38 protein-coding genes are annotated in these 42,418 nt (G+C 73.8%); 13 read left to right on the top strand and 25 right to left on the bottom strand.

Annotation, left to right across the window (positions count from 1 at the left end):
• Positions 1-402: 402 nt before the first annotated feature.
• Positions 403-1,407 carry a stage II sporulation protein M gene (locus ACFVTF_RS36665; protein WP_371518608.1) on the bottom strand — a complete coding sequence of 335 codons (1,005 nt, stop codon included), beginning with the start codon at positions 1,405-1,407 and terminating at the stop codon, positions 403-405.
• Positions 1,408-1,700: 293 nt separating this feature from the next.
• Here ACFVTF_RS36665 and ACFVTF_RS36660 point away from each other — a divergent pair, with 293 nt between their 5' ends.
• Positions 1,701-2,651, top strand: coding sequence for an RDD family protein (locus tag ACFVTF_RS36660; protein ID WP_387818399.1), 951 nt, complete (start codon positions 1,701-1,703; stop codon positions 2,649-2,651).
• 24 nt (positions 2,652-2,675) lie between these two features.
• Here ACFVTF_RS36660 and ACFVTF_RS36655 read toward each other — a convergent pair whose 3' ends face one another.
• Positions 2,676-3,326, bottom strand: coding sequence for a hypothetical protein (locus ACFVTF_RS36655; protein ID WP_350886472.1), 651 nt, complete (start codon positions 3,324-3,326; stop codon positions 2,676-2,678).
• 112 nt (positions 3,327-3,438) lie between these two features.
• Between ACFVTF_RS36655 and ACFVTF_RS36650 the strand changes: the two genes are divergently transcribed.
• Together ACFVTF_RS36650 and ACFVTF_RS36645 are read left to right on the top strand one after the other, a co-directional pair.
• Positions 3,439-3,951: a SigE family RNA polymerase sigma factor gene (locus ACFVTF_RS36650; protein ID WP_387818397.1), complete on the top strand. Its 513-nt coding sequence runs from the start codon at positions 3,439-3,441 to the stop codon at positions 3,949-3,951.
• On the top strand, positions 3,948-5,039 hold the full coding sequence (locus ACFVTF_RS36645) for a hypothetical protein (protein ID WP_387818395.1): 1,092 nt from the start codon (positions 3,948-3,950) through the stop codon (positions 5,037-5,039). The genes ACFVTF_RS36650 and ACFVTF_RS36645 overlap by 4 nt, the downstream gene beginning before the upstream one ends.
• 99 nt (positions 5,040-5,138) lie before the next feature.
• Here ACFVTF_RS36645 and ahcY read toward each other — a convergent pair whose 3' ends face one another.
• From ahcY to ACFVTF_RS36615, 6 genes are all read right to left on the bottom strand, one after another.
• Positions 5,139-6,587 carry an adenosylhomocysteinase gene (gene ahcY, locus ACFVTF_RS36640; RefSeq protein ID WP_371518603.1) on the bottom strand — a complete coding sequence of 483 codons (1,449 nt, stop codon included), beginning with the start codon at positions 6,585-6,587 and terminating at the stop codon, positions 5,139-5,141.
• A gap of 352 nt (positions 6,588-6,939) precedes the next feature.
• Complete coding sequence (locus ACFVTF_RS36635; protein WP_371518602.1) at positions 6,940-7,917, bottom strand: cation diffusion facilitator family transporter; 978 nt, start codon at positions 7,915-7,917, stop codon at positions 6,940-6,942.
• Between the two features lie 77 nt (positions 7,918-7,994).
• Positions 7,995-9,269 carry an SIS domain-containing protein gene (locus ACFVTF_RS36630; protein ID WP_387818392.1) on the bottom strand — a complete coding sequence of 425 codons (1,275 nt, stop codon included), beginning with the start codon at positions 9,267-9,269 and terminating at the stop codon, positions 7,995-7,997.
• Positions 9,270-9,335: 66 nt separating this feature from the next.
• Positions 9,336-9,518: a Trm112 family protein gene (locus tag ACFVTF_RS36625; protein WP_063349138.1), complete on the bottom strand. Its 183-nt coding sequence runs from the start codon at positions 9,516-9,518 to the stop codon at positions 9,336-9,338.
• Between the two features lie 83 nt (positions 9,519-9,601).
• On the bottom strand, positions 9,602-10,987 hold the full coding sequence (locus ACFVTF_RS36620; RefSeq protein ID WP_371518600.1) for a phosphomannomutase/phosphoglucomutase: 1,386 nt from the start codon (positions 10,985-10,987) through the stop codon (positions 9,602-9,604).
• A 190-nt stretch (positions 10,988-11,177) separates the two neighbouring features.
• Positions 11,178-11,621, bottom strand: coding sequence for a DUF3499 domain-containing protein (locus ACFVTF_RS36615; RefSeq protein ID WP_079136306.1), 444 nt, complete (start codon positions 11,619-11,621; stop codon positions 11,178-11,180).
• Between the two features lie 84 nt (positions 11,622-11,705).
• On the opposite strand from ACFVTF_RS36615, the gene ACFVTF_RS36610 reads away from it, so the two are divergent.
• Positions 11,706-12,158 (top strand): metallopeptidase family protein, encoded by a 453-nt coding sequence (locus tag ACFVTF_RS36610; protein ID WP_079135840.1) that lies wholly within the window; start codon positions 11,706-11,708, stop codon positions 12,156-12,158.
• Between the two features lie 53 nt (positions 12,159-12,211).
• Here the strand turns inward: ACFVTF_RS36610 and ACFVTF_RS36605 are convergent, their stop codons facing one another.
• The 3 genes from ACFVTF_RS36605 to ACFVTF_RS36595 all read right to left on the bottom strand — a co-directional run bounded on the left by ACFVTF_RS36605 (position 12,212) and on the right by ACFVTF_RS36595 (position 18,278).
• Positions 12,212-13,930, bottom strand: coding sequence for a DUF5719 family protein (locus tag ACFVTF_RS36605; protein WP_387818389.1), 1,719 nt, complete (start codon positions 13,928-13,930; stop codon positions 12,212-12,214).
• Positions 13,931-13,936: 6 nt separating this feature from the next.
• Entirely contained in the window at positions 13,937-17,788 is a 3,852-nt protein-coding gene (locus ACFVTF_RS36600; protein ID WP_387818387.1) for a glycosyltransferase family 2 protein, read from the bottom strand.
• A gap of 217 nt (positions 17,789-18,005) precedes the next feature.
• On the bottom strand, positions 18,006-18,278 hold the full coding sequence (locus tag ACFVTF_RS36595; protein ID WP_063349134.1) for a WhiB family transcriptional regulator: 273 nt from the start codon (positions 18,276-18,278) through the stop codon (positions 18,006-18,008).
• Positions 18,279-18,906: 628 nt separating this feature from the next.
• On the opposite strand from ACFVTF_RS36595, the gene ACFVTF_RS36590 reads away from it, so the two are divergent.
• From ACFVTF_RS36590 to ACFVTF_RS36580, 3 genes are all read left to right on the top strand, one after another.
• Positions 18,907-19,560, top strand: a complete 654-nt coding sequence (locus ACFVTF_RS36590; protein ID WP_387818401.1) for a cysteine dioxygenase — start codon at positions 18,907-18,909, stop codon at positions 19,558-19,560.
• 92 nt (positions 19,561-19,652) lie between these two features.
• Positions 19,653-20,612, top strand: coding sequence for a 2-phospho-L-lactate transferase (cofD, locus tag ACFVTF_RS36585; RefSeq protein WP_387818385.1), 960 nt, complete (start codon positions 19,653-19,655; stop codon positions 20,610-20,612).
• 40 nt (positions 20,613-20,652) lie between these two features.
• The gene (locus ACFVTF_RS36580; RefSeq protein ID WP_387818383.1) at positions 20,653-21,945 is read left to right on the top strand and encodes a coenzyme F420-0:L-glutamate ligase; all 1,293 of its coding nucleotides are present in this window, start codon (positions 20,653-20,655) and stop codon (positions 21,943-21,945) included.
• Positions 21,946-21,949: 4 nt separating this feature from the next.
• On the opposite strand, the gene ACFVTF_RS36575 is transcribed toward ACFVTF_RS36580, so the two are convergent.
• The 5 genes from ACFVTF_RS36575 to ACFVTF_RS36555 form a co-directional block, all read right to left on the bottom strand.
• A complete protein-coding gene (locus tag ACFVTF_RS36575) occupies positions 21,950-22,219 on the bottom strand; it encodes a type II toxin-antitoxin system RelE/ParE family toxin (RefSeq protein ID WP_387818381.1) in 270 nt (89 codons plus the stop codon).
• Positions 22,216-22,488: a type II toxin-antitoxin system Phd/YefM family antitoxin gene (locus ACFVTF_RS36570; RefSeq protein WP_387818379.1), complete on the bottom strand. Its 273-nt coding sequence runs from the start codon at positions 22,486-22,488 to the stop codon at positions 22,216-22,218. Before ACFVTF_RS36570 ends, ACFVTF_RS36575 begins: the two co-directional genes overlap by 4 nt.
• A 120-nt stretch (positions 22,489-22,608) precedes the next feature.
• Complete coding sequence (locus ACFVTF_RS36565; RefSeq protein ID WP_387818377.1) at positions 22,609-23,055, bottom strand: PIN domain-containing protein; 447 nt, start codon at positions 23,053-23,055, stop codon at positions 22,609-22,611.
• Complete coding sequence (locus ACFVTF_RS36560) at positions 23,052-23,306, bottom strand: type II toxin-antitoxin system Phd/YefM family antitoxin (RefSeq protein WP_387818375.1); 255 nt, start codon at positions 23,304-23,306, stop codon at positions 23,052-23,054. The genes ACFVTF_RS36565 and ACFVTF_RS36560 overlap by 4 nt, the downstream gene beginning before the upstream one ends.
• Positions 23,307-23,331: 25 nt before the next feature.
• Positions 23,332-24,297: a DNA-3-methyladenine glycosylase family protein gene (locus ACFVTF_RS36555; RefSeq protein WP_387818374.1), complete on the bottom strand. Its 966-nt coding sequence runs from the start codon at positions 24,295-24,297 to the stop codon at positions 23,332-23,334.
• A 6-nt stretch (positions 24,298-24,303) separates the two neighbouring features.
• On the opposite strand from ACFVTF_RS36555, the gene ACFVTF_RS36550 reads away from it, so the two are divergent.
• Positions 24,304-24,795: an SgcJ/EcaC family oxidoreductase gene (locus ACFVTF_RS36550; protein ID WP_371518591.1), complete on the top strand. Its 492-nt coding sequence runs from the start codon at positions 24,304-24,306 to the stop codon at positions 24,793-24,795.
• A gap of 29 nt (positions 24,796-24,824) precedes the next feature.
• On the opposite strand, the gene ACFVTF_RS36545 is transcribed toward ACFVTF_RS36550, so the two are convergent.
• Positions 24,825-25,937, bottom strand: a complete 1,113-nt coding sequence (locus ACFVTF_RS36545) for an N-acetylmuramoyl-L-alanine amidase (protein WP_387818371.1) — start codon at positions 25,935-25,937, stop codon at positions 24,825-24,827.
• A 103-nt stretch (positions 25,938-26,040) separates the two neighbouring features.
• Here ACFVTF_RS36545 and ACFVTF_RS36540 point away from each other — a divergent pair, with 103 nt between their 5' ends.
• The 3 genes from ACFVTF_RS36540 (at position 26,041) to ACFVTF_RS36530 (ending at position 30,042) form a co-directional block, all read left to right on the top strand.
• Positions 26,041-26,832, top strand: a complete 792-nt coding sequence (locus tag ACFVTF_RS36540) for a TIGR03089 family protein (RefSeq protein ID WP_387818369.1) — start codon at positions 26,041-26,043, stop codon at positions 26,830-26,832.
• Positions 26,833-26,868: 36 nt separating this feature from the next.
• Positions 26,869-28,194 (top strand): LCP family protein, encoded by a 1,326-nt coding sequence (locus tag ACFVTF_RS36535; RefSeq protein ID WP_387818368.1) that lies wholly within the window; start codon positions 26,869-26,871, stop codon positions 28,192-28,194.
• A 192-nt stretch (positions 28,195-28,386) separates the two neighbouring features.
• Positions 28,387-30,042: an LCP family protein gene (locus ACFVTF_RS36530; RefSeq protein WP_387818366.1), complete on the top strand. Its 1,656-nt coding sequence runs from the start codon at positions 28,387-28,389 to the stop codon at positions 30,040-30,042.
• A 13-nt stretch (positions 30,043-30,055) separates the two neighbouring features.
• On the opposite strand, the gene ACFVTF_RS36525 is transcribed toward ACFVTF_RS36530, so the two are convergent.
• From ACFVTF_RS36525 to ssuE, 6 genes are all read right to left on the bottom strand, one after another.
• Positions 30,056-30,670 (bottom strand): acyltransferase, encoded by a 615-nt coding sequence (locus ACFVTF_RS36525; RefSeq protein ID WP_387818364.1) that lies wholly within the window; start codon positions 30,668-30,670, stop codon positions 30,056-30,058.
• A 96-nt stretch (positions 30,671-30,766) separates the two neighbouring features.
• The gene (locus ACFVTF_RS36520; protein WP_387818362.1) at positions 30,767-31,807 is read right to left on the bottom strand and encodes a glycosyltransferase family 2 protein; all 1,041 of its coding nucleotides are present in this window, start codon (positions 31,805-31,807) and stop codon (positions 30,767-30,769) included.
• A 236-nt stretch (positions 31,808-32,043) separates the two neighbouring features.
• Positions 32,044-34,044 (bottom strand): hypothetical protein, encoded by a 2,001-nt coding sequence (locus tag ACFVTF_RS36515; RefSeq protein WP_387818360.1) that lies wholly within the window; start codon positions 34,042-34,044, stop codon positions 32,044-32,046.
• A 178-nt stretch (positions 34,045-34,222) separates the two neighbouring features.
• The gene (locus tag ACFVTF_RS36510; protein WP_387818358.1) at positions 34,223-36,790 is read right to left on the bottom strand and encodes an ABC transporter permease; all 2,568 of its coding nucleotides are present in this window, start codon (positions 36,788-36,790) and stop codon (positions 34,223-34,225) included.
• A 17-nt stretch (positions 36,791-36,807) separates the two neighbouring features.
• Positions 36,808-37,596, bottom strand: a complete 789-nt coding sequence (locus tag ACFVTF_RS36505) for an ABC transporter ATP-binding protein (RefSeq protein ID WP_387818356.1) — start codon at positions 37,594-37,596, stop codon at positions 36,808-36,810.
• A gap of 331 nt (positions 37,597-37,927) precedes the next feature.
• Complete coding sequence (gene ssuE, locus ACFVTF_RS36500; protein ID WP_387818354.1) at positions 37,928-38,482, bottom strand: NADPH-dependent FMN reductase; 555 nt, start codon at positions 38,480-38,482, stop codon at positions 37,928-37,930.
• Between the two features lie 902 nt (positions 38,483-39,384).
• Here ssuE and ACFVTF_RS36495 point away from each other — a divergent pair.
• On the top strand, positions 39,385-40,317 hold the full coding sequence (locus ACFVTF_RS36495) for an LCP family protein (protein WP_387818352.1): 933 nt from the start codon (positions 39,385-39,387) through the stop codon (positions 40,315-40,317).
• Positions 40,318-40,469: 152 nt separating this feature from the next.
• On the opposite strand, the gene ACFVTF_RS36490 is transcribed toward ACFVTF_RS36495, so the two are convergent.
• Both ACFVTF_RS36490 and ACFVTF_RS36485 read right to left on the bottom strand, forming a co-directional pair.
• Complete coding sequence (locus tag ACFVTF_RS36490; protein ID WP_387818350.1) at positions 40,470-41,027, bottom strand: hypothetical protein; 558 nt, start codon at positions 41,025-41,027, stop codon at positions 40,470-40,472.
• 229 nt (positions 41,028-41,256) lie between these two features.
• Positions 41,257-41,751 carry a peptidylprolyl isomerase gene (locus ACFVTF_RS36485; protein WP_371518577.1) on the bottom strand — a complete coding sequence of 165 codons (495 nt, stop codon included), beginning with the start codon at positions 41,749-41,751 and terminating at the stop codon, positions 41,257-41,259.
• A gap of 152 nt (positions 41,752-41,903) precedes the next feature.
• Between ACFVTF_RS36485 and ACFVTF_RS36480 the strand changes: the two genes are divergently transcribed.
• Positions 41,904-42,296 (top strand): MerR family transcriptional regulator, encoded by a 393-nt coding sequence (locus tag ACFVTF_RS36480; RefSeq protein ID WP_387818348.1) that lies wholly within the window; start codon positions 41,904-41,906, stop codon positions 42,294-42,296.
• Positions 42,297-42,418 lie beyond the last annotated feature (122 nt).

Raw genomic sequence — 42,418 nt, 5'->3', positions numbered from 1 at the left:
GCTGTTGAGTTCTCAAGGAACGGACACTTCCTTCGGACCGCCTTCCAGCGGGCCCTCCGGGCGCTTCGTTCTTTCGTGTTTCCAGCTTATCAGATCCTCGCGGCCGTTCTTACCGGCTTCGTTTCTCCGAATTCCCGCTGGCGGGATTTCCTTCGAACTTCGCTCCGAAGCTTATCAAAGCTTTCGGTGTGCTCAGTCCGCGGAATTTTGCTTCGTCGAAGGATGCGCATTCATAAAACGCGCTCACCTCGATTTGGCGGTGTCGTAGACACTAACGCCCGGGACTGACCGTTGTCCAGTCTGTCCCAACCGTTCAAACCTACTAGCCCACCCTCACCACGTCAATGGTTTGGCCGGGATGCGAGAAGAGTACCAGGTCAGAGGCATGTGGATCACCTCGCCTCAGGCCGCGACGGGCTGCAGATCCGCCCGATCGGCCGCGTCCAGATCACCGATTTCGCCGGCCTCGGCGGCCTTTCGGCCCCACACCAGCGCGTAGAGGAGGAATGCCGCCTCGGCCAGCACGCCGATCGAGATGCGTGCCCAGGTGGGCAGCCCGGAAGGGGTGACGAACGCTTCGAGCACACCGGAAACGGCCAGCACCGTCGCGAGGCCGATGGACATGCCGATGATGGAGCGGCCCTGTTCGGCCAGGGCCGTTCCACGGGTGCGCGGGCCGGGGTCGATGACCGTCCAGCCGAGGCGCAGACCGAGGCCGCCGGCCACGAACACCGCGGTCAGCTCCAGCAGGCCGTGCGGGATGAGCAGGCCGAGGAAGACGTCGAGTCGCCCGGCGGAGGCCATCAGCCCGACGCCGACACCGAGGTTGACCACGTTGGTCCACATCACCCAGAGCACCGGGAGACCCAGCGCGATCCCGAACAGCAGGCACTGCACGGCGATCCACGCGTTGTTCGTCCAGACCTGCGCGGCGAACGAACTCGCCGGGCGGTCCGAGTAGTACGACTCGTACTGCCCGCCCGGCCGGGTCATCTCCCGCAGGTGGTCGGGGGCGACCAGGCTGTTGCGGACCTCGGGGTGGGTGGCCATCCACCAGGCGAGCACCGCGGTGGCCAGCAGCGAGACGATCGCGACCGGCACCCACCAGCGGCGCGCGCGGTACAGCGCGGCCGGGAAGCTCACCGTGTAGTAACGGGCGACGTCGTGCCAGCCGCTGCTGCGCGATCCGGTCACCGCGCTGCGGGCCCGCGAGACCAGGCCGGTCAGCCGGCTGAGCAGGGCCGGGTCCGGTGCGGCGGCCTGGACCTTGGCCAGGTGGCCGGTGGCGCGCTGGTAGAGGGTGACCAGTTCGTCGGCCTCCTCCCCGCTGAGCCGGCGCCGTCGGGCGAGGGCGTCCAGCCGTGCCCACTCCCCCTGGTGGGTGGCGACGAAGACGTCCAGGTCCATTCGGCGGCTCCATGGTCGGCGGTGGGCGCGAGGGGCCCGGTCGCGGGCGGGTGGACGGGCGGGTACATACGGACACGCGCGGCCCAGCATGCCAGCAGCGGTGGGCACCCCGGCCGCCGGGATCTCACTTCCCGTGCGGCCGCCGGGCGCCGTATGTTTGCGGCTGCGGATCAGACTGCGGAGAGCAGGTCGTGGGGGCCGGTCCGGATGACGCCCCTCCCCTCGTCCGTGCCGCCCTCGGCGGCCTCCATGAGTGAGCTGTACGGCTCCACGAACGTGAACGGACAGGTGTCTTGAGCGACCTGGTGACGGGTGAGGCGGTCGTCCTCGACCTGCAGACGGCGAAGCTTCCCAGCCGGGCGCTGGCGATCACGCTGGACCTGCTCGTGGAGTTCGCCGCCCTGTTCCTGGTCTCGCTCACCCTGAGCGTCACCCTGATCGGACTGGACGGTGCGGCGCTGGCGGCCACCTTGATCGGGCTGCTGGTGTTCTTCCTGGTGGCCGTGCCGGTGATGGTCGAGACCTTCACCCACGGACGCTCGCTCGGCAAGGCCGCGCTCGGCCTGCGGGTGGTGCGCACCGACGGCGGCCCGGTGCGGTTCCGGCACTCGCTGGTGCGCGGGCTGGTCGGCTTCATGGAGCTGGTCGCGATGACCGGCGTGCCGGCGGTGATCACCTCGGCCGTGAACGTGGACGGCAAGCGGCTGGGCGACATCTTCGCCGGGACGGTGGTCGTCCGCGAGCGCGCCCCGGGCGGGGGGACGCCGCCGCTGCCGCCCGTGCACCCGCACCTGCTCCAGACGATGGGCCGGGAGCTGGTCGCGATGGACCTGTCCGCCGTGCCGGAGCCGCTCTGGCTGGCGATCCGCCAACTGCTCGGCCGCATAGGCCAGTTGGACCAGACGGTGGCACTCCAGATGTCCACCCGACTGGCCGGCGACCTGGCGGCCCGGACCGGTCACCCGGTGGCGCAGGGGCTGCACCCGGCGGCATACCTGGGCGCGGTGCTCACCGAGCGCCAGCGCCGGGAGTGGACGCGGGCCCAGGCACAGTGGCAGCGGACCGCGGCCCCTGCACCCGCACCCGCACCCACACCCGCGGCGCAGCCGACTCCCGCGCCCCAGCCTGCCGCCCCCTCCTTCGAGAAGCCCGCCCCGCCCACCGCCGACCAGCCGTCCCCGACACCGGCTCCGGCACCGTCCTCGACACCGGCCCCCGGCACCGGCTTCGCGCCGCCCGCCTAGGCTCACCGCACTGCTACGCGGGGCCTACTCCCCGAACTGCGCCGGCCAGGCGTTCGGCGGCGACGCCAGCTCCTCCAGTTCGATCCCGTCGGCCGCCAGCACCACGTCCCCCGCGAGGTGCACGACCTGCTGCTCGCCGGTCTCCAGGTCCGCGACCTGGTACCGCTCGACCAGCAGCGGCCCGGAGTCGGTCTGGTGCGTGTCGACCCCCTCCAGCAGCCACCCCTGGTCGAAGGTGCGCGGCGCCAGCACCGGTTCGGTGAACGCGACCAGCCGCACCCGCGCACTCGCCCCCTCCCGCAGCCGCAGCAGCCGGGCGGTGGCGACCAGGAAGGCCGGCGAGCCACCGGTGAACCCGTGCGCCCGGTCGTGCCCCTCCACACTGTGCTCGCCGCCCGGGTCCGCCGCGTCCGTCCGGACCCAGGCGACGCCGTCCACCGCGCCGCCGCGCACCTGCCAGCCGCCGGCCCGCAGCTCCATCCGCAGCGGGCGGGCCCGCGAGTCCAGGGTGAGGTCGACGCTGCCGATCACCCGCCCGTCCGGCGCGTAGGTCTTGGAGACGTACCGCCAGCCGGCCGCCCCGGGGGCGCAGCTGAAGCGCTCCTCCCCGAGCAGCACGCGGTCGTGCCCCAGAGGAGTCATGGCTGTATGGAGCGAGTACCGACCGTTGGGCATGTCCGAAAGCCTACGTGCGCACTTCGCATGCAACGTTCGGGGCGGGTGCCCGCATTAGGGGGGTGGACGGCGCGCACGAGCGCCGACGGTACGCGGGAGAAGGGGGGCGCAGATGGCGAAGCAGGCACGCGACGAGGAGTTCACGGAGTACGTGGCTTCCAGGAGCGGCTGGCTGCGCAAGGTCGCCTATCTGCTGTGCGGGGACTGGCACCGCGCGGACGACCTGGTCCAGGAGGCCATCACCAAGCTGTACGTGAACTGGTCGCGGGCGGGCCGCATGGAGAACCTGGACGGCTACGCGCGCAGGGTGCTGGTCAACACCTTCCTGGCCGAGCAGCGCACCTCCTGGTGGCGGCGGACCAGTCGGCCGGGCACCGACCTCGACACCGAGTCCGTACCCGTCGACCTCGACGCCTCGCTGGACCTGCGCCACGCCCTGGCGACGCTGTCGGCCCGCCAACGGGCCGCCGTGGTGCTCCGGTACTACTGCGACCTGACGATCGACCAGGCCGCCGACGCCATGGGCTGCTCGTCGGGCAACGTCAAGAGCCAGAGCTCCCGGGCCCTGGACACCCTCCGCGGCAGGCTCGCCGCCCGCCCCACCGTCGCAGAGAGGACGCCATGACCAGCAAGGATCACCACGACCTCACCGCCCGGCTGACGGCCCTCGCCGACGAGTCGGCGCCACCTGCGCGGTTCGACGCCGACCGTTCGATCGCCGAGGGCACCGCCCGGCTGCGCCGCCGCAGGCGCGCCGCGATCGGCACCGTCGCCGCCGTGACGGTGGCGGTGGTGGCGACCACCGCGCTGCTGGCCCCGGGAAGCAGCACCGTCACCCCGGCGCCGCCGGCGGGGCCCACCCCGACCCCCTCGACCTCCCCGATCCCGACGCCGACGCCGACGCCGACGCCGACGCCGACCCCGACCGTGAGCGGCATCGACCCGCTGTCCACCGAGGTCCACTTCGGCTGGCTCCCCGACTGGGTGGGCGGCGAGCAGCACATCGGCTACGAGACCGGCTACCACGGCATCTACGTCCAGGCCCGCGGCACGGGCGAGAACGCCGCCCGCATCATGCTCTCCCAGTACCCGGCGGGCTCCGAGCCCCCGATGACGGGGGCCGGCGTGAAACTCAGCAAGGTCGACGTCGAACCGGTCAACGGACGACCGGCCTACCGGGTGGTCGCCGACCAGCCCGAGCGCTACCAGCCGACGCTGCGCTGGCTGACCCCCGAAGGCCGCTGGGCCGAGGTCAGCGGGAACGGTCCAGCGCCCGGGGACGTCACCGACGAAATCCTCCACAAGGTCGCCGCCGACGTCCGGTTCGGCCACTGGGACGTGCCGCTGCCGGTGCGGTTCACTGGCCTGCCCGAGACGTTCAAGGCCACCGACGTCACGCTCTCGCGGCCGGACACGGACGGCGTCGGCGCCTGGAACCTGTGGCTGATGTTCCAGGTCGAGGGGAAGAACGTCTCGGTCGGCATGCGGCCGGTCGGGCCGCGCCCGGTCTACACCAGCACGGACGGCTCGCCCTACACCGACCCGCACCCGCCCCTGGAGTCCGTCCAGAACGGGGTGGAGATCTCCCTCAGCACCGGGGCCGGCGATCCGCCCTCCCTGGAGCAGCTCGGCGGCCTCCCCTGGATGCTCGCCCACACCAAGGCCCTCGGCCCGGACGCCGCCGACTGGACCACCGACGTCATCGTGCCCTGAACCGCCGACGGCCGACCGAACGCGCCGGTGGCCGGCACCCCTGCGCAGGGGTGCCGGCCACCGGCGTACGTCTCACCGCGTCAGTAGCGGTTCACCGCATCAGTAGCGGTACTGCTCCGCCTTGTACGGGCCCTCGACCGGGACGCCGATGTAGTCGGCCTGGTCCTGGCTCAGGGTGGTCAGCTTCACGCCGAGCGCGTCGAGGTGCAGCCGGGCGACCTTCTCGTCCAGGTGCTTGGGCAGCACGTAGACGCCGATCGGGTACTGCTCGGTCTTCGTGAACAGCTCGATCTGGGCGATCGTCTGGTTCGCGAAGGAGTTGGACATCACGAACGACGGGTGGCCGGTCGCGTTGCCCAGGTTCAGCAGGCGGCCCTCGGAGAGGACGATGATGGTCCGGCCGTCGGCCTTGCGCCACTCGTGGACCTGCGGCTTGACCTCGGTCTTCACCACGCCGGGCAGCTGCGCCAGGCCGGCCATGTCGATCTCGTTGTCGAAGTGGCCGATGTTGCCGACGATGGCCTGGTGCTTCATCCGGGCCATGTGGGCGGCCATGATGATGTCCTTGTTGCCCGTGGTGGTGATGAAGATGTCGGCCGTCTCGACGACGTCCTCCAGGGTGGCGACCTGGTAGCCGTCCATCGCCGCCTGGAGCGCGCAGATCGGGTCGATCTCGGTGACGATGACGCGGGCGCCCTGGCCGCGCAGCGACTCGGCGCAGCCCTTGCCGACGTCGCCGTAGCCGCAGACGACGGCGACCTTGCCGCCGATCAGGACGTCGGTGGCGCGGTTGATGCCGTCGATGAGCGAGTGGCGGCAGCCGTACTTGTTGTCGAACTTCGACTTGGTGACCGAGTCGTTGACGTTGATCGCCGGGAACAGCAGCTGGCCGTCACGGTGCATCTCGTACAGGCGGTGGACACCGGTGGTGGTCTCCTCGGTCACGCCCTTGATGGTGGCGGCGACCTCGGTCCACTTGTTCGGGGAGTCCTTGAGGGTGCGGTTGAGCAGCTCCAGGATGATCCGGAACTCGTCGTTGTCCGCGGTGGACGGGTCCGGCGCGGCACCGGCCTTCTCGAACTCGACGCCCTTGTGGATCAGCAGGGTGGCGTCGCCGCCGTCGTCCAGGATCATGTTCGGGGTCTTGCCGCCCGGCCAGGTCAGGGCCTGCTCGGTGCACCACCAGTACTCGTCCAGGGTCTCGCCCTTCCAGGCGAAGACCGGCACGCCCTGCGGGTTCTCCGGGGTGCCCTCCGGGCCGACCGCGATGGCGGCGGCCGCGTGGTCCTGGGTGGAGAAGATGTTGCAGGAGCACCAGCGGACCTCGGCGCCCAGGGCGGTCAGGGTCTCGATGAGGACGGCGGTCTGCACGGTCATGTGCAGCGAGCCGGTGATGCGGGCGCCGGTCAGCGGCTTCGACTCGGCGTACTCGGCGCGGATCGACATCAGGCCGGGCATCTCGTGCTCGGCCAGCTGGATCTCCTTGCGGCCGAACGGCGCCAGGGAAAGGTCGGCGACCTTGAAGTCACCGGTGGTGTCGGTCGACATGCGTCTGCTCCTCGCTGATGGGGTGGGCGTGGCCAAGGTCCTGTGTGTGCGGTCGCAGCGGGGGCGGGGCCGTACGGGTGCACGGCTACGCCGGGGCGGCCGGATCCGTGGTGGTGGACCGGTTCCCTGCTGCGCAGCACAAACCGTCGGAGGACCTCTCTCCCTCGACCGGGGCACGCCCCACGGGGGCGGACCGCCGATCAACCGCCATCAGCAGCGACGTTCTGGCTCTGGTGACGAATCTACACCGGCGGCCCCACCGGCCGTCCGCCGATGAGCGATTTCGGTCTCGGACCGGACGGGTCCTCAAGCGGATCCCGGCCGGCCCCGGCCGGCGGCGGACCGGCGCCGGTCAGTGCGGGGCGCCGGGCCCGGGCCCACCGGGGGTGGCCGCCGGGTCCTCCCCCGCGGCGGCCTTCTCGGCGCTGTAGACGTCGGGCTCCAGGTAGATCGCCCGCGCGATCGGGACGGCGGCCCGGACCCGCTCCTCCGCCGCGTCGATCGCCCGCGCGACGCGGGCCGCGCTGTCCTCCGCGTTGACGGCGATCTTGGCGGCGACGAGCAGTTCCTCCGGCCCCAGGTGCAGGGTGCGCATGTGGATCACGCCGGTGACGGCCTCGCCGTCCACCAGCGCCTCGCGGATCCGGCGCACCGAATCCCGGTCGGCGGACTCGCCGAGCAACAGCGACTTGGTCTCCATGGCGAGCACCACCGCGATCAGCACCAGCAGGACGCCGATGCCCAGGGTGCCGACACCGTCCCAGACGCCGTCGCCGGTGACCACGGTGAGCGAGACGCCGAGCAGCGCGAGCACCAGGCCGATCAGCGCGCCGGCGTCCTCCAGCAGCACCACCGGCAGCTCCGGGGCCTTGGCCGTGCGGATGAACTGCACCCAGCCCTGGCCGCCCTTGGCCTTCGCCGACTCGCGCATCGCGGTGAGGAAGGACCAGCCCTCCATCGCGACGGCGAAGATCAGCACGCCGACCGCCCAGCCCCAGGAGTCCAGCTTCTCCGGGTGGTTGACCTTGTGCCAGCCCTCGTAGATCGCGAACAGGCCGCCGACGCTGAAGAGGACGATCGCCACCAGGAAGCCGTAGACGTAGCGCTCGCGGCCGTACCCGAACGGGTGCTCCTCGTCCGCCGCCCGGCGCGCCCGCTTGCCGCCGATCAGCAGCAGCACCTGGTTGCCCGAGTCGGCGACCGAGTGCACGCCCTCGGCCAGCATCGACGAGGAGCCGGTGAAGCCGAAGGCGGTGAACTTGGCCGCCGCGATCGCCAGGTTCGCGGACAGTGCCGCGACCAGTGCCTTGGTGCCGCCCTCTGTACTCATGCTCCGGGTCCCTCCGCCGCAATGGCCGGTCGCGCTGCTCCGTCGAGCGCTTACCGTACCGGCCGTGCGACGCCTGCTCAGGACTGCGCGGCGGCGAGCCCGAGGTAGACGGCGGCGAAGTCGGTCAGCGCGACCAGGTCGGCGAGCGCGTGCAGCGGGTCCGGCCGGGTGGTCGCGTACTCGGTGAGCCGGACGTCGTGGGCGCCGGCCAGCCGGTGCGCGCGGGTGACGCCGAAGCTGCGCGGGCCCGCGTCGTCCTCCGGCACCTCGGCCGGCCCGTCCGCCTCGTCGGCCTCGCCGCCGGGCCGGGCCCCGGGCCGACCGCCGGGCGCCCCCGGGACGTGCCGCAGCAGCAGGACCTGGAGGTGCAGCGGATCCGGCTCGTCGACCCGGTCCCGGAAGAAGTCGTCCGGGTCCGCGCCCGCGCCCAACTGGCCGGTGAACATGCCGCGGTGGGCGGTGAGCACCTGCGGCAGCGGCCCGGCCAGCGCCGGGCGGCCGGCCCGTTCGGCGAGCTGGGCGGCGAAGCGGGTGGCGACGGCCCCGGCGATCGGGCCCTCGGCCCACAGCAGCGGGACCGTCCCGGCCAGCCGGGCGGCCAGGCCCTTGGCCGGGTTGGTGTACGCGGCGGCGTCGGGGCGGCAGCGGACGGCGGTCGCGTCCAGCAGGTCGGCGACGGCCGGCAGCGCGTCGTACGGCAGCTGGGTGATGCCGATCTTCTGGGCGAGCGCGAGCAGCGGGGTGAGGTGGGACCACAGCGCGGCCGGGTCCTCGGCGGGGAGGTCCGGCTCGGCGGCCGGGCGGGCGGGCGCCTCGTCCTCGGGCAGCGCGGAGGACACGTACGGCAGCGGCAGCGCGCGCACCTGCAGCGCGGCCTCGGCCAGCGGGCTGCCCGCCGGGGCGGTGACCACGATCGCGCAGCCGCGCGCGTAGGCCTGCTCGGCGAGGCTGACCAGACCCGGTTCGCCGCCGTCGGCGGAGCTGACCACCAGGAGGTCCAGCGGGCCGGCCCAGCCGGGCAGTTGCCAGCCGAGCCCGGCGGTGAAGGCCGGCGGCGCGCCGGCCCGGTCGGCGCGCGGGGCGGCCGCCTCGGTCGGCGGCAGCGTGGTGATCAGACCGCCGTGGCCGGCCAGCGCGGTCAGGATCTCGCCCGCCGTCAGGGCGCTGCCGTGGCCCGCGACCAGGACGGCGCGCGGGCGGCCGTCCGGGCGCAGCCGGTCCAGGCCGGCCGCGTCGGCCAGCCGCAGCGCGGTGCGGACCCGCGCGCCGGCGCCGGCCAGGGCCAGCAGGGCGCGGTCGCGGTCGGCGCGCTGCAGGGCGGCCGGGTCGTCGAGCAGGGTGTCGTCGAGCATGCGGCGGGCCTCCGGCTGCTGTCCTGTGCGCGCTGGGCTGACGGGGTGGGGGCTTCGCCCCAAGGATCAGGCCGGGCGGCGGGCCTCGTCCACCAGCAGGACCGGAATGCCGTCCCGCACCGGGTACGCGAGGCCGCAGTCCGCGCCGGTGCAGAGCAGCTCGGGCTGCTCCTCGGTGCCGCCCTCGGTGAGCGCGGCCCGGCACTGCGGGCAGACCAGGATCTCCAGCAGGAAGGATTCGAGCTTCATGGGGCTCTCCAAAAGTCGGGGGGTGGCACGGCGGTGCCCCGGCCGATAGGCAACCCTACCGGCCGGGGCACAGCAGGCCTCGGTCAGGCGCGGACGATGGCGAGCACGCCGTCGCGCAGCTCGGCCATCTTCGCCGGGTCCTTGGCCTCGGCGTTCAGGCGCAGCAGCGGCTCGGTGTTGGAGGCGCGCAGGTTGAACCACCAGTCCGGGCCGGCCACGGTGAGGCCGTCCAGCTCGTCGACGGTGGTGCCCTCCAGGCCGGCGTAGGCGGCGCGGACGGCGGCGGTGCTGGCGGCCTGGTCGGCGACGGTGCTGTTGATCTCGCCGGAGGCGGCGTAGCGGTCGTACTCGGCGGTGAGCGCGGACAGCGTGCCGGGCTGCCCGCCGAGCGCGGCCAGCACGTGCAGCGCGGCCAGCATGCCGGTGTCGGCGCGCCAGAAGTCGCGGAAGTAGTAGTGCGCGGAGTGCTCGCCGCCGAAGACGGCGTCGGTGACGGCCATCTCCTGCTTGATGAAGGAGTGGCCGACCCGGGTGCGCACCGGGTTGGCGCCGAGCTCGCGGACCACCTCGGGGACGGTCCAGGAGGTGATCAGGTTGTGGATGACGGTCGGCTCGGCCTCGCCGGCGGCCTGGGCGCGGGCGATCTCGCGGGCGGCGACCAGGGCGGTGATGGCGGACGGGGAGACCGGCTCGCCGCGCTCGTCGACGACGAAGCAGCGGTCGGCGTCGCCGTCGAAGGCCAGACCGAGGTCGGCGCCGACCTCGCGGACCCTGGCCTGGAGGTCGACGATGTTCTTCGGGTCGAGCGGGTTGGCCTCGTGGTTGGGGAAGGTCCCGTCCAGCTCGAAGTACATCGGGACGAGCTCGATCGGCAGGCCGTCGAAGACGGTCGGCACGGTGTGGCCGCCCATGCCGTTGCCCGCGTCCACGACGACCTTGAGCGGGCGGATCGCGGTGAGGTCGACCAGGCCCAGCAGGTGGTCGGCGTAGCCGCGCAGGGTGTCCTGCTCGGACAGCGAGCCCGGCTTGACGTCCTTGGCCGGGACGGTGACGGTGTCGTCCTCGCCCGTCCAGGACTCGACCAGCTCGCGGATCTCGGCGAGGCCGGTGTCCTGGCCGACCGGGGCGGCGCCGGCCCGGCACAGCTTGATGCCGTTGTACTGGGCCGGGTTGTGGCTGGCGGTGAACATCGCGCCGGGCAGGTCGAGCTTGCCGCTGGCGTAGTAGAGCTGGTCGGTCGAGCAGAGGCCGATCTGGACCACGTCGGCGCCGTAGGCGGCGGCGCCCTCGGCGAACGCCCGGGTGAGCGACGGGGAGGAGGGGCGCATGTCGTGGCCGACGACGATCGCGGACGCGCCGGTGACCTGCACGAACGCGGCGCCGAAGGCCCGGGACAGGTGCTCGTCCCACTGGTCCGGGACGACGCCTCGGACGTCGTAGGCCTTCACGAGCTGCTTGAGGTCGCGCACTGCGGCTCCACCCTGGTCTCTGTACTGGTCGGTGTCCGTGTGATCGGCGGCTGGCCGCCCACGGTCACGATACGTCGGGGTCACCGCCCGTTCGGTCGACGGTCCGCGGTGACGGTAGACGGGCAGCGTACCCAAGTCGGGCGAACGCCCGGTGCGGGCCCGGGCGGGGTACGGCGTCGGCTGTGCGCCGTCAGTTGTCCGGCGAGCGCAGGACGCGCAGGTGGCCGCGGCGGCCGCCCTCGGTGGACTCGCCCTCGGACCCGCGGCCCTGACGGGGGGTCTGCGGCCGGGCGGCCTCGCGGACGGCGTTGGCGAGGGCCTCCAGGTCGTCGCTGCTGCGGCGCAGCGGCCCGGCCTCGGCGGCCAGCCGGACGACCTCCCAGCCGCGCGGGGCGGTGAGGCGCTCGGCGTGCTCGGCGCACAGGTCGTAGCAGTGCGGCTCGGCGTAGGTGGCGAGCGGGCCCAGGACGGCGGTGGAGTCCGCGTAGACGTACGTCAGCGTCGCGACGGCCGGCCGGCCGCACGCGGTCCGCGAACAACGACGTACAGAGCTCACGAGGGTGGACGGTACCGCACTCCTCGCCGGGGAGCGAAGACCGCCTGTCCGGCGGGTGTGCCGTGTCGCGGTCCGCACGCCGGTCCGCACCCCGCCGCCCCGGGCGTTTCCCCGTCGGAGTAGTCCACTTCCGACCGTCCAAGGACTACCCTCGGCAGTGATATGGACAGCTCTGCACCGCAGTCATCGACGGGACCCTCGCGCCGTCCCCGGCATCGCGACCGGCACGGCAGGGGGCTGCGCGGCCCGCTGGCGCCGCCCCAGGTGCCGATCTCGCTCACCCGCTCCGAACTGTTCGACGACTACGTGCGCGAATCGGTGGAGCGTCTTGAACGGCGCTGGCCGCAGTTGATCGAAGTGGAGTTCGCCGTCCAGGAGGTGCCGCTGCACGAGCCCGACGCGGCCGACGGCGAGGACGGCGTGCCGCTGGGGCGGGTGCTGCCGGGCAAGCAGGGGCGCAAGAGCCAGATCGTGGTGTACCGGCGGCCGGTGGAGATCCGGGCGAAGACCCGGGAGGACCGCGCGGCGCTGGTGCACGAGATCCTGATCGAGCAGGTGGCGGAGCTGCTGGGGCTGTCCCCGGACGCCATCGACCCGCGCTACGACGAGGACTGAGCACGCGGACGGGGCGGTACCCGGGCCCACCGGGTACCGCCCCGTCCGACCGGTCAGCGCAGGACGACGCCCGGATCCTGGCCGGCCCGCGGGACCCTGACGGTGCTGTGGTCGTCGCGCAGCGCCTGGATGGTGAACATCGGCACGTCCTTGGCGGGCAGCGAGAGCATCCGGGCGGCCATCACCGGGCCGCCGGAGACGGTCTCGACGGTGAGCGCGAAGCTGCCGTTCAGCCCGCCGGGCTCGGGCGCCGGGAGGGCGACCGTGCCGCCGGCCGGGAGCTGGACGTCCTTGCTCACCGGGGTGCCGCCGCCGCTGCCGGCCGAGGCGGTGACCCGGACGGTGGCGGCGTCGCCGGCGGAGGTCAGGAACAGCGTGGACGCGCCGACCCGGTTGTCGGCGACCGTGGCGCGGGCGCCGACCGGGCCGGTACCGGTGAGCCAGGCCGCGTCGCTCTTGCCGCCGCCCCCGGCCCGGTCGACCCGCAGGCCGGCCACGACCGGGGTGGGGTGCTTGTCGTCGGTGGGCGACAGCCGCAGCCCGGCGACCTCGTCGCGGGTGACCTTGCCGAGGTCGACGGCGGCCACCATGCCCGCCTTGATGTGGATGGACTCGTTGCCGGCCGGGGTGAACCAGCCGTTCTTGCCGGACAGCTGGATCTTCAGGTCGGCGTCGTCCTCCGGCGGCGCCCAGACCACCAGGTGGGCGGCGGAGGTGTCGGCGGGCAGGCCGGGCAGCACCTGGGTGGCCGCCGGCTCGGCCGAGGCCGGGATCCAGTCCGCGCCCTTGCCGCCGTCGGCGGCGTGCAGCGCGGCGCCGACCCGCCCGCTGCGGGCGACCACGTGCACGGCGAGGTCGTTGACCGCGCCCTTGCTGATCGTCGGCAGCAGCACGGACTGGGAGCTGCCGGGGGCGACGGTGATGCCGTTGGCGGCGTCGTTCTCGATCAGGCCCTTGTCGCCGTACAGCTTGATGTCGACCACGGCGGCGGAGGACTCGGTGTTCACCAGGCTGACGTAGTCGACCCGGTCGCCGGCCGTGCTGGCCCCGGCGAACCAGAAGCTGGTCCCCGCGGGGGTGCAGGTGAGGCCGGACAGGCCGAGGCCGCGCTGCTCGGTGACCACGGTGGTCTGGGTGACGGTGAAGCCGGGGGCGAGGGCGCCGGTGGCGACGGCCCCGGTGCCGGGCGCGGTGTCGCCGTTGGCGGCCGGGCCGGTGGCCGGGGTGCCGGGCTTGGCCAGGGTCAGCCGGGCGTCGGCGGGTGCGGCGCCCTTGTCCGGGGCGGCCGGGGCGGCCGAGCCGGACGGCGCGGCGGGGGCGCCGGTCGCCGGGGCGGAGGGCGCGGTGGTCGGCGGGGTCGCGGGCGCGGCGTCGGAGAGCCAGCCGGCCCCGCCGGTGGCGCCGCCCGTCCCGGGCGGGGTGTAGGCGGTGAGCGTGGTCGAGCCGGTCAGGCCCTGGAGCGGCTGCGGGCAGACCGCCGCCGTCCGCTCGACCTGCGCGGTGGTCGGGGTGACGCCCCCGTCCGCCTTGGCGGGCGCGGCCGGCGGGCGCGTCTCGGCGATCCCGAACACCGCCGCGAGCACGACGGCCGCGGCCAGCAGGGACTGCGTGGTCCTGGTGCCCCCGGACCGCCCGGCCGGCCGGGCGGAGGCCGCGGGCTCCGGCGCCTGGGCCGGGGCGGGCCCGGACTGCCCGACCTCGGCGGCCTCGGCGGCCTCCGTCGGCTCGACGGCCTCGGGCGCGGACTTCTTCCTGAATGCGGGCTTCTTCATCGCGGGTCAGCTCCCCGATCCGTGCTGGTGCGGGTACCGGCCCGTGCCGTTGGGGTCGTTCGGGTCGTTGGGGTCGTAGTAGGGCTCGGCCTGCGGCTGCCCCGGCACCCACGGCTGCTGGTGCTCCGTCTGCTGGTAGGGCTGCTGCTCGTAGCCGTACTGCTGCTCCTGCGGGTACGGCTGCTGCTCGTAGCCCTGCTGCGGGTACGCCTGCGGCTGGTAGCCCTCGTAGCCCTGGCCGTCGTACCCCTGGCCGCCGTACGGCGCGGCCACCGGCTGCTGGGCCGCGTACTGGTCGTAGCTGTACGGGTCGGCCTGCTGGTACGTCTGGTACGGGTCGGTGTACGGCTCGGTCTCCTGGACGGCGGCGGCCGCCTGGACCGCTTCGGCCACCGGCTCGCCGGCCGGCTGCGCCGGGATCGCGCCCGGCGGGCCCTCGTACACCCCGCCGTCCTCGCCGCCCTCGCCGCGCTCGGCCATCCGGCGGGCCCGGCGGCTGCCGGGGGCGGGCGCCTGCGCCTGGGCCGCGGCGGCCAGCGCGGCGGCGGCCACCACCTCCTCGGGCAGGTCGTCGTCCTTGTGGCTGCGGCGTCCGGGCAGGGCCAGCACCAGGATGGTCAGGCCGAGCAGCACCTGGGCCCAGATCCAGCCGGTGTGCGCGAAGCCGTCCTCCCGGGTGACGGTCAGCTTGCCGCCGCCGGCCGGGAGCTTGAAGCCCTGCGCCCAGCCGTCGACCTTGACGGACTCCAGCGCGGTGCCGCCCACGGTGGCCTTCCACTCAGGGGCGGCGGACTCGGCGAGCCGCAGCACCCGGCCGTCCGGGCCGGCCGGGACGGTGGCGGTGAGGTCGCGGGCCCCGGCCGGGACGACCACCGGGGCGGCGCCCGGGGCGGTGATCACCGCGCGGACGGCGGGGGCGCCGGTGACCTGCCAGAGCGCGGAGTCGCCGTCCTGGTTGGCCTTGACCAGGCCGGGGGTGGTGTCCAGGACGTCCTTGTAGGTGGCGATCACCGACTTCTGGACCAGCACGTAGGCGATGCCGTAGCCGGAGAGCGCACCGGCCTGGTCGGCGCCGGAACCGGCCAGCAGGCTGCCGACCATCTTGTTCAGGCCGTCCTGGGTGCCGGTCGCCGGGTCGACGGTGGACTCGGCCTGGCCGAGCGTCAGGCCCGCGCCGCGGACCACGGTGTAGCGGACCGCGCCGCCGCCCGGGTCGCCGGTGACGACCAGGGTGCGGGACCGGTCGGTGGTGCCGGCCTCCTCCGCGATGAACGCGGGCACCTGGCCTGCCTGGGCCCGGTGCAGCGGCTTGCCGGCGCCGGTGAGCGCCCACCACAGGCCGGTGCCCAGCGGGGCCAGCACCGCGGCGGCCACCACCAGCGCGGCCACCGGCTGGCGCCAGCCGAAAGCGATCCCGGCCACGCGGGCGTTGGCGCCGTCGGCACCGATCGCGGCGGCCGCCAGCAGGGCGATCCCGGCGATCAACGAGGCCGGGCCGGCCCAGGCGGGCACCGCCGGGCCGCCGGAGGCCGGGGTGACGGAGGTACCCGCCACCGCGACCGCGAAGACCAGGCCCGCACCGGCCGCACCCCAGGCGGCCAGCACCGCACGGCGGCGGTCGGCGCGCAGCAGCGCGGCGAGCGCGGCGAGCACCACGCCGGCCGACAGCCAGACCGGCGGCACCCCGGCACCGCCGGGGTTGACCAGCAGCAGGCCGGCCGCACTCGCACCGGTGCCGTGCAGGCCGGGCAGGCCGGCCTCCAGCAGCAGCCACTGCGGGTGCGTCAGCACCGTCAGCGACCACGGCGCCAGCACCAGGACGGGCAGCGCGAGGATCACCAGGACGCGCAGGCCGAGCAGGCGCAGCGCGGCGCCGCCCGAGCCGAAGGCGCCGCCGCGGACCACCGCGACGACCAGCGTCGCCAGGCACAACGGCAGGGCGAGCGCCCAGGTCAACGGCACGAAGGAGGTGGCCAGGGTGAGCAGCAGGACGGTCATCCAGACCGGCCGCCACCCCGGGCGGGCGCCCTTGGCGGCGCTCTCGTCGCGGATGCCGAGACCGGCCGCGATCGCGGCGGCGCGGGCCAGCGGCGGCAGCAGCACGGCGAGGACGGCGGTGCCGATCCGGCCCTGGGCGAGCGCGCCGGTCGCGGCGGGCAGCAGCGCGTAGGCGGCGCTGGCCCAGGCCCGGACCAGCTTGGAGTCCAGCAGCGGCCGGGACACCAGGTAGGCGCTGACCGCCGACAGCGGCACGGTGAGCACGACCAGCAGGGTGAGCGCGAGGTCGGCGTGGTCGAACAGCACCCAGGACAGCACCGCGAGCACGCCGAGGTACGGCGGCGCGGCGGCGGTGGAGCCGGTGCCGATCGGGTGCCAGGCGTCCGCGTACATCGACCAGAGGCCGGCGGCGCCGTCGGTGGCCGGCAGCAGGGCGCCGCCGAACAGCTCGCCGCTGCCGAACAGGCCGCGGCAGGCGATCAGGGCGAACACCAGCAGGGCGGCGAACAGCACCGGCGCCGGGCGCCGGGCCAGCTTCTTGATCAGCGTGAACTGCTCGACGACCAGGTCCTCGTCGTCCTCGCCGCCCGGCCCGGCCTCGACCGAGCCGTGCCGGCCGGTGTCGTCCCCTCCCCCTATGCCGAGGGAGCCGATCACGCCCTCGACGGCGAGCCGGGCGGTGGCGCCGGGCGGCGGGAAGAGCGTGCGGTCGTCCAGGGCGTCGGCGGCCCGGGTGCGGGCGCGCTGTTTGCGCGCGGCCAGCAGCCGGGGGAAGCGGACGAGTTCGTGGCCGAGGCCGGTGAGCTCGTCGAAGGCCTGGCGCGGGTCCTTGCCGAGCAGGTTGGTGACGGCCCGTAGCAGGGTGCCGAGCACCAGCCGCAGCAGGACGTAGGGGAAGAGCGCGCCCTTGCAGTTGGCGAGCAGGGTGTAGACGGCGCCTGCCTTGTCCACCCGGTGCGGGTGGGCGGGGCCGCAGTCGATGGCGCGGCGCTCGCGGCTGGCCGCCTCGGCGTGCCGCAGCACGGCGTCGGGGGCGACCACCACGCGGTGGCCGGCGGCGTTGACCCGCCAGCAGAAGTCGGCGTCGTCGCGCATCAGCGGCAGCGCCTTGTCGAAGCCGCCGAGTTCCTCGAAGACGTCGCGGCGCACCAGCATGCCGGCGCTGGAGACGGCGAGCACCGGGCGGACCTGGTCGTGCTGGCCCTGGTCCTGCTCGCGGCGGTCGAGGCCGGTCCAGCGGCGGCCGGAGCGGGCGATGGTGACGCCGACCTCCAGCAGCTGGCGGCGGTCGTACCAGCTGCGCAGCTTGGGGCCGACCACGGCGGCGCTGGGGGTGGAGTCGGCGACCTGGAGCAGCCGGCGCAGCGCGTCGGTCTGCGGCTCGCAGTCGTCGTGCAGCAGCCAGAGCCATTCGACGGGCTGGGTCTCGCGCGGGCCGCCGCGGCCGAGGTCGTCCTCCTGGGCGAGCGGGTCGCCGAAGTCGTCCCAGCCGCCGGTGACCGGGTCGTAGCCGGAGGGGTCGAGCCGGTACGGCAGGTCCTCCGGGCGCAGCGGCGGGCTGCCGAAGACGGCCTCGGCGACGGCGGTGCCGAAGCCGGCCCGGCGGCCGAGGAGCAGCGGGCCGCTCTCGGGCAGCCAGTCGGCGAGGGTGTCCGCCAGCAGTTGCGGAGAGTTGTCGGTGGAACCGGTGTCGACCGCGAGCACCCGCTGGACCTGGCGGTCCTGGCCGAGCAGGCCGGCGAGGGCCTGCGGCAGCCAGCGGGCCCCGTCGTGCGAGACGATCACCGCGGTGACCAGGTGGCGCGGGTAGGCGGGCGGCCTGGCAGCGGTGAAGCCGCTCTGGTGGCTGTAGACGGTCATCGAGTGCGCGGGCCTCAGTTCTCGGTGGACACAGCCGGTGAACGGCAACCGGATGGCGCACCACACTAACGGCTCCGGATGGCGGCTTCGTCCGCGGTGCCGGTGCGGGACCGGTGAAGACCCGGCAGGGAACACGAAAGCGCCCCACCGCCGCGGTGAGGCGCCCGTACTGCCGTGTGGTTGTCGAAGGGTCAGCGGGGGTCGGCGGCCGCCCCGGTCAGACCGCGCTCTTCTTGAGCCGGCGGCGCTCGCGCTCGGAGAGGCCGCCCCAGATGCCGAACCGCTCGTCATTGGCGAGGGCGTACTCCAGGCATTCCGAACGGACCTCGCAGGCGAGGCAGACCTTCTTGGCCTCGCGCGTGGAGCCGCCCTTCTCGGGGAAGAAGGACTCGGGGTCGGTCTGGGCGCACAACGCGCGCTCCTGCCAGCCGAGTTCCTCTTCCTCCTCCGCGATGCCGTCACCGATCAACAGCTCAAAGAGCTCGCTCATGTGGCGCGCCTCCTCTGCCCCTACTTGGCGTCCCCGTGGTTGCCGTTGCCTCGTGCGGCCGACGACACGAGTGAAATTACAGTTGCGTCACTCTGGCTCAGTCAAGCCGAGCTCTGGTATTGGGGCGAGGATTCACTCCCCGGCACCAAGCCGTTACGAATAGTGTACATATTCGGACACATTGGACCTTCGATCCGAAAGCCCCGAACGGCGTCGAACCAGCCACAACCATTCGGCGAGTGACGCTCGGTCACCATCACAGGCCGGTCATCGCCCTGCCTTCCCGGCGATCTTCCCATCGAAACATAGAGCGTGATTTATCACCCCATCCGGGCAACTTCTTGGCGTAACCCCCTCGAATGCCCCATCCCTGTGTTTGACACCGGCCCCACGGATGCGGTCTCCTTTCCCCTATGTCAGAGTTCGCCAGCCCCCGGAGCGGTTCCACGCTCCGCCGTGCCGTGAACTCTTGTTGTCGCCTCTGTTCCTGCTGTATCTAGGCGCCCGCGTCCCACCGCGCGCCGCCCCCAGGAAGCACAGAGGCCGCCCGCGATTCCCGTCCCAGGACATCCCGGATCCGGCTGATCCCCGACGAACAGCCGCCACTCCGAGGACGACTCCCGTGCGTATGACCCGTATCCGCAAGCGGAACCGCGACCGCAGCAAACTCGCCCGCCGAAGCCCCGCACCCACCGCGCCCGCCTCCCCCGCCGCGCCCGCCCGGGGCTGGACCGACGGCCTCAGCGACGTCTCCATCGCCGGCGACCCGCTCGCCTTCCCGCACCTGGCCCGCACCGACCTGCCCCGCCACCCCACCACCGTGGCCGGCCACGCCCGACTGATCCGCGAGATCGCCGCCGACCGCGCCCGCTGGGAGCCCCTGGTCCGCTACGACGCGCTCACCCGCTGGTACGCCCGGCTGGAGACCGGCCCCGGCTACGAGGTCTGGCTGCTCAGCTGGCTGCCCGGCCAGAGCAGCGGCTTCCACGACCACGGCGAGTCCTCCGGCGTGATGACCGTCGTCCAGGGCGAGCTGATCGAACGCTCGCTCACCCGCGCCGGCGAGAAGGTCCGTACCCTGCGCGCCGGCGGGATGGGGGTCCCCCCGGCCGGAGGCTGGGGGAGGGTCTTCTCCTCCGGCTACCTCCACGAGGTGGTCAACGGCACGCTCGAACCCGCCGTCTCCATCCACCTCTACACCCCCGGCCTCACCGAGATGAACCAGTACGGCGGCACCGCCGTCCCCGAGCAGCACCCGCAGGCCCAGGCCGAGACGCACTGAGCACCCGCCCACGTCAACCCGGCCGTCGCACCCGCCGGCGGCCGGGCCGACGACCGGGCTGACGGGCAGTCGGACCGTGGCAGGATGACCCCATGCGCATCGTGGCACTGGCAGGCGGAATCGGCGGAGCGCGCTTCCTGCGCGGACTCCTCGCGGCGGTCGGACCGCAGGACGAGATCACCGTCATCGGCAACACCGGCGACGACATCCACCTCTACGGCCTCAAGGTCTGTCCCGACCTCGACACCGTGATGTACACCCTCGGCGGCGGCATCCACGAGGAGCAGGGCTGGGGCCGCACCGACGAGACCTGGTCGATCAAGGCCGAGATGAAGGAGTACGGCGTCGGCCCCGAGTGGTTCGGGCTCGGCGACCGCGACTTCGCCACCCACCTCGTCCGCAGCCAGATGCTCACCGCCGGCTACAGCCTCAGCCAGGTCACCGAGGCGCTGTGCGTGCGCTGGAAGCCCGGCGTACGGCTGCTGCCGATGAGCGACGGCCGGGTCGAGACCCACGTGCGGATCACCGACGAGCAGGGCACCCGGGCGATCCACTTCCAGGAGTACTGGGTCAGGCTGCACGCCGCCGTCGACGCCGAGGCGATCATCCCGGTCGGCGCCGACACCGCGAAGCCCGCGCCCGGCGTCCTGGAGGCCATCGCCGCCGCCGACGTCATCCTCTTCCCGCCGTCCAACCCGGTCGTCTCCATCGGCACCATCCTCGCCGTCCCCGGCATCCGGGAGGCCGTCGCCGCCGCCCCGGCCCCCGTCGTCGGGCTCTCCCCGATCATCGGCGGCGCCCCGGTGCGCGGCATGGCCGACAAGGTGCTCGCCGCCGTCGGCGTCGAGGCCACCGCGGAGGCCGTCGCGCTGAACTACGGCGCCACGCTCATCGACGGCTGGCTCGTCGACACCGCCGACCAGGACTCGGTCGCCGCCGTCGAAGCCGCCGGGATCGCCTGCCGGGCCGTCCCGCTGCTGATGACCGACGTCGAGGCCACCGCCGAGATGGCCCGGGCCGCCCTCGCCCTCGCCGAGCAGGTGCGCAAGTGAGCGGGCCCAGGCGTGGGCGCGGGAGCAACGGGGCGGGCGCATGAGCCTGCGGATCCTGCCGGTCGAGGGGCTGCCGGAGATCGACGCCGGGACCGACCTCGCCGCACTGCTCGCCAAGGCCGGCGAGTACCAGGACGGCGACATCCTGATCGTCACCTCGAAGATCGTCAGCAAGGCCGAGGGCCGGCTGCTGCACGCCGCCGACCGCGAGGCCGCGATCGAGGCCGAGACCGTCCGGGTGGTCGCCCGGCGCGGCCACGCCCGGATCGTCGAGAACCGCAACGGCTTCGTCATGGCCGCCGCCGGCGTCGACGCCTCCAACACCGCCCCCGGCACCGTCCTGCTGCTGCCCGAGGACCCGGACGCCTCCGCCCGCGCCCTGCGCGGGCAGCTCCAGCAGCTCACCGGCCGCCGGCTCGCCGTCGTCGTCACCGACACCTTCGGCCGGCCCTGGCGCAGCGGGCTCACCGACGTCGCCATCGGCGCCGCCGGGCTGTCCGTGCTGGAGGACCACCGGGGGCACACCGACAGCCACGGCAACGAGCTGACGCTCTCCATCACCGCCACCGGCGACGAACTCGCCGCCGCGGCCGACCTGGTGAAGGGCAAGACCAGCGGCGTGCCGGTCGCCGTCGTCCGCGGGCTCGGCCACCTCGTCACCGCCGAGGACGGCGACGGCGCCCGGCCGCTGGTCCGCCGCGCCGTCGACGACATGTTCCGGCTCGGCACCTCCGAGGCGCTGCGCCAGGCCGTCACCCTGCGGCGCACCGTCCGCTCCTTCACCGACGCCCCGGTCGACCCCGGCGCCGTGCGCCGCGCCGTCGCCGCCGCCGTCACCGCGCCCGCCCCGCACCACACCACGCCGTGGCGGTTCGTCCTGCTGGAGACGGCGCAGGCCCGCACCCGGCTGCTCGACGCGATGCTCGCCGCCTGGCAGCGCGACCTGCGCGAACTCGACGGCTGGGACGACGCCCGGATCGCCCGCCGCACCGCCCGCGGTGACGTCCTGCGCGACGCGCCCTACCTGGTGGTGCCCTGCCTCGTCATGGACGGCTCGCACCACTACCCCGACCAGCGGCGCGCCGCCGCCGAACGGGAGATGTTCACCGTCGCCGCCGGCGCCGCCGTGCAGAACCTCCTGGTCGCCCTCACCGGCGAGGGCTACGGCTCCGCCTGGGTGTCGTCCACCATGTTCTGCCGCGACACCGTCCGCGCGGCCCTCGACCTCCCGGACGGCTGGGACCCGATGGGCGCCGTCGCCGTCGGCCGCCCCGCCGAAGCCCCGCGCGAACGCCCGGACCGCAGCGCCGACACCTTCATCGAGGTGCGGTAGCGGTTCAGAGACCGCGATAGATCTCGCGGCGATTCCCAACGGCCACCACGAGGATCACCAACACGCCGTCGTGGATCTCGTAGGCCACGCGGTAGACGCCGACGCGGAGACGGTAGAGGCCGACGTGACCCGCCAGCTTCTTGACATCCGGGCCATCGACGTACGGGTCCTCGCCGAGAGCGGTGAGTGCGGTGAGGATCCGCATCGCGTCGACCTGGCTGATGTCACGCAGCTGGCGCTTGGCATGCGCGGTGAAGCGGAACGCGTACTTCACGCAGCGCTCCCGGACGAGTCCTTGGGCGAGTCGAACAGGTCGGCCAGGAGCTCGGCCATGGACACGGTGGGATCGTTCCGGTGCTGCTCGGCCTCACGGGCGAGCAGTTCGTCGGCGGCGTCCTCGATGGCGTCGAGGATCTCGATCGGCACGACCGCTCCGACCCGCTCGCCCTTCCGGGTGATCACGGTGATCTCGCCGGCCTCGGCCTGGTTGACCACCTCGGCGATGTTCGCACGCAGTTCCCGGATGCTCAGTGCGTCAGTCATGCATCAAGCGTACACATCGACGTGTACACCGCACAGCACTTCCGGCTCAGCGCCGCCGGTGGTCGTTGGGGGTGAGGCGGGGACCGCAGCGCCGACACCTTCATCGAGGTGCGGTGAGGATCAGCCGTCGAGGTCGTCCGGCAGCAGCCGGAAGGCCTGGTGGTTGGTCAGCGGCCTGATCGCACGGAAGTGGCGGCGGTCGACGGTCAGCACGGCGTCGGTCCTGAACTCCGCGGCCAGCGCGACGTTGATGGCGTCCGTCAGGCCGATGTTCAGGTCCGGGTACTGCCGCATGACCGCCCGCGCGGTGGCAAGGTGCGCGCCCACCTCGGGCACCTCGAAGCGACCGATCGCACATCGGTCGATGATGTCGTCCAGGACGCGCATCGCCATCGCGGCTCCGAGCGTCCGGTGCGCGAGGTGGTCCAGCTCGGCCAGCACCAGGGGCGAGATGACCAGATGGCCGACCGTACGCAAGGCCTTCAGGCAGGCGTCGTGGTCGGGTTCCTCACCGGCGTACGCGGCGAGCAGGGCGCCGGTGTCACCGACCACCGCGACGTCGGTCACCTGCCGAAGCCTTCCATGTGCTGGTCGAGGTCGGCCAGGATGCGCCCGCCGCCGCCGGGGATGACCGGCATGTCGTCGAGTTCGCCCCCCATCGGATCGGTCCGGAAGGGGTAGACGGGTGCGGCCAGGCTCGGCGGCAGGATGGTGGCCACATGCCTGCCGTCCTTGGTGACGGTGACGGTCTCGCCCCGCTCGACGGCTCCTATCACCCTGGCCGTCTGCTGGTTCAGCTCCCGCATGGTTGCTTCCATGCAAGGCAGTGTACTACGGCGTAGTTCATCGCCGCCGGTGGTCGTTGGGGGTGAGGCGGGGGCCGTAGCGGGGGGCGTGGGGGGTGGTGGCCAGCAGGAGGCGGCAGAGGCGGTGGCGGTGCGGGCGGTAGGGCTCCAGCAGGGCGAGCATCTGGGCGTCGTCGCTGCGGGGGCGGCCGGCCAGGGCCCAGCCGACCAGGTTGGGCAGGTGGAAGTCGCCGACCGAGACCGCGTCCGGATCGCCGTTGCTGCGTTGCAGGGTCTCGGCGGCCGTCCAGGGGCCGATCCCCGGGACGGCGGTGAGCCGGGCGAAGGCCTCGGTGTGGTCCATCGCCGCGGCCTCCTCCAGCCGGGGCGCCAGCCGGACGGCACGCATGACCGTCGCCGAGCGCTTCGGGTCCACCCCCGCGCGGTGCCACTCCCAGCTCGGCACCAGCGCCCACTCCCGGGCCGACGGCGCCACCCGCATGCCCTCGGCCGGGCCCGGCGCCTCGGTGCCGAAGTCCCGTAGCAGGGTGCGCCAGGCGCGGTAGGCCTCGTCGGTGGTCACCTTCTGTTCCAGGATCGCCGGGACGAGGGACTCCAGGACCAGCCCGGTGCGGGTGAGGCGGACCGCGGCGGTGCGGCGCTGGGCGTCCCGCAGCGGGCCGGGCGGCAGCACCAGTGCCTCCGGGTCGTCCTGCGCGCCCAGCAGCGTCGGCAGCCGCTCCAGCAGCCACGGCGCGCCCGGGCCCCAGGCGGTCGCCTCCACCTCGCCGGTGGCCGGGCGCGCCAGCACCCGCAGGGTGCCGATCCCGGTCGGGGTCCGGGACGCCCGCCAGAGCGCGCCGTCGCCGGTGGTGCGGTACGCCGGGTCGGCGGGGCCCCGGCGCAGCGGCAGCAGCGTCCGGGCGACGTCCAGCGGGAAACCCGGCCGCCAGCGCCGTACCGACTCGCCCGTCACCGCCGTGCGCCTCCTCCGCTGTCCGGCTCCACCGCCTTCGTCGACCATGGGGATATGAACGATACGCGGCTGCCGGAGCTGTCCTCCGGGGACGAGAGCGCGGTGCGGGCGCTGTACCACCGGGCGCTGGAGGGGTGGAACCAGCGGGACGGTTCGGCCTTCGCCGGGCCGTTCGCCGAGGACGGGGAGGTGATCGGCTTCGACGGCACCCGGCACTGCGGGCGGTCGGTGATCGCCGCCGAACTGGGGCGGCTCTTCGCGGACCACGCGACGCCGGAGTACGTGGCCAGGGTGCGCCGGGTCCGTGCGCTGGGGCCCGGGGTGGCGCAGCTGGACGCCGTCGCGGGGCTGGTGCCGGACGCCGCGGAGGACCTGGACCCGGCGCTCAACGCGGTGCAGACGGTGATCGCGGTGAACGCCGGGGCGGGCTGGCGGATCGGACTGCTGCAGAACACGCCGGCGCGCTACGACCTCCGGCCGGACCTGGCGGCGGCGTTGACGGCGGAGCTGCGGGGGCTGGTCGGGCGGGGGCCCGGGCCGACGTAGGGCGGTGCGGTGCGGCGCGGTGCGGCGCCTCAGGGGGCCTGGAGGTGGGCCGCGGCCGCGCGGAGGGCGGGGAGCCGGGCGTAGAGGGCGGTGCCGGGGCATTCGGTGTTGAAGGCGTCGCGGTGGCCGGAGACGGCGTCGAAGTCGACGACGGTGCCCTTGGGGTAGCGGCTGGCGTCGGAGGCTGAGGTCAGCTTGGTGCGGCCGTCGGCGGGGTGGCCGGTGAGGCCGAGCTTCCAGCCGGCGATGGCGGCGAGGCCGTCCAGGAGGGGCTGGGGCGGGGCGTCGCCGACGTAGGTGCCGATGGCGGCGACGCCGGCCGAGTCGGTGTTGAAGCCGAGGGTGTGGGCGCCGTGGACGGGCAGGTCGACGCCGCCGGCCCGGCCCTCGTAGACGGTGCCGCAGCGGTCGACCAGGAAGTTGTAGCCGATGTCCCGCCAGCCGCTGCTCTGAACGTGGTACTGGTAGATCGACCTGATCACCCGGGGGGCGTCGGAGCAGGCGTAGTCGGTGGCGGTGGCGGTGTGGTGGATGAACACCTCGTGGACCGGGCCGGTGTACTCGAAGGTCTGGTCGCGCAGGGACTCGTCCGCGCCCCAGCCGGCCCGGGTGACGATGGCGGGGCGCGGGGCCTGGTGGCCGTCGGCGGGGTGGCGGGGCAGGACCCTGGCGGAGGGCGCGGGCGCGCCCTGGCCGGGGTCGACCAGGTCGAGCCGCAGGCCGGGCGGGGGCCCGGCGGGGCCGGGGCGCACCTCGACGGCGACGCCGTCGCTGCGGCCGGTCCACAGGGGCGCGGTGGCGCCGTGCGGGGCGAGGTCGGGGCCGTCCTCGGTGTCGGCCTCCAGGTCGTGCCAGTCGCCCCAGCGGCCGGTGGCCGCGTCCCGGGTGCGGACCCGGACGGCGCCGCCGGCCAGCGCGTCCGCCGGGCCGTCCCAGCCGACGCCGAGGAGTTCGAACGGCCGGGTGGTGCGCGGGGCCAGGGCGGGGCCCGGGCCGAGCGGCAGTGAGGTGACCGACCCGCCGCCGGCGGAGCCGAGGCGCCGGGCGCCGTCGGGGTCGGCCGGGCCGGCGGTGGCGGCGGGCTGGAGGAGCAGGGCGACGGTGCAGCCGGCGAGCACGGCGGCCGGGAGGGAAAGGCGCATAAACCGGATGTTGGCGGCAAATCGGGCCGCTCGCCACGTCGCCTCGCGACCGGTCCGCCACCCCTCCCGACGGCCCACTCGAAGGCCGTAGGCTGGGCGCACCATGACTGCGCATTTCGCTGCCGATGCCCGCACCCCCGTCGAACTGCTGCACGCATATCTGCGAGGCGGCACGCCCACGGTCGATCCCGCGGCCCCGCTGGTCACCTTCTACGACGACGCCACCGGCGAACGGGTGGAGCTGTCCGCCCGGACCTTCGACAACTGGGTGGCCAAGACGGCCAACCTCCTCCAGGACGAGTTGAACGCCGGCCCGGGCGACCGGGCCGTGCTGCTGCTCCCCGCCCACTGGCAGAGCGCCGTCTGGCTGCTGGCCTGCTGGTCGGTCGGGGTGACGGCGGTGCCCGGCGGCGACCCGGCCGACGCCGACCTGGTGGTCAGCGGTCCGGACGGACTGGCGGCCGCCCAGGCCTGCGAGGGCGAGCGGGTGGCCCTGGCCCTGCGCCCGCTCGGCGGACGCTTCCCGCAGCGCCCCGACGGCTTCCTCGACTACGCCGCCGAGGTGCCCGGCCAGGGCGACCGCTTCGCGCCGTACTCGCCCGTCGCCCCGGACGGCCACGCGCTGGAGACCGTCGTGGACGGGCTGCCGCTGAAGCTGACCGGCGAGCAGACCGTCGCGCTGGCCCGGGAGGGGGCCGCCCGACTCGGGCTCAAGCCCGGCGACCGGGTGCTGTCCACCCTCTCGTTCGACGACTGGACCGGTCTGGAGGCCGGACTGCTGGCGCCGCTGGCGGCCGGCGCCTCGGTGGTGCTGTGCCGCAACTCGCAGGGGCTCGAACCCGGGCAGTGGGAGAAGCGGACCGAGTCCGAACGGGTGACACTGCGCCTCGGGTAACCCCCGGATCGGACCGGGCGGGTAGGGATCCCTGCCATGGCCGAGGACGACACCGCGCACCCCCCGACCGACCCGCCCCCGACGGATGCGCACCCTTCCGAACCCGAACACCCGCGTCGGCGCCGGCGGTGGCTGATGATCACCGCCGGCGTCGTCGCGTTCCTGCTGGTCGCCACCGGGGCACTGCTCTGGATCGCCTACCGCACGCTGGACGGCAACATCCGCACCGACTCGGACACCGACCGGCTGCTCGCCCGGCTGGAGGCCGAACGGCCGAGCCGGACCGCCGGGGCCAAGGGCTCCGAGAACATCCTGCTGATCGGCAGCGACGACCGCTCCGGCACCAACTCCTCGTACGGCGGCGAGCCGGGAACCCAGCGCTCGGACACCACGATCCTGCTGCACCTGGCCGCCGACCGGAAGCACGCGACGGCGGTCTCCATCCCGCGCGACGTCATGGTCACCGTCCCCGCCTGCGAGAAGCCGGACGGCACCCGCAGCAAGGCCGGGCTGATGCAGTTCAACTGGGCGTTCGAGATGGGCGGCGCGGCCTGCTCGATCCGCGCCGTCGAGCAGCTCAGCGGCATCCGGATCGACCACTACGTGATCCTCGACTTCAACGGCTTCAAGACGATGGTGAACGCGATCGGCGGGGTCGAGGTGTGCGTCCCGCAGGCGATCCACGACAAGGACGCCAGACTCGACCTGCCCGCCGGGCGGCAGACCCTGCACGGCGAGCAGGCACTCGGCTACGTCCGGGCCCGGGAGAGCCTGGGCGACGGCAGCGACACCCAGCGGATGGGACGTCAGCAGCAGTTCCTGGCCGCGCTGGTCCGCAAGGTGCAGTCGCAGGGCGTGCTGCTGAACCCGGCGCGGCTGTGGCCGGTGCTGGACGCGGCCACCTCCTCGGTCAAGGCGGACGGCGGGCTGTCCTCGCTCGGGGCGCTGTACGACCTCACCCAGGACCTGCGGGACATCCCCTCGGCGGACGTGGTGCTCCTGACCGCGCCGCGCCGCCCGTACCGGTACGACTCGGACCGGGACGAGTTCGTGCAGCCGCAGACCACGCAGCTGTTCACCGCGCTGCGGGACGACCGGTCGGTCGCCGTCCGGCCGCCCGGTTCGGCGCCGTCGCCGGGCGCCGTCGCCGGGGCCGGTGTCGGGGCCGGGGCGGGCGTCGGTGTCGGGGCGGGTGCGAGCCCGAGCCCGGCGGCGACGGGTGCAGCTACGGGCGCGGGGTCTGACGAGGCGGCGGGGGCGGCCGGGGCTGCGGGGGCACCGGCGAAGGCGTCACCCTCGGCGGACGCCTCGCCCACCTTCGAGGGACGCACGGCCGACGTGGACGCCTGCGCGCAGCACTGACCGCGGCTGCGCCGCAGGTCGGCACGGGTTTTCCGGAAATCCCGCACGCCCAGGAGACTTTACCCGTCCATTACCTGAACATGGCGCAGATCACACCGGCAGGATTCCGCCGTTCGGCTCGTCTAGTGTGTCCGGATCGGCCCGCCGAACGGGCGAGCCGGAGCCGTGACCGGTCGGAGGTAGGGAACCCCCGTGCAGCAGGACAAACCGGAGGTCGATCCCGCCGACCAGTGGACGCGCGACCCGGAAACCGGCCAGTACCGCCTCGACCCGTCCGCCGGAATCCCCGGGCAGCGCCGCCGGACGGCCGAACGGGGAGCCGCCGAGCAGACGCCGGCCACCGAGTCCGGGACCGCGACCGCCGGCACCCCCGGGCCGGGCCGCCGCGACTCCCGGCGCCGGGCGGCCGCCGCCGCCAAGCGGACCCGGCGCCGCCGGGCGCTCAAGTGGACCGCCGGGGCCGGCGCCCTGGTGATGGTCGCGGGCTGCGGCGGGGCGTACTACCTGTACCAGCACTTCAACAGCAACCTGACCTCCGTCAAGGTCCAGCTGGGCAACGAGGAGGAGCGGCCCAAGGCCGCCGGGGACGCGCTCAACATCCTGGTGCTGGGCACCGACAGCCGGCAGGGCCTCGGCCGCGAGTACGGCGACGAGGGCAGCGCCGGGCACGCCGACACCACGCTGCTGTTCCACATCTCCAAGGACCGCTCCAACGCGACCGCGATCAGCATCCCGCGCGACCTGATGGTGCCGATCCCGGAGTGCCAGAGCAGCGACGGCAAGAAGATCCCCGGCTCCGCGCGGGACATGTTCAACAACAGCCTCGGCCAGGAGGGGCGCGACCCGGGCTGCACCTGGAAGACCGTCGAGAAGATGACCGGGATCCGGGTCGACCACTTCGTGCAGGTCAACTTCGAGGCGGTGAAGACGCTGTCCAGCGCCGTCGGCGGGGTCGAGGTCTGCGCGGCCAAGGACATCAACGACACGGACTCGCACCTGAAGATGAGCAAGGGCCGGCACGTGGTCCAGGGCGACGAGGCACTGGCCTTCGTCCGCACCCGGCACGCCGTCGGCTTCGGCGGCGACCTCACCCGCATCCCGCTCCAGCAGCAGTTCATCAGCTCGATGATCCGCAAGATCAAGAGCGACGACACCCTGACCAGCCCGAGCAAGCTCTACAAGCTCGCCGACGCCGCCACCAAGGCGCTCACCGTGGACTCCGGGATCGGCAGCGTCGACAAGCTCAAGGATCTCGCGCTGGACCTCAGCAAGGTCGACACCAAGAACATCACCTTCGCCACCGTGCCGGTCCTGGACGACCCCAAGGACAAGGACCGGCTGGTGCTCAAGCAGCCGGACGCCGGGCAGCTGTTCTCGATGGTCGCGGGCGACCGCTCGCTGACCGAGACCGCCGCGCCCGCCGACGCCGCCACGGCCGCACCGGAGACCGCACCGGCGGCCTCGACCGCCGCCGCCCCGACGGTGGACCCCAAGGACGTCCGGGTGACGGTGCGCAACGGCAGCGGGACGCGCGGGCAGTCGGGGCCCACCGTGGAAAAGCTCCGCACCAAGGGCTTCGCCAAGGCCACGACCGCCTCCGACGCGCCCGTCACCGCGACCACCGCGGTGTCCTTCCCGGCCGGGCAGGACGCCGCGGCCGCCGCCCTGGCCGCCGCGCTCGGCCTGCCGGGCGACGCCGCCCGGCAGGATCCGAAGGCGGATCCGAAGGGCCCGCTGGTGCTGGTGCTGGGCAAGGACGTCCTCGCCGCTCCGGCGGCGGCCCCGACCGAGGCGCCGAAGGACCTCCAGCGGGTGCAGGCGGACGACACCGACGCGTGCGCCAAGTAGCCGGGCCCAGGCCCTACTCCGGCGTGAGGGTGCCGTCCGTCTCCTGGTAGTGCTCGCCGGTGCGGGGGCAATGCCAGCGGCCGTCGCCGGCGGGCTCCAGCGGCTCGCCGGCGCGGCCGACCCAGCCGATCCGGCGGGCCGGGACGCCGGCGGCCAGGGCGAAGTCCGGGACGTCCCGGTGGACCACCGCGCCGGCCGCGACCAGCGCCCAGCGGCCGACCGTCACCCCGGCGACCAGGACCGCCCGGCCGCCGATCGAACAGCCCTGACGGAGCGTCACTCCTTCGGCGTGCCAGTCCTGTTGACGCTTGGGCCGACCCTCCGGGGTCACCGCGCGGGGGTGGCGGTCGTTGGTGAGGACGGCGGCGGGGCCGATGAACACCCCGTCCTCGACCAGCGCGGGCTCGTACACCAGCGCGTGGTTCTGCAGTTTGACCCGGTCCCCGATCCGGACGCCCGGACCGACGTAGGCGCCGCGGCCGATCACGCACTCGGCGCCGATCACCGCGTCCTCGCGGACCTGGGCGAGGTGCCAGACCGTCGTCCCCGCGCCGATGACGGCCCGTTCGTCGACGTCCGCGCTCGGCTCGATCCGGGCCGCGCCGGGCCCGCCCTCAACTGTCGCCATGCGCACCGACGATAGCGGTGCGGGTCGACTCTCAGGATTCGTCCGACAATTCGCGCGCCCGGCGGAAACCGTCGGACGAACCCTGCCCGGTCGGCGTCAACTCGCCCTGGAGAGGACGTCCTTGGCGGCCGGGCCGACACTCTCTATCACCCGGCGGGCCAGTGAGCGGGGCGAGGTGAGGAAGCCGAAGCCCCAGCTGAGGTGCATGGTGGCGAGCGCCACCGGCAGCATCGTCCTGGCCTTGAAGGACAGGCCGCGGCCGCCGACCAGCCCGCCGCCGAGGATGCCCAGCACGTACGCGCCGGGCACCGCGAGGAGGGCCGGGTGGACGGCGACGCCCAGCACCAGCCCGAGGGTGACGGCCAGCAGGGCGGTCGGCGGGGCCAGGTAGCGGAGGTTGACCGAGCCGCGGTGGTAGCGGGTGACCACCCGGCGCCAACGGCCGTAGTCCTTGTACTGCTTGGCCAGCGCCTTCACCGACGGCCGGGGCCGGTAGGTCACCTTGAGCTGCGGGGTGAACCAGACCAGCCCGCCGTCCTGGCGGATCCGGTAGTTGAGCTCCCAGTCCTGGGCGCGGATGAACTCCTCGTTGTAGCCGCCGAGCTTCTCCAGCACCTCGCGCCGGAACACCCCGAGGTAGACGGTGTCCGCCGGGCCGGCCAGGCCGCCGGTGTGGAAGGCGGCGTTGCCGACACCGATCTTGGAGGTCATCGCGGCGGCGACCGCGTTCTCCCACTCGGTCTCGCCCTCGGCGTGCATGATGCCGCCGACGTTGGCGGCGTCCATCTCGTCGAGCAGCCGGACCGCGGTGGTGATGTAGCCGGGGGTGAGCAGGCCGTGGCCGTCCACGCGCACCACTATCGGATGGCGCGAGCCCCGGATCGCGGCGTTCAGCCCCGCGGGGGTGCGACCGGTGGGGTTCGGCACGGTCCGAACCCGCGGGTCCTCCGCCACCAGTTCGGCCGCGATCTCCGCGGTCCGGTCGGTGGACGGACCGAGGGCGATCACCACCTCCATCGGCCCGGGGTACTCCTGGTCCAGGATGCGCCGGACCGCCGTCCGCAGGTGTCGTTCCTCGTTGAGCACCGGCATGATCACGGAGACAGCCGGCAGCTCCTCAGCAGCCTTGGTGTTCATCGGGGCCAACCGTACCGGTGCGGACACGTCTCCGTCTTGTCCCGGTCCGGGCCGCTGCACACAGCCCGCGACGCCCGGTTGGACTCCTTGATCACGCCCACCGTACTCCGCTCCGCTCACGGGCCCGCAGCCGGGTCGCAACGGGCGGTTTCCGGAGGACGGGACGGAGCCCGGCAGGGCGCCCCCGGCGGGGTTCGGGGGCGGCCGCGCGGGTTCGGTGCAGGTTCGGCGCAGGTTCAGAGCAGGTGGTGAACGATGGTGAAGAGCGCGTAGCCGCCCAGCGACAACCGGTTCAGCAGGTGCTGCGGGCCGCCCAGCCGGTCCGGCAGCGACCGGTGCGGGCGCAGGTCCGGCCGGTGGGCGGCGGTCGCGACGGCCCGGGCCAGCTCCACCGGGTCGTAGCGGTCCCCGAGGTGTCCGGCCAGCCAGGCGGCCGGGCGGCTGCCGACGGTGACCTCCTCGCCCGAGCGCAGCTGGACGGTGAGCAGGTTGCGGTGGACCGCGGCCGCGTTGATCTCCTGCCACCGGAAGGTCCGGGTGCGCAGCGCGGTGGCCATCCGCAGGCCGTCCCGGTCGACGACCATCTGCCAGGAGAGGGTGCGGCCGCAGGCGAGGATCGCCACCGTGCCGGTCAGGAGCGGGTGCACCAGGCCGCCCCACCAGCCGCTCCGGTCGAGCAGCACGACGAGGCCCGCGAGCAGCAGGGCGGGCACCGGGCCGGCCACCGCCCGCAGCGGCAGCGGCATCTCCCAGCGCCGGGCGGGCACCGCTTCGGCGTCCGTCCCGGCCGCGGGGGCGGCGGCCACCGTCTCGGCGGTCAGGGCGGCGACGGCCAGCTCCCGCTCCCGGTAGCCCTCGGTGCGCCGGCCCGGCCGCGGGGCCCGGGCGGCGGGGGCGACCACGGCCGCCACCCAGCGCGGGTCGTGGTCCAGCAGTCCGGGGCGGACCAGGAGCTGCTGTTCCGGCCCGTCGGGCCCCCGGTACAGCACGGCCGGCACGCTCCGGCCGGCGCGGGCGAGCCAGGCGGCGGCCTGCTCCGGGGTCAGCCGGTCGAGGACGTCCCCGAGCTCCTCCTCTTCCTCGTCGTAGGAGACCTCGACGTCGAGGTGGTCGGCGTCGTCGTCCTCGGTCTCCAGGTGTTCGGGCACCCAGGCCGGGCCCTCGCCGTCCGGGGCGCCGTAGCGGGCCCAGCGGTAGCGGTCGCGCTCGACCAGCCGCCAGAGCGCGGGGCCGTCCGGCGGGCCGTCCAGCGGCTGCACCAGCAGGTCGCCCTGGGCGTCGGCGCGGACCCGGACGGCGAGGGCGGGAGCGGAGCCCGCGAAGGAGGGCCGGGAGCGGCGGGCGTTCGCGGTGGCGGCCGAGCCGAGCAGCAGCAGGCCGGGCAGGGCGAGCAGGCCGCCGGCGGTCAGCGCGCCGGTGAGGTCGTAGTCGTCGCCGGCGGCGCGGACGGCGGCGCCGTCCACCAGCAGCGGTACGGCCTCGCCGGGCTGCGGCGGCCGGGCCCACCAGATGTCCAGCCGGGCGGTGCGTTCCGGGCCGCCGCCGGGCGGGTGGAAGCGGACGGTCAGGACGCCGTCCTGGTCGGTGTCGCCCGCGGTGCCGGTGACCTGGTCGGCCCGTTCGGCGCTCGCCTGCTGCCGGGCCTGCGCCCACAGCCCGTACAGCGGGAACACCAGGGCGGCGGCGAGCAGCAGGCCGCCGAGCGCGCGGCGCAGCACCGGCGGGCCGTCGGGGTGGACGGGCGAGGGCGCTCCGGCCGCGGTCCAGGGGAAGGGGACGGGCGGGGCCATCAGTTCGTCGAGCTGCTGGCGGGCGCGGCGGCGGCCGAGCTCGGCGCCGATCAGCGCGGCGGAGAGCAGCAGGTGGACCAGGACGGCCGTCCAGCGGCCGAGCGGGGTGACCAGGCCGTGCGGGGCGTACCAGAGCACCGCGAGGACGGCCGGCGGGAGCAGCGCCCGGCCGCGGAACCGGCCGACCAGCAGGACCACTTCGGCGAGCACCGACCAGGCGGCCAGCGAGGAGCCCCAGGTGTCCCGGCAGACGCCCTGGACGTTGCAGTCACCGGGGGTCGGCTCCACCGCGGTGGCCAGGATGACGAAGGCGGCGGGCAGCAGCGCCAGCCAGCGGCTGTCCAGGCGCCAGGCGGTGCGGGCGGCGCGCCAGCGGGTGGCAGCGGCGGCGGTGAGGGGCGCGGCGCTGGGCAGCGGCGGGGCGTCCGGGGTATCCGGGGCGAACATCGGACGATCATCTCAGTCGACCGGGGGCGGCCCGTGCCGCAGGGGCCGGGTGCTGCCCGCACCCGGCCCCTGCCCCCCGTTCCCCCCTCGGCGGCCCCCCCACCGCCTGGTCCTGCGGCCCGCGCCGCCCGGTCGGTCCGTCGCGACGGCACCGGTCGGTCCGTCGCGACGGCCGCGATCAGTCCGTCGCGATGGCCGCGAGGACGTTCATCCGCCCGGCCCGGAAGGCCGGGACGAGGGCGGCGACCAGTCCGATCACCACCGAGGCGACCAGCGTCACCGCGAGCGTGGTGGTCGGGACGGAGAGCGTGGCCAGACCCTGGTCGCGCAGCACCCGCTGGGCGGTGACGCCCCAGGCCAGCCCGAGCCCGGTGCCCAGGACCGCGCCGAACACCGAGATCACCACGGCCTCCAGCCGGATCATCCGGCGCAGCTGGCGGCGGGAGAGCCCGATCGCCCGCAGCAGGCCGATCTCCCTGGTCCGCTCGACCACCGACAGCGCCAGGGTGTTGACCACCCCGAGCACGGCGACCGTGATGGAGAGGCCGACCAGGCCGTAGATCAGGTAGAGCAGGGTGTCGACCTGGGACTGCACGACCTCCTTGTAGCCGGCCTGGTCCTTGATGGTCAGCTGCGGGTACTCCTTGAGCGCGCCCTCCAGGGCGGTCAGCGTCTTCGCGACGTCGGCCCCGGAGGAGGCCTTGGCGAAGAACGTCCAGACCGGCGGCTGCTCGTCGGCGGGCACGGCCCTGGCCATGGTGTCGAAGTCGACGAAGGAGCCGTCGCCGAACAGCGAGCCCTTCGCGAACACGGCGCCCACCGGCAGCACCTGGGTGCGGCCCTTGCCGTAGGCGACGGTCACCTGGTCGCCGACCTTCAGGCCGTGGTCCTTCGCGAAGGCCTCGCCGATCCCCAGCTCGCCCCGCCCGATCGCGTCCACCGAACCGGTGGTGACCGGGAGGTGGAAGTCGGTGCCGAAGAAGGCGGGCGGCGCGGCGGTGAGGTTGGTCTTCACGCTCCGGCCGTCCGGCAGCTGGAGCTTGGGGTTGAAGAACTTCTGGGTGGTGACGTGGTCGATGCCCGGGGTCCGGCGGACGGCGTCCAGCATCTCGGGGGTGATCGAGGTGCGGCCGCCCTGGACGATGTAGTCCGCGCCCACCGAACGGTCGATCTGCGCGTTGGCCGAGGTGACCGTCGAGGCGCTGAACACCGAGGAGCCGATCACCAGCGCCAGTCCGATCATCAGCGCGGCGGCGGTGGCCCCGGTACGACGCGGGTTGCGCATCGCGTTGCGCTGGGCGAGCCGGCCGGACGGGCCGAACAGCGCCGGCAGCAGCGCGCCCAGCACCCGCACCACGGCGGTGGCCAGCAGCGGGCCGAGCACCACGAAGCCGACCAGGGTGAGCAGCACGCCGAGACCCAGGTACTGGCCGCCGGTGGCCGCCTTCCGCGCCTGCGCGGCCAGCACCAGCAGACCGCCGCCGCCCGCCGTCAGGACCAGGCCGACCACCGTGCGGACCAGGTTGGCGCGGCCCTCGGCCGGCGTGCCGTGGTCGCGCAGCGCGGCCATCGGCGCGATCCGGCTCGCCCGGCGGGCCGGGACCCAGGCCGCCACCAGGGTCACCACGATGCCCAGGGCGTACCCGGCGAGGAACACCGTCGGACCGATCTTCAGGTCGCCCGCGTCGAGCTTCATGCCGATCGCGTTCATCAGCTTGATCAGGCCGACCGCGATGCCCAGACCGGCCGCGACCCCGAGGGTCGAGCCGAGCACGCCGAGGATCAGCGCCTCGACCAGGACCGAGCGGTTCACCTGCCGGCGGCTGCCGCCGATGGCGCGCAGCAGGCCGATCTCCCGGGTGCGCTGGGCGACCAGCATCGAGAAGGTGTTGATGATCAGGAAGCAGCCGACGAACGCCGAGATGAGCGAGAAGCCGAGCATCGCGTTCTTCATGAAGCCGAGGCCGCTGCCGATGCTCTTGGTGTTCTCGTCCTTCTGCTCGGCCGCGGTCTTCACCTGGTAGCCGGCGCCCAGCCTGGCCAGGGCGTCGGCCTTGAGCTGGTCGTTGCCGCGGCTGCCGTCGCCGAACGCCTCGACCGAGGTGTACGCCGGCTCGCCGAGCAGCACCTGCTGGGCGGTCGGGGTGTCCAGGAAGGCCAGTGCCGCACCGGGGTTGGTGGTGGTGAAGGAGGCGATGCCGGAGACCGTGAACTCGTGCCGGCCGTCGGCGTTGTCGACCCGGAGCTTGGCGCCGAGGCCGAGCCCGGCCTTCTTCGCGGTGTCCGCGTCCAGCACCAACTCGCCCGCGGCCTGCGGGGCGTGACCCTGGGTGAGGCGCACCGCGCTGCGCGGGGTCTCGGTCCAGTTGCCGACCAGGGTCGGCGCGCCGGAGGTCGGGCCGACCAGCTTGTTGGTGGCCGGGTCGACCAGGGTCGCGTTCTCGACCATGACCTGGCCGACCGCCGACTTCACCCCCGGCACCGCGGCGACCTGCTGCGCGGCCGCCACCGGGACGGTCCGCGGCTTGTCGGAGGCCTGCTGCTCGTCGTCCTCGGCCGGCTTGGGCGGCTGGACGGAGACGTCGGAGGCGGTCGCGGCGAACAGCTTGTCGAAGGTGCTGGTCGCGGTGTCGGAGAAGACCAGGGTGCCGGAGACGAACGCGACCGACAGCATCACGGCGATCAGGGAGAGCGCCATGCGGCCCTTGTGGGCGAAGAAGCTCCGCAGAGCGGTCTTGAGCAGCATCTGTCCGTCCCGCCCGCTCAGCTGGTCCGCTTGCCGTCGAAACGGCGCATGCGTTCGAGGACGGAGTCGGCGGTGGGCGCGTGCATCTCGTCGACGATCACGCCGTCGGCGAGGAAGAGCACGCGGTCCGCGTAGCCCGCGGCGACCGGGTCGTGGGTCACCATCACGATGGTCTGGCCCAGTTCGTCGACCGAGCGGCGCAGGAAGGTGAGCACCTCGGCGCCGGCCCGGGAGTCCAGGTTGCCGGTGGGCTCGTCGCCGAAGATGATCTCGGGCCGGGCGGCCAGCGCCCGGGCCACCGCGACGCGCTGCTGCTGGCCGCCGGAGAGCTGCGCCGGGCGGTGCTTGAGCCGGCCGGCCAGGCCGACGGTCTCCACCACCTGGTCCAGCCAGGCCTGGTCCGGCCGGCGGCCGGCGATGTCCATCGGCAGCGTGATGTTCTCCAGCGCGGACAGCGTCGGGAGCAGGTTGAACGCCTGGAAGATGAAGCCGATCTTGTCCCGGCGCAGCCTGGTCAGCTGCTTGTCCTTGAGGCCGGTGATCTCGGTGTCGCCGATCCAGATCCGCCCGCCGCTGACCGTGTCCAGGCCGGCCAGGCAGTGCATCAGGGTCGACTTCCCGGAGCCCGACGGGCCCATGATCGCGGTGAAGCGGCCGCGCTGGATGTCGACGTCCACCGCGTCGAGCGCGGTGACCCTGGTCTCGCCCGCGCCGTACGCCTTGCTGACCTGGCGGGCCGCGGCGGCGACGGCGGGCGCGCCGCCGGGAAGCTGGGGGTCGTACACGGCTGTGGCTGCCGTCGTCACTGGAGTCTCCTAAGAAGTGGGCCCGACCGTCGACCCCGGCCGGCCCTCCGTGCGCGGGCATGCCGCAGGACGCGGGCATGGCGCAGGAAGGGTCGTCGACCGGGAGTTGACCCCACCCACCGGGCCCGGCGGGCGCCGGTTCCCGGGAGAACCTCGCCCCTCGTCGGCACGAGCGGGGACGTCCACAACGTTATGAGCAACGGCGGGCGCGCTCGTCATCCGCCGGAATGAAGCCGCCCGACCAAGGATCTACGGGGCGCGGCACCCCTCCCCCTAGGGGGTGCCGCAGCCCGTCTCGGGGACGCCCCGTACGGGGCCCGGCCCGGGTTCCTCAGCCGGTCAGCGCCGGTGCGGCCAGCCGCTCCAGGGCCTGCGCGAAACCCTCCACGACCGGGGCCAGCAGGGTGTCGGTCTCCCGCTCGACCAGGGTCGTCCCGTCCTCCCCGGTGGTGATGTGGCGGTCGAGCACGAACCAGCCCTGGGTGATGTGGCCGGCGCCCATCGAGCTGAGCACCGGGCGCAGCGCGTAGTCCACCGCCAGCACGTGCGCGGGCGAGCCGCCGGTGGCCAGCGGCAGGACGGCCTTGCCGGCCAGCGCGTACTGCGGGAGCACGTCCAGCAGGGCCTTCAACAGGCCCGAGTAGGCGGCCTTGTAGACGGGAGTGCCGATCACGACGCCGTCCGCCCGGGCGAACAGCTCGGTCACGGCGACGATCTCCGGGTGGTCGAAGTCGCCCGACAGCAGCGCGTGCGCGGGCAGGCTGCGCGCCTCGAACGGGACGACGTGGTGGCCGCGGGCCTCCAGCCCGGCGTCGACGTGGCGCAGCAGGCGGGTGGTGCGGGAGGTGGCGGACGGGGAGCCGGAAACGGACAGGACGGTGGCCATGGCGTTCACCTTTGGCTGGAAGCGGGGGCGGGGCCACGCGGCGCAGGAGGACCGCTGCGGGTCGGAGCCCGGGAAGGTGTTTCGACGTGCTCGACGTGCTCGACGCGTTCGAGGTGAGGTGCCCGGCGCGGGTGGGGTGACGCCGAGGTGATCCGGTGGGCGAGCTTCAGCCGCGACAGAGCGAACAGGCCACACCACGCCGCAGGTCGACGTGCCGCCGACGCGTGAGTGCCCAACGCTGATCCATACCCGAAATGCAAACACGCTGCGTTCGAGCCGGTCAAGAAACGTTTCGCCAGTTGAACGGCGGATGACGCGACGCGTGGTGACCGGGCTCACGTCGACCCGGCGCCCGCGCCGTCCGCCCCCACCGTCGTACGGCCGCGCGGAAGTTGCGGCGGAACGATCCGACCCGTGCATCAAAACTGCTACAAGCGACCTGGTGAGTACCCCGGGGGGAGTCAGCACGAGCGGGGTCGGGCATCCTCGACGACATGAACACGTGGCAGGAGGGCCGCCCGGGAGGCGGCGGGAACCCGTACCGAGACGGGAACCCGTATGGGGGCGGCGGCAACGGCGGCGCGTACGGGCGCGGCGGGGGCGGCGGGGCGGCCGAGCCGCCGCTGCCGTCGTCGATGAACCCGCGCGGGCCGGGCGCGCCCGCGCCACGACAGCCGGAGCCGTCCCGGCTCGGCGGCGTCCCGCCGCAGGGTCCGGGCGGACAGCCCGGCGGCCGCCCCGGCGGGCCCGGTGGGCCTGGGGGCCCTGGCGGTCCCGGCGGTCCCGGACGACCGGGTGGGCCCGGGGGCCCGGGCGGCGCCCAGCCGGGCGGTATACAGACCAAGCGGTGGCCGCGGCGCCGGATCGTCAAGTGGTCGGTCTTCGGCCTCCTGATCGCCGTCATGGTCACCGCCGTCTCGACCTGGTTCTGGGCCGACTCCAAGCTCAACCACGAGAACGTGCTCGCCGACTACCCCGGCCGCCCGCCGGCCGGCAAGGGCACCAACTGGCTGATCGTCGGCTCCGACAGCCGCCAGGGCCTCACCGACTCGGAACAGGACGACCTGCACACCGGTCACGACACCGAGGGCAAGCGCAGCGACTCGATGATGGTCCTGCACGTCGGGGACAACGGGAACACCCTGATGAGCATCCCGCGCGACTCCTGGGTGCCGATCCCCGAGTACAAGAGCAGCAGCGGCAAGACCCTCAAGGGCACCACCTCGAAGATCAACTCGGCCTTCGGCAACGGCGGCGGCCGCCTCCTCGTCCAGACCGTCGAGCTGAACACCGGCATCCGCATCGACCACTACGCCGAGATCGGCTTCGCCGGCTTCGTCGGCATCGTCGACTCCATCGGCGGCGTCGAGATGCACATCGACCAGGACGTCAAGGACAAGGACTCCGGCCTCGACCTCAAGGCCGGCGACCAGACCCTCAGCGGCAAGCAGGCCCTCGCCTTCGTCCGCCAGCGCCACCAGATGGCCGACCAGGACCTCGGCCGGATGCGCAACCAGCAGAAGTTCCTCGGCGCCCTCGCCCACCAGGCGGCCTCCCCCGGCACCGTGCTGAACCCGTTCACCTTCTACCCGCTGGTCGACTCCGCCCTCGGCACCCTCATCGTCGACGACGACGCCGGCCTCACCGACCTCGGCTCGCTCTTCCTCGCCATGAAGGACGTCAACGGCGGCGGCGGCAAGACCCTGACCGTCCCGATCGGCAACCCGGACTACCGGACCAAGACCGGGGAGTCGGCGGTGCTGTGGGACGCCACCAAGTCCAAGCAGGTCTTCGACGCCTTCAAGAACGACACCGCGGTACCGGACATCAAGTAGCCCGCCGTGACGTGAAGCAGCCGCGCGGCCGCAACGGGTGGATGCCACTCGCCTCTGCGCTCGTCCACCGCCTCCTGGGCCACCCGGTCCAGGAGGCGGTGGCGCTCCACGGCGCGGTGTCCCGGCTCCCGACCGGCCCGGGCCTCGGTCGCCTAACCCGTCTGCGGGAGCAGGCCGGTACCGCACTCGGGGAAGCGGACCAGCCACTCCCCCTCGCCGCCGGCGGCCTCGGTGGCGCCCGCGTAGCCGTAGTGGATCAGCCGCCCCTCGCCGCCCGCCAGCCAGCGGGCGCCGGTCAGGTGCACGGTCAGGGCCGCCGGGCGGTGCGGGTCGGGCCGCTCCAGCACCAGCTCGTGCTCGGCCTCGCCCGGCCGGAAGGCCACCTCGGTCTCCGTGGCCGGCCGGCGCGGGCTGCTGCCCTCCCGGTACGTCCAGTACGCGGCCACCGTCACGGTGAGCGCGCCGTCCACACCGCCGGCGCCCGGCCGCACGTACTCCTCGTCCGACACCCAGCGCGAGTGGTGGCGGATCTCCTCCGGCCCCCAGCGCTCGTCCCAGCGCACCCAGTAGCCCGCCACCCGCTTGACCGTCATGACCTCGCAGGCGACCCGCACCGCGATCCGCGCCGGATTGACCGGCTCGCACGAGGCGAGCGAGACCACCGTCACCTGCTCGTACGTCACCGCGCCGTCGTCGGCGTCCTGTTCCATCGGTGAACCACCTTGCCGGAGTGTCGAGTTCGCCGCGGCTCCGACCGCGCACGGAGAGCCTAGAGCGACCGCCCCACTGCACGGAGTGATTGCCCGGTTCCGGCCCCGCCCGCCCGCTCACCCGGCTACCCTGCCCCCGAAACTGCCACCGCCCCGGAGTGGGAAGTCGACTGATCAGACTTTCCCGGCCGGGGCGGTGTGCGGTTTTTCGAACCTGGTGAACCGGTGACTACTCGACGATGCCGGACTTGGCGATGGTGACCTTCGCCGAGGTGCGGCCGCTCTGCGAGCCGAGCTTCTCGACCGCCGTCACGACGTCCATGCCCTCGACGACCTCGCCGAAGACGACGTGCTTGCCGTCCAGCCAGTCGGTGACGATGGTGGTGATGAAGAACTGCGAGCCGTTGGTGTTGCGGCCGGCGTTGGCCATCGACAGCAGGCCCGGGCGGGTGTGCTTGATCTGGAAGTTCTCGTCGGCGAACTTCTCGCCGTAGATGCTCTTGCCACCGGTGCCGTTGTGGTTGGTGAAGTCACCGCCCTGCAGCATGAACTGCGGGATGACGCGGTGGAAGCCGGAGCCCTCGTAGCCGAAGCCGTTCTGGCCGGTCGCGAGCTCGCGGAAGTTGCGGGCGGTCTGGGGGACGACGTCGTCGTACAGCTTGAAGACGATGCGGCCCGACGGGACGCCGTCGATCTCGATGTCGAAGAAAACGTTGGAAGCCATGCAGGGATCATGGCACGACCCGTCGGCCGATGCGCGTCACCCCCGGCCCGGCGCCGGGTGGCGGCCCCGTGTTATCCGGCCGGCGCGACGGCCGTGGAAGCTAGCATCGGCGTCAGGTTCAGGCGTTCGGTCACGGCGACGGGGTGGGCGGCATGCGGATCGGTGAACTGGCCCGACGGACGGGCGTGAGCGAGCGCTCGCTGCGCTACTACGAGCAGCAGGGCCTGCTGGCCGCCCGGCGGACGGACGGCGGGCACCGGGAGTACCCGGAGCCGGCGGTGGACCGGGTCGTGCTGATCCAGGAGCTGTTCGCGGCCGGGCTGCACAGCCGCACGATCTACAAGATCCTCCCCTGTATGCGCGACTCCGACGGCGGCCCGAACGAGATCGCCACCCCGCTGCTGGTCGAGGAGCTGTCCTCCGAACGGGACCGGATCGACCGGATGGTCACCGACCTGCTCCGCTCCCGCGAGGTGCTGGACGAGGTGATCGCGACCGCCTCCGGCCGGGCGCGGGCCGGGGCGGCGGAGGCCGACGCGGTGTAGTCGGCACGGCGAAGGCCCGGGGCGCCCGCTTGGGTTCTAACGGTCCTCGCAACACCCGCGATCTGTGGGAGTTGCGAGGACCGTGGGCGTTAGGCGTGATGATCTTGCTGAGTTGCGGGAGC

The organism is Kitasatospora sp. NPDC057940 (assembly GCF_042887425.1).
Classification (GTDB): domain Bacteria; phylum Actinomycetota; class Actinomycetes; order Streptomycetales; family Streptomycetaceae; genus Kitasatospora.
Note: the sequence above shows the minus strand (reverse complement) of the source record. Positions and strands in the feature narration are given on the sequence as shown.

Excerpts from the sequence above, each read along its gene's own strand:
- ACFVTF_RS36665 (WP_371518608.1), bottom strand. The coding sequence starts at position 1,407 with ATGGACCTGGACGTCTTCGTCGCCACCCACCAGGGGGAGTGGGCACGG.
- ACFVTF_RS36655 (WP_350886472.1), bottom strand. The coding sequence starts at position 3,326 with ATGCCCAACGGTCGGTACTCGCTCCATACAGCCATGACTCCTCTGGGG.
- ACFVTF_RS36650 (WP_387818397.1), top strand. The coding sequence starts at position 3,439 with ATGGCGAAGCAGGCACGCGACGAGGAGTTCACGGAGTACGTGGCTTCC.
- ACFVTF_RS36645 (WP_387818395.1), top strand. The coding sequence starts at position 3,948 with ATGACCAGCAAGGATCACCACGACCTCACCGCCCGGCTGACGGCCCTC.
- ahcY (WP_371518603.1), bottom strand. The coding sequence starts at position 6,587 with ATGTCGACCGACACCACCGGTGACTTCAAGGTCGCCGACCTTTCCCTG.
- ACFVTF_RS36635 (WP_371518602.1), bottom strand. The coding sequence starts at position 7,917 with ATGAGTACAGAGGGCGGCACCAAGGCACTGGTCGCGGCACTGTCCGCG.
- ACFVTF_RS36630 (WP_387818392.1), bottom strand. The coding sequence starts at position 9,269 with ATGCTCGACGACACCCTGCTCGACGACCCGGCCGCCCTGCAGCGCGCC.
- ACFVTF_RS36625 (WP_063349138.1), bottom strand. The coding sequence starts at position 9,518 with ATGAAGCTCGAATCCTTCCTGCTGGAGATCCTGGTCTGCCCGCAGTGC.
- ACFVTF_RS36610 (WP_079135840.1), top strand. The coding sequence starts at position 11,706 with ATGGACAGCTCTGCACCGCAGTCATCGACGGGACCCTCGCGCCGTCCC.
- ACFVTF_RS36605 (WP_387818389.1), bottom strand. The coding sequence starts at position 13,930 with ATGAAGAAGCCCGCATTCAGGAAGAAGTCCGCGCCCGAGGCCGTCGAG.
- ACFVTF_RS36600 (WP_387818387.1), bottom strand. The coding sequence starts at position 17,788 with ATGACCGTCTACAGCCACCAGAGCGGCTTCACCGCTGCCAGGCCGCCC.
- ACFVTF_RS36595 (WP_063349134.1), bottom strand. The coding sequence starts at position 18,278 with ATGAGCGAGCTCTTTGAGCTGTTGATCGGTGACGGCATCGCGGAGGAG.
- ACFVTF_RS36590 (WP_387818401.1), top strand. The coding sequence starts at position 18,907 with ATGACCCGTATCCGCAAGCGGAACCGCGACCGCAGCAAACTCGCCCGC.
- cofD (WP_387818385.1), top strand. The coding sequence starts at position 19,653 with ATGCGCATCGTGGCACTGGCAGGCGGAATCGGCGGAGCGCGCTTCCTG.
- ACFVTF_RS36580 (WP_387818383.1), top strand. The coding sequence starts at position 20,653 with ATGAGCCTGCGGATCCTGCCGGTCGAGGGGCTGCCGGAGATCGACGCC.
- ACFVTF_RS36570 (WP_387818379.1), bottom strand. The coding sequence starts at position 22,488 with ATGACTGACGCACTGAGCATCCGGGAACTGCGTGCGAACATCGCCGAG.
- ACFVTF_RS36560 (WP_387818375.1), bottom strand. The coding sequence starts at position 23,306 with ATGGAAGCAACCATGCGGGAGCTGAACCAGCAGACGGCCAGGGTGATA.
- ACFVTF_RS36555 (WP_387818374.1), bottom strand. The coding sequence starts at position 24,297 with ATGGTCGACGAAGGCGGTGGAGCCGGACAGCGGAGGAGGCGCACGGCG.
- ACFVTF_RS36550 (WP_371518591.1), top strand. The coding sequence starts at position 24,304 with ATGAACGATACGCGGCTGCCGGAGCTGTCCTCCGGGGACGAGAGCGCG.
- ACFVTF_RS36545 (WP_387818371.1), bottom strand. The coding sequence starts at position 25,937 with ATGCGCCTTTCCCTCCCGGCCGCCGTGCTCGCCGGCTGCACCGTCGCC.
- ACFVTF_RS36540 (WP_387818369.1), top strand. The coding sequence starts at position 26,041 with ATGACTGCGCATTTCGCTGCCGATGCCCGCACCCCCGTCGAACTGCTG.
- ACFVTF_RS36535 (WP_387818368.1), top strand. The coding sequence starts at position 26,869 with ATGGCCGAGGACGACACCGCGCACCCCCCGACCGACCCGCCCCCGACG.
- ACFVTF_RS36525 (WP_387818364.1), bottom strand. The coding sequence starts at position 30,670 with ATGGCGACAGTTGAGGGCGGGCCCGGCGCGGCCCGGATCGAGCCGAGC.
- ACFVTF_RS36520 (WP_387818362.1), bottom strand. The coding sequence starts at position 31,807 with ATGAACACCAAGGCTGCTGAGGAGCTGCCGGCTGTCTCCGTGATCATG.
- ACFVTF_RS36515 (WP_387818360.1), bottom strand. The coding sequence starts at position 34,044 with ATGTTCGCCCCGGATACCCCGGACGCCCCGCCGCTGCCCAGCGCCGCG.
- ACFVTF_RS36510 (WP_387818358.1), bottom strand. The coding sequence starts at position 36,790 with ATGCTGCTCAAGACCGCTCTGCGGAGCTTCTTCGCCCACAAGGGCCGC.
- ssuE (WP_387818354.1), bottom strand. The coding sequence starts at position 38,482 with ATGGCCACCGTCCTGTCCGTTTCCGGCTCCCCGTCCGCCACCTCCCGC.
- ACFVTF_RS36495 (WP_387818352.1), top strand. The coding sequence starts at position 39,385 with ATGGTCACCGCCGTCTCGACCTGGTTCTGGGCCGACTCCAAGCTCAAC.
- ACFVTF_RS36490 (WP_387818350.1), bottom strand. The coding sequence starts at position 41,027 with ATGGAACAGGACGCCGACGACGGCGCGGTGACGTACGAGCAGGTGACG.
- ACFVTF_RS36485 (WP_371518577.1), bottom strand. The coding sequence starts at position 41,751 with ATGGCTTCCAACGTTTTCTTCGACATCGAGATCGACGGCGTCCCGTCG.
- ACFVTF_RS36480 (WP_387818348.1), top strand. The coding sequence starts at position 41,904 with ATGCGGATCGGTGAACTGGCCCGACGGACGGGCGTGAGCGAGCGCTCG.